Here is a 42,065-nt window from a genome sequence, read left to right as displayed (position 1 = left end):
TCGCTGCCCTCGAAGAAGAGCGCGAGCTCGGAGTGCGCCAACTGCACGGGCGCGCCCGGTGCCTCGTGTTTCCAGAGGGCCGCGAAACGACCTCGCTCCAATCTCTTGGAGAACAGACACAGCCCCGTACCGTCGAAGAAGAGGGCCTTGGCCCGGCGACGGCTCCTTCCCACGAAGAGGAAGACGTCGCCCGACAGCAAGTCGCGGCCCATGTGGCCCGTCACCAGCGTGGCCAACGTGTCGAAGCTCTTGCGCATGTCGCACGGCTGCCCATACGCGTACACCGCCAGCCGCCGGGTGGCTCCAATCATCCCCCCAACTCCCGCAGCAACCGCGCCACCTGCCTCAGCGTCAGTCCTTCCACTCGCACGCCCCCGGCAGCGTGCACCACCAGGCGCTCCACCTCCGCCTCGTGCTTCACCGCGACGGGGCGGAACACCCGCGACATCTCCTTGCCTCCCTCGGGCCCCCCTGCTCCTCGCCGCACCTGCTGGTGCCACCGCGACAACGTCCAGGAGGACATCCCCAACTCCTTGGCCGCCGCCTCCTGAGTCACCCCTTGCGCCTGCCGACCCCTCACGTACTCCACCGCCTGCGCACGGAAGGCCTCGTCGAATCTCAACTTCACTCCGACTCCCGCTCGCGCCTTCGCCTGCGCTCGCAACGTCTCCCTCATCTGCTCCAAGTCCATTCACTCCCTCCTCTACCGGGGAGCACCAACCTCCTCACTTCATGCCTCACTTGTCACGACGGGCTCCGGCGAGGAGTTACTGTACTCCTGGCTCGCAGGAAGAAGACGCCCTCCCCAAACCTCACCCTGGCCCATGGCTGAGCACCCACTGGGCTCCGGAAAAATACCGGTCAAGAACCAGATCGATATGTCCGTCACGTATTTCCGTTGAGTCCTTCGCGGGTCCTTGGAGCCCGCGGATGCCGGAAACGACGCCTGCGGGGCCGGACTCGGGTGGGTGCTCACGACAGGGAGGGGTACATGACGGCACTCTTGGCGGATGTGCGCGTGCAGGTGGCGCGGTGGCGGAACCTCCTGGTGGACGCGGCCCGGTGCGGCGCGATGGAGAGCCCCCTGGCGGCCCTAAACCATCCCCACTGGGAGCTCCGGGAGCTTCAGGCACTCTGGTGGCTGCGCTCGGAGAGCCTGCTGCCCGTGGGAGTGCTCGCCATGCGCCTGGGGGGACTCACCATGCCGCGCTTGAGCCGGCTGGTGGATCGGTTGGAGGACGGCGGCCTCGTGCGCCGCGAACGCGCCGTGCGACATGATCGCCGACGCGTGCGCGTGCGCCTCACCGACGCGGGCCGCGCGCTCGCGGACGAGCTCGACGCGCAGGTGCAGGGGCGCATGGCGCAGCTGCTGTCTCCCCTCCAGGGTGAGATGCGCAGCGCGCTGATGGATGTCCTGGAGGTGTGGATGCAGGCCCTGACCGCCCAGGCCCGCTCCGCTGAAGAGGTCGCCGGGGAGGGCGCCGAGCTGGCCAGCGCCCCTGACGACCTTCTAACGGCTTCGGCCGCCTGAACCTACAGCCGCACCTCGATGACGCCCGAGCGGCGACACGCCTCCGCGCCGTCGCCGTCCCACAACTCGCCGTCATCGCCGTACAGCATGAGCGGGAGCTCGTCGGTATTCACGGGCCCCATTGGCCACCGGCCTGCGGTGTCCGTCCTCCCGCCTACGCGCGGCAGCGAGCGGTACATCCCTCCCGCGCTCACGCCGACGCCAGAGCGGGGCTGCCCATTCTTGAAGACATGCAGTTCGCACGAAGGCGGAGGTGCCATCTCCGGGGACAACCGCACCTCCATTTCCTGCGCGTCATCGCCCACCCGTGCCACGCTGCTCGGCCGCGCCGCGAACGGAGACGACGCGACCTGGACCCGGTAGGTGCCAGGCTCCACCAGGGACACCGCGACGCCGTCCTCTTCCGGGAGGAACTCCTGCGCGGGGACATCGCGCCAGCCCCCCTCCGCGTCGCGACGCTCCAGCAGGTACACCGGGTAGGGCACCCGGGAGCGCTCCATCAACTGCGACTGCGTAAAGCCATCCATCCGCAGCACGAGCCACCGGTACGCCGGCACCCGCCAGTCCACCTCCACCACGCCCTGCATCCCCGCCGTCGGCGTGAAGGTAAACCGCCACTCTCGGGGTGCCACCGGACGTCCCTGCTCCGGTGACTCCCGCGACACGGTGAAGACCGTAGGCCCCCAGGCAGGCACGTCCTCCACCGTGAAGCGCCCGTCCTCGCCAAACGGTATCGGCTCGCCGTCCGCGGGCTTCACGGTCGCGGGCCCCAGGGGCCGGCCCATGTCGCCCAACAGCACCCGGCCCCTCAGCGTGACCGTGCCGCCCACCCCTTCAGGGAACAGCTTCGCCACATCCAGCGTCACCGGCTCCACCGAGCCCTCTCGCAAGGGCACCTCCAGGGACTTGCTCCGCTTTCCGGCTGGTGTGCGCAACACCAGCCACACCGAAAAGTCCGGAGGCACGGGTGCCAACCGCGTCTCGCCGTCTGTCACGAGCGGCAGGAAGACGTCCTCATCCATCGCATGAATGAGCTCTGGCGCCGCCAGTGCCAGCACCGGCAGCAGGCGGCTGACCCGTTCGACGTCCTCATCCGGCCCGATCCCCCGGCTCATCCGCACGGAGAACGTGCCCGGAATGTTCCGTGCTCCCTCCAAGCGCACGCGCACGCCTGTGGGAGGACGCGCCTTCACCACGCCCAGGTCCACGACGCCTGTCATGGGAGGACTCGCGGGCACGTGCTCCGCCCACCAGATCGTCCCGTCTGGCGCGAAGGCCATCACCTCATAGCGCGGCGCCGATGGCACCTCCACCGGCCCTACCACTCCGCCCTGCGCTGAAACGGTGACCGGGGCCTCCATCCACTCCCGCACGTTGGCCAGGTCCTCCAGTCGCTCGGGCCGCGCGCGCCCGGTGCCCTGGCGCAGCTCAGCCTCCCACCAGCCGCGATCCCCGTCGGAGATGAACGCCGCGCCCACGCGCGCCTCACCTTCGAATGGCCGCCCCCCCTCCAGCGTCGCCGTCAACCACAGGCCCGCGTCCGCGGCCTCGGCCATCTCCACCACGGGCGCGACGTCCGGCACACCGGCGTCCTCGACCCGCATGGACACGGGAGGTGATGACGACACCGGCGGCAACGCAGGCGCAGGACGCAGCAGCATCCATCCACCCACGCACAGGAGCACCATCACCACCAGCCCGCGAAGGACCTGCTTGCGGCGCATGCGGCCTCAGTCCGTGTCGCTGTTGGAGTACAGGGACAGCCACACCGGCGCGTGGTCCGACAGCCGCGTGACGTAGTCCACCGGGTTCGCGATGTAGTCGCGGCCCGTGCTGGAGAACTCCGTCACGTAGGTGTCCTGCATCCAGAAGTGGTCGTACGCGTTGGCGTAGCCCCCGGACGTGTTCATCGTGGTGGCCACGTCCAGCTTGCAGGTCACCGCGGGCGACAGGCCCTTCAGCTGGCTCCAGGACGCGTGCGTGCAGGCCATGTTGTGGTCGCCCACCAGGATGACGTCCTGGTCCACGCTGCTCGCGGACTGCACGGACGCGAACACGCCGTCGATGGCCTGCGCCTCCGCCGTGCGGTCCGCCGCCGTGCCCCACACCGCGTGCCAGTTGAGGAAGGTGTAGTCCGCGCCCGTCGGCACGTGGCGCACCTTCACCACCTGCGGCTCGCGCTCGAACAGGTCCCCCGTGTCCGTCCACACCGAGGAGGACAGGAGCGACACCGTGTCCGTCCGGTACAGCACCGCGTAGGACTCCTTGTAGGACGACCGGCCGAGGAGCGGCGTCACCACCGCCTTCCACGTCACCCCGGACACCTGCGTCAGGTTCTGCGCGATGGCCGTCGCCGCGGCGGACTCCATCACCTCCTGGAGGAACACCAGGTCACAGCCGTTCTTCGAGTTGCTGTTCGCGCCGAACTGGGTCCACAGCTGCTTCGCGTCATCCAGATACGTCTGCTCCGCCGCCCAACCCTCGTGGCGAAGGTTCCAGCTCACCACCCGAAGGTATGAGCCCGCCTGCGCCAACGCGGGGAGCACCAGCACGGTCAACACCAGGACGCGCGACAAGAAGGACGACCCTCTCATTTCACGGCACCTCCAGGCCTGCGGGGGGAACAGCGAGCCATCTTCAGCGAAGCCGAGGCGTCAGGGACAGCCTTCCTTCGTCGAATCGCGGTGACAGCCCCCCACAAGGCGCGCCCCGCGCTCCACCCATTAAATGCAACTTGATTGCATTTGAACCCATGTGGCATCTATTGCGGGTCTCTCGCGGAAAGGCGAGCGGGCGCGCGCACCGCCACAGGTGCGTCCAGAGGGGAACCCATGAACCGCATCGTCTGGAGTGTCGGAGGCACGGGGGTCGTGTTGTCGTGTCTCGCGGTGGCCTGGCTGCACCGGCCCCTGGAGGCCCCGGTCGAGCCGGCCCCCGCCCCGCCCATCGTCTTCCAACAGCCCGCCCCCCCGCTCTCGCAGGCGGAGGCCGCGCCCCCGCCCCGCGTGTCCGTGCGCGAGCCCGTGCCCGCCGCGCCGGAGCCCGGGTCGGAGACGCTCCTGTCGCCAGAGCTGTTCCTCGACGCGGCGCTGAAGGCGAAGGGGCCCGTGCAGCCGGAGCTCCGGGACCGCGCGCGCCGCGTGTTGCCGGAGACGCGCGTGCGGCTGGTGCGGGCCCTGCGCGCGGACCACCCCACGCCGCAGGCCCGCCGTGACGCCGTGCTCGCGGAGCTCACCGCGTCCGGAGCCAGCGCGGAGCCGTGGACGCAGGACGCCCGCGCCGCGCTGGACGCATGGCACGCGCGCATCGTCCAGGACGTGCGGCCCGTCCCGGCGGAGCCGCCCCACTGCTACGCCGCGGGCTGCGTGACGCGCGTCACCTTCCCGGACGAGGCGTCCTTCCGCGACGCCTGGGAACGCACGTCCCGCCTGTCCCCCAGCGCCCATGGCGCCCACCTCCAGCTCCCGCCCGAGCGCCTCCCCTCGGGCGAGGTGCGTGTCCCCTGGCTCGTCCTGCGCCCGGACCGCTCCTAGCCCCCGCTCTCACCCGCAGCACCCTCCAAGGAGTCACCCATCATGTCGAAGCTGTCCCATGTCCTGCTCGCCGCTGGCGCCGTCTTCATGCTCGCCGGCTGCGGTACCGAAGAAGCTCCCGCCGTCCCCGAGTCCCAGGCGTCCGAGGCCCCCATCACCCAGCAGTCGGAGCTGCTCGCCGCCTGCCAGGACACGGAGGAGCTGGCGGAGGTCGCCGAGCACTCCTGCACCCACGCCGAATACGGCCCCTTCGAGTCCGTCACCGCCGCGCCCTACGGCGGCCCGTCCTTCGTGGACGTGAGCGTGGAGCACACCGCGTACAACGTCACCCTGCCGGCCATCTCCTTCCACAAGTGGACGCTGGGCTACGCGGGCTCCGTCATCTTCACCCCCGAGGAGTCCACCGAGTACGCCTTCCTCACCTCCGGCTACCGCGCCATCCGCGTCGTCAACGCGGCCACCAACGAGGAGGTGGGCCTGGAGTGCCGCTACAACATCCCGCAGGAGGTCTGCGGCAGCCTGCGCACCGCCGTCACGGCCGACCTGGAGGGCGGCGTGGACTACCGCGTGGACTTCGCGGCCATCGTTCCCCAGCCCGCCACGTTCCTCCTCGTCATCGAGGAGACCGCCCACGACCACCACGAGGAGTAGCCCCTCTTGAGTGAAGGCCCGTGGACACCTCCAAGGTCCACGGGCCTTCCCAACACCCGAAAACTTCTGTATCTCAGTTGCATCTACATCGCGACTCCAGATGAGGCAGCCCCATGCGCATCCCGTTTCCCGCCCTCCTCCTGGCCGGCGGCCTGGCGGTCCTGACCGCCTGTGGCGGCGACGACGACGCTCCGCCCGCCCCGGACGACACGCCCCAGGAGCAAGGCGACCCCTGCGCCCCCAACGGCCACATCCACCGCGAGCCTGACGGCGACTGGTGCCACTGCAACCGGGGCTACCTGGCCAGCGAGCAGGGCCTGTCCTGCGTGGCGGACCCGGACTACGTGCCGCGCGAGGACTTCGACTTCGGGGACAACGGCGAGCACGCCTGCTGGCACGTCACCCACGGCCCCTTCGCCACCGTCACTGCCTCGACGGAGCGGCAGCCGCGCGTGGATGACTTCCACACGCACTACACCGTCAACCTGCGCCCGGAGGGCGGCCAGTCCGTGGGCACCTTCAGTTTCAAGGCCTGGGCCACGGGCGACTTCGTCCTCTACCTGAGCACGCCCGACGTCCCCGTCACCGTGAAGGAGGGCGAGCGCGTCGTGGAGCCCGTGGGCACCCAGGCCACCGGCGCCTTCTGCGACGGCCTGAAGCAGATGGTCGGCTACGAGCTGACGGACAAGGTCCAGTACACCCTCACCTTCGGCCCCACTCCGCTCACGAGCCTGGGGCTCGTCATCGAGAACCTCCAGTGACGGGCTGAATCGCCTGACCATTATTGCAACCAGATTGCGATTACGGCATGAGTGAGGCACCGGGCGCACCGGCGGTCTCTGGCCGCCTGGCACTCCGCCGCGCCCGGCATCCCGAAAGGAAACACCCATGTTGAAGATGAAGCGCATCGCGCTGGGCGCGCTGTTGTCGCTCGGCCTGACGGCCTGCGGACCGATGGAGGAGGCACCGGAGTCCTCCTTCGAGGCGCAGGACTCGCAGGAGCTGGAGGCGGGCTGCACGTCGCTGGGCACGGGCATCACCACGCACGCGTGCACCCACGCCATCAACCCCGCGGACCACGTGTCCATCACGGCGAGCGCCACGCGCGTCACCAGCGCGCCCGCCATCAGCACGAAGCACAAGGCCTACGACCTGGCGCTGCCGTCCGGCGCCGAGGGCTCGGTGACGTACGTCCCGGCCACGACCGGTTCGTATGCGTTCTACCGGACGCAGAACGTGCCCATCACCGTCATCAACGGCAGCACCAGCGCCACGGTGCCCTCGGCGCTGTCGCATGCCGTGTCCTCCTCGGGCTGCTCGCTCACGCAGGTGTCCGTCTACGACCTGACGGCGGGCACGACGTACATCGTGGCCACGGGCCCCGCGTCGGGCAACGCCATCACCGTGGTGCCGGAGTTCCTCAACGACACGCGCACGCGCTACTACCAGGACGCGGACGGCGACGGGTACGGCAACAACTCCGTGTCCGTCTACACCGCGTGCACGCCGCCCGCCGGCTACACGACCCAGCGCTTCGACTGCAATGACACGCCGGGCACTGGCGCCAGCATCAACCCGGGCGCCGCGGAGATCTGCGGCAACGGCATCGATGACAACTGCGACGGAGCGCAGTGCTGACCGCCGTCCCCTGACGCGGGCCTGAGAAGGCTCGCTCCCGCGCCGGAGCACCTCCCTCGGAAGGGTGCTCCGGCGTGGGCCTTTCCCCGCTTGCACGAAGGACTCCCCCCGATGCGTCTCTCCTCCGCCACCTTCCTGTTCATCACCTGCGCCGCCCTGGCGCTGACCGGCTGCGCTGACGACGACCCCGTCATCACGCCGGACGCGGGCACCACCACCGACGCGGGCACCACCACCGACGCCGGCACCACCACCGACGCCGGCACCACCACCGACGCCGGCACGCCCTCCCCGGTCACCGTCACCGCCTCCCAGCCCGCCGAGGGCGAGACGGACGTCTACCCGCTGGAGATGTACCTGGACGCGTCCGGCCAGACGCCGGTCATCGCCTTCCGCAAGGTGCTGACGCTCACCTTCAGCGAGCCCATGGACCCGTCCACCTCCCAGGTCACGCTGCGCGACCGCACGGACACCACCGCCCCCGCCCGCGTGCTGACCGGCACCTGGTCCGAGGACGCGCGCACGCTCACCGTCACCGTGCCTCGCACCGAGGAGAGCACCCGGCCGCTGGAGGTCTCCACCCGCTACGCCCTGGCGCTGGACGCGCTGAGGGACACGGCCGGGCTCGCGCTGTCCTCCGGCACCGTGGGCCTGGGCGGCGACACCGCGCTGGACTTCACCACCGGCGAGCGCGACCCGGAGCTGGAGCACGCGTGCACGCACACGCTCGTCAACACGCCGGAGGCCGTCACCGCGGGCCGCACGCCGTTCGACTTCCCGCCCGACACGAACACCGGCCACACGCGCTACGACGTCGCCCTGCGCACGGTGGAGGGAGGCTTCGGCGGCTACACGGGCTTCATCTCCGACCCGGAGAACGCCGAGCACGTCACGCTCTACTTCAACCAGGAGGTGCCCACGAAGGTCACCAACGACACGACGGGGACGGACGTGGCGTCGGTGCTCGCGCCCGCGCGGTTCATCTGCGCGGGCATCACGCACACGGCGACGTTCGCGGCGGAGCCGGGGGATCAGATCTACCTGTTCCAGTTCGGCCCCGTGGCTTCTGAACACATCCAGTTCGTGCTGGAGCGCGAATAGCAGTCCACATGGCCCGCGGGGAGGGGGCGCGTCCACCAGGACAAGGTGGACCGCCCTGGCGGTCCGATGCCGCGTGGATGGCCGCTCGCTACGGTGACGGTCTCTCTCGGAGTCGGAGGCCCACCCCATGCGCCACGCCGCCACGCCCAGGACGCTCGCCCCTTACGAGGAAGTGCAGACGCTGCCCCATTACCTGGTGGGCGAGGCGTTGGATGGCGTCCTCTACGTCTCGTCGCCGCCCATCGCGCGCAAGCAGGGGCTGACGCCGCTGCTGGGCCGCGCGCCGGAGGGCTGGTGGTGGACCTCCGAGCCCCGGCTGCTCCTGGGCCAGGACGTGCTCGTGCCGGACCTCGCGGGCTGGGTGGGCGGACGGCCGTCGACGCTGCCCGATGGCGCGTTCATCAACAACGTGCCGGATTGGGTCTGCGAGGTGCTGACCCCCGCCACCGCGAAGCTGGACCTGGCCATCAAGCTGCCGCGCTACGCCCGCGCGGGCATCCTCAACGCGTGGGTCATCAACCCCGTCCACCGCGTGGTGGAGGTGCTCCGCCAGGACCACGAGCGCTGGGTGCTGATGAACACCTACGTGGGCGAGGAGCGCATCCGCGCGGAGCCGTTCGGAAACGTGGACCTGGTGCTGTCGCCGTTCTGGACCCAGGCCTGAGGCGCTCAGCGCTCCAGGTCCGCGATCCCGCTTCTAATCGAGAACAGGAAGCCCACGTTCCCCGAGACGAGGGCGATGCCGCTCGCGGCCCTGAGCGCGGCGGTCAACGCGCGGCCCGCTTCCGGAACGGGCAGCTCGGGCGCTCCGCCAGCCGAGGAGACGACGAGCGGGCGGGAGCGTGCGGGGAGCGGGAAGCGGTGATGGAGGGGCATGACGCGGTCGAGCGGCGCCCCCATCCAGCCCCCGCGGATGGATTCACGCCGCCGGCTCCCACGCGCCGGTGAACGCGTCGAAGCGGCGCACGTTGACGCTCAGCGCCCGGTACACCTGGGTCTCCGCCCCCACCTCCACCGGCGTCCCGTCCGGGGGCGGCGTCAGCCGGTCGAAGTGCGCGCCGGTGAACCAGCGGTGCGGCTGCGGCTCGAGGACGAAGAGGCCCTCGTCGTCGAGGTCCACCTCGATGGGCACGAAGTCCACCCGCTGGAGCTCCACGGGCGGCGGGAAGTCCATGGCGACGCGGAAGGGCACGCGCGCCGCCGCCTGCGTCGCGACGCCCTCCAGGACCAGGGAGCGCCCCCCCATCACGTCCGCCTCCGGGCCCAGGGCGCTCGACGGCGGCTGGAGCAGCAGCGACAGCGACCGCGCCAGGCCGGCGATGCCAGGAGAGCGCCCCAGCACGCGCGCCTGCCCCGCGTCCGCGAGCAGGTCGAAGACCACCTCGCGATCCCACTCGCCCAGCACGCGGCCTCCGGAGAAGAAGTCCCCTTCGTGGGCGTGCGCGGTGGGCAGCAGCACGCCGCCCAGGCGGCGCAGCAGGGCCTGGGGCTGGAGCGGCGAGGCCTTCTCGAACAGGTAGATGGGCCCCAGCACCAGGCGCGCGGTGGTGAGCGCCACGCGCCAGCCGGTGTCGGTGGTGAAGGTGCCCACGGAGGGCTCGCCGGGTGCGAGCGCCGGGCGCAGGCCCATGCGGAAGGTGATGCTCCGGCCGCCGGTGCCGGACAGGCCGCAGCCCGCCGCGAGCGCGCCGCCCAGCAGCCACGTGAAGGCACGACGCGAACAGCGCTTCATGGCCGCTCCTCCTGGAGGTCCAGGTAGACGGTGAGGGTGCCGCGCACGGTGCGGGGCGCACCGGCGGAGAAGTGGCGCGTGGCCAGCAGGGACGCGGGGGCGTCGGGGCCGCGGAAGTTGGACACGTAGTTGAACTCGGACTCGCGCCAGCGCGCGTCCAGCAGGTTCTCCACCGACAGGCCCAGCTCCACGGCGCGCCAGCTCGCGCGGGCCGCCACGTCGAAGAGGAAGATGGGCTCGCTGTAGCGGTCCAACGGCAGGGGCTTGGGCCCGATGGCGCTGTGTCCCAGCGCCACGCTCCACCCCACCGGCTGGCGGGCCACGGTGGCCGTGCCCCGCCACGACGCGTCCACGCGGCCCAGCAGCTGCGGGATGTACGGCAGCACCGCGCCGTCCCACAGCCTCCACGGCGAGGCCCCGGGCAGCGGCTGCGTCGCGCGGGCCCACGCGAGGCTCGCCTGCACGTCCAGGCGCTGCTCCCACTGGAGGCGCGCGCTGCCGAACGCGCCCAGCCGCTGCGACGGCCCCAGCGGCTGGTTGCGCCCCGTCGTCTCGCTGAACACCAGGTCCTGCGACACGCGCGTGGCGAACACCGCGCCGCGCAGCTCCAGCAGGGAGGGGCCGTCGCTCCACCGCCAGCCCAGGCCCGTCTCCCCGGAGGTCACCCGCGCGTAGGGCGCGAACTCCGCGTCGGACAGGCCGGCCGCGTCGCTGGAGCGCGCCCCCAGGCCCGCGCTGGTCAGCCATGTGAGGCGCCGCGTCAGGCGCACCTCCGCGCTGGCGCGGGGGCTGGCGAAGAAGCCATACGCCTCCACGGACTCCTCCGGGATGCGAGCCCCCAGCCGGTCCTCCGCCGGCCGGTTCAGGTCCTCCACGCCGAACAGGAACGCGTCCACGCGCACGCCGCCGCGCAGCGTGAGCCACTCCAGCGGCGCGCCCCGCAGGGACAGGTACGCGCCCAGGTTCGTCACGCGCACCTGGTTGTCGAACACGGTGGCGTAGGGAGCGCCGCCCTTGTCGCGCAGGCGCCGCGCGCGCGTGTGCACGTTGTCGTAGCGGGCCAGGTAGCCCAGCTCCAGCGGCTGCGGCTGCCCCGCCCAGGTGAGGCCCGGCGTGTACCGGCCGCGCAGCCCCACGGTGGTGCCCTGGTAGGACTGCTCCGTGTCGTCGCCGCGCTGGGCCTCGCCGATGGGCGGCGTGTCCTGGAGGAAGCCGGTGAAGTTCTCGCGGCCGCGCATCTGCCGGGCGATGGCGAAGGCCTGCTGCACGAAGCGGCCCCCGCGCTCCAGCCGGGACGTCAGCTCCACGGAGGCGATGTGGCGTTGGCTCGCGCCGCCCTGGTTCGGGTCGTAGAGGCAGAAGAACTGCGAGTCCGCGTCCGCGTCACACGGCAGCCGCGCGTCCACGACGTCCGTCTCCCGCACCACGCCCGCGGAGGCATAGCGCGCGCCGTAGCTCGCGCCGAACAGGCGCAGCTTCGTCTCCGCGCCCAGGCGCAGCTCCGTCTGGGCCATCAGGCTCGCGTTGGCGTAAGCGCGGTTGGGGCCGAAGCCGTGCCCCTGGCGCAGCAGCACGCCGACGAAGGTGGCGGCGGTGGCTCCGGGAGGCCCCCACACCAGGGACAGCCGGCGCGACGCGAAGCTGCCGTAGCTGGCGGACGCGGTGATGCCCCGCCGCTCCAGCCCCAGCTGATACTCCACGGTGCCCGCGACGCCGAAGTCGCCCTGCGACGGGTCGTAGGGTCCCTCCGTCACGCGCAGGGACTGCACCAGCTCCGGGATGATGAAGTACGTGTCCGCGTAGCCGTGGCCGTGGGCCTGGGAGACCTCGTTGAGGGGCACCCCGTCCAGGCGCATCTCCACGTCCTTGCCCTCGCCCGCGTCGAAGCCGCGCAGGTAGACGGTCTCCGCGTGCCCCTCCCCACCGTGGTTGGCGAGCATCACCCCCGGCGCCAGCAGCATCAGGTCCGTGGCCGAGTTGCGAGGCACATCCGCCAGCTGCCCCACCGTGATGTGGAAGTCCCCCACGGCGACAGGGGGCGGCGCGGCGGACTGCCCCCGCACGGTGGTGGAGAACGCGGGCGGCTCCGGCTTCGCGGGCGCGGGCAGTGGCTCCGCCCCAGTGGGCTCCGGCGGCCCGGACGCGGAGGCGCCGTCATCCGCCGCGAGCGCCGCAGGGTCCACCACCGGCTCGAACGTCACCGGCACGTCCACCCGCACCTCCAGCGGCGCCGCGCCCCGGCGCGCGGGCTCGAAGCGCCAGCGCAGGGCCGCCGCCATCGCGGCCCGGTCGAAGGCCACGCCTCCGGACTCCCTCACCTCCACCTGGGACACCTCGCCCGCGGCGTCGATGGTCAGCCGCAGCAGCACGCGCACGGCCTCCGTCAACGCGGGCACCTCCGCCGGCATCACGGGCGGCGCGGCCTCCACGGGGACGGGCGGCGTCACGGGCACTTCGGGCGACGCGCTCAACAGCCAGAGCACCAGCGTCGGGATGAACACGGGCAACGACCTCGGCCGGCGGGGCCCACCCGACACGGGCGGCCCTTCCAACGGCCGCCCGTGGATATCGCAACCCGCGCTTGACTTGCAATTAAGTTACAAATACCAAGCTGCTGCATGAACCAACGACGCAAGTGGACCCGGGCCCTGCTGCCAGGCGCGCTGGCGCTCATGGCCGCGGGCTGCGGCGATGCGGTGGCGCGGGGCGACGTGCGGGTGACGTTGAGCGGCGGGGACGGCACGCAGCGCGGCTACGCGGACCACCTCTTCCAGGACGGCTGGTCCGTGCAGTTCACCAAGTACCTGGTGTCCCTGGGGGACTTCACCCTCACCTCCGCGTCCGGCGACGTGCGGGCCACGACGGAGCACCTGCTGGTGGACGTCCAGAAGGGGGACGTGCCGCTCACCGACCTCACGGGCCTGGAGGCGGGGCGCTACGGCGTGGCCTTCCGCGTGAGCCCTCCGGAGGCCCGCACCGTGGCCGGCGCCTCCGTGTCCGCGGGCGACCTGGCGATGATGCGCGAGCGCGGCTTCAGCTACTTCGTGGAGGGCCGCGCGCAGAACCGCGACCCCACGCTGGGCCTCTACACCTTCCGCATGGGCTTCCCCGTCAACGCGCGGATGGTGGACTGCATCAACGGCGTGGACGGCACCCAGGGCATCGTCGTGCCGGAGAGCTCCGTGGCGGAGGCGGAGGTCACCATCCACGCCGAGCACATGTTCTACGACCGGCTGGGCACCCACCGCGGCGTGCAGCTGCGCTTCGAGGCCATCGCCGCCACCGCGGACCCGGACCACGCCATCACGCCGGAGGGGCTGGCGACCCAGGACCTGCTGGACCTGCGCGGCCTGGACGGCGGCGAGCTGCGCGACGCCCAGGGCAACCCCGTCGTCTACCAGCCCGGCGCCTACGCCCTGCGCACGCTCCAGGAGTTCGTCACCCAGAGCATCGTGGATCAGGCGCACCTCAACGGCGGCGGCGTCTGCACCGTCGCCGCGCCGTAGGGCCTCCCCGTCGCGGGAAGGCCCCGGCGGGCGTCAGGCCTTGGGCGCTTCCTTGGCGGCGCGCTGCGCTTCGACCTCGCGCCGCACGTCGTCCATGTTCAGCGCGCGGACCTGCCGGATGAGGTCCTCCAGCGCCGCGCCCGGCATCGCGCCCGGCTGCTCGAACAGGAGGATGCCGTCCCGGAACACCATCAGCGTGGGGATGGAGCGGATCTCGAAAGCACCGGACAGCTCCGGCTGCGCGTCGGTGTCGATCTTCCCGAACACGATGTCCGCGTGCTTGCTGGAGGTGCTTTCGAAGATGGGCGCGAACGCGCGGCACGGACCACACCAGGTGGCCCACCAGTCCAGGATGACGATGCCGCTCTTGCCCACCGTCTCCTTGAAGTTGTCCTTCGTGATTTCGAGCGTCGCCATGATGGCCTCCTAACGAACGTCCAACAGCTCCACCTCGAAGAGGAGGGTGGCGTTGGGGGGAATCACACCGGCCGCGCCGCGCGAGCCGTAGCCCAGCTCCGGCGGGATGGTGAGCTTGCGGACGCCGCCCACCTTCATGCCCGCGACGCCCTGGTCCCAGCCCTGGATGACGTGGCCGGCGCCCAGCGGGAAGGTGAAGCCCTGACCCCGGTCCCGGCTGCTGTCGAACTTCTTGCCGTCCGTGAGCGTGCCCACGTAGTGCACCGTCACCCGCTTGCCGGCGACCGCTTCCGCCCCGGTCCCGACCTTCACGTCTTCGACTCCCAAGCTCATGCAGGCTCCTTGGCGGGGGATCCGCCGTGGAAAGATGGCCACTCTAATGCCGGGCGCCGCCTCCCGCCTCCCTGAATGCCCATCCCCCGCTGGAATAAAAAAGGTGACGGCGGGGCGCCGGATGATTCCGGACACCCCGCCGTCAGCTCCTGCCATGGAGGCCGTGACTTCCAGGCTTCAGGTCAGAACGTGCCACCCACGTTCAGCGAGCCCACGTAGCTGCCACCGCCCCCCGCGTCGCCGCCGCCCGGGTCGATGTTGGGGGCGAACTGCTTGTCGAACAGGAAGTTGTAGTAGCCGCGCAGGTCCGCGGTGAAGTGGCCGAAGTGGCCGCGCACGCCCACGCCCGCCGGCACGTTGCCCACGGTGTCGTCGCTGTAGCCGAGCGACTCACCGCCGCGGAAGTGGTAGTTGCTGATGCCGATACCGCCCAGCAGGTACGGCTGCACCGCCGTCGGCGTCATGGCGAGCGTCAGGGCCGCCTGGCCGCCGTTGCGCACCAGGTCCGGACCGGTCTCCGCGCCCGCGGAGCCCGCGTTCTTGATGTTGTTCAACGCGCCGGAGTAGCCGACCTCGACGCCCAGCACGGACGTCGGCTTGATCGACGCCGTCACGTTCGCGGAGGGACCGGGGGCCAGCTGCGGAGCCAGGGCGCCGGTGTAGCCTTCCACACCGCCACCGATGAGGAGCGTCAGGCCCTTCTTCGCGTTCTTGCTCTTCTTCTCCACCTCGAGCGGCTGGACCTCCTCGTTGGCGCTCGCCGACGGGCGGAAGTCCGAGGACGGCGGCGGCGTCGTCAGCCCGCTCCCGCCCGTGGCCTGGTCGCTGCCCAGCGTGCTCTCACGCTGGCTCATGCCGCCGCTGCTCGTGCCGGACGGCGGCGGAGGCGGAGCGGGAGGCTGCGCCGCGGGAGGCGGAGGCGCTGGCGGCTCGGCCTGCGGCGTGATGTTGCTGGAGCCACTGCCGCCGGTGCCGCTGCCGCCCACGCCGGACTGGTCCACCGGCTCGCAGCGCAGCGGCATGTTCAGGTAGACCGCGCCGCTGCCGCCCTTGGCGCTCGCGCTGGGGCTGCTCAGGCCCTGGTCGCTGGTGCCCAGGCCCTGGCTGCTCGTCGAGGAGCCGTCGTACGACGAGCCGCTGCCGCCCGTGCCCTGGAGCGACTCATCCACCGGCGCCTCCTCGATGATGAGGTCCTCCTCCTGGACCCCGCCCTGGGAGGACTGCGCCGACATGTCCTTGTGCTGCTTGTCCTTGTGGACCGCGGCCTGCCCTGGAGGGCAATCCTTCTCCGCCGCGCCCGCCCCCGTCCCATACATGAGCGCCGCGATGGCGCCCGCCAGAATTTTCGCTTTCATCCAACCCTCCATCGTCGACTGACTGACATGAAGGTTGTCTTGCGTGGGACATCCGGCAAGCCTTGCGCGGGAAGTCAAAGACAGCCGACCCGCCCGCCTGCCCTCCAGGGGGGAGGGCGTGGTTTCAGAGCCACTTCACGGGGGAGGAGGGCATGGACGCCCCCCTGTCCACCGTCAAAGGCAGACGTCAAAAGCCATCCGTCACGCGTCGCGCAGCCAGGCGGATCCGGTGACGACAGGCAATTGCAGCGCGCGCTCCCGGTCCAGGTCCAGGTTGCCGATGTGCAGCGACAGCGGCGCCTGCACCCACTTGTAGATGGACTGCTGGAACAGGCGCACGAAGCGGTCCACGTACCCGCCCAGCCGCTCCGCCTCCACCTCCGGGAACATCGCGGTGAGGGCGGTGCGCATCTCCGACGGGGTGAGCTTCTCGCCCGCGTGCAGGTAGAAGCACGCGTCCAGGATGGGGAAGGGCATCAGCTCCTCCTCCCCCACCTGATCATGCGCCAGCTCCGGCCCGGCGGGCTTGGCCAGCACCTTGCGGATGCCCTCGTAGCCGGTGGTCTCCTGGAGGTAGTCCAGCAGGTACATCACCACCGTCTTGGGCACGTTGGCGATGACCGCGAGCGCGCCCATCAGGTCGCCGCCGATGGTGGTGTAGCCCACGGACTTCTCGCTCATGTTGCCCGTCTGGAGGAACAGGCCGCCGCAGGAGTTGCTCCAGTTCCACATGCGCTGCGCGCGGATGCGGGCCTGGATGTTCTGCTCGGTGATGGGGGTGAGCTTCACGTCGCCCAGCATCTTCTGGGCGGCGGCCTTCTCGCGCTCGAAGGCCTCCTCGATGGAGACCACCTGGAAGGGCACGCCCAATTCCCGCGCGATGGTCTCCGCCGCGTCGCGCGTCTGCTCGCTGGAGTACGGACTGGGCATGTAGAACGCCTGGATGAGCGAGCCCGGGTCGTCCGGCCGCGCGCGCTTCGCGTAGCGGTGCGCGATGAGCAGCGTGAGCAGCGAGTCCCGCCCGCCCGACAGCGCGATGCCGAACAGCTTGAAGGCGCGCGTCTTCTCGAAGTAGTCGCCCACGCCCAGGGACAGCGCGTCCAGGATGTCCTCGCACAGCGCCACGCGCGCGGTGCGGCGGGTATCCGGCGCGGGCAGGAAGAAGCTGCGGTGCGCGGGCACGGGGTACGCCAGCCGCTGGCGCTGCGTCTGCACCGCCTGCGTGCAGTCCAGGGTGGGCACCTTCCTGCCGCCGGCCGTGACCCAGTCCTCGCGGTCCACGCGCCAGGTGGTGTTCTCCGTGCGCAGGCGCAGCGTGCGGTCCAGGTCCACCACGGCGGAGGTGTAGCCCTGCTGGAAGCGCGGCGTCTCCAGCACATGGCGGCCGTTCTGGTTGACGAAGCCGCCGCCGTCGAAGATGAGGCCGTCGTTGCTGCCCACCGCGTTCGCGTAGGCGATGGTGACCTGGTGGTCGGACGCGCGCGTGGCGATGAGCTCGCGGCGCGTCTCCCAGAAGCCCAGCCGGAAGGGGGAGGCGGACAGGTTCACCACCAGCTCGCCGCCGGAGTACGCGCGCCGGCGCATGGGGCCGTCCGCGCTCCAGATGTCCTCGCACACCTCCGGCGCCACCGTGCCGAAGTCGAACTGGAAGAGGTAGTCGCCCAGCGGCACGCCCCGGTGGCGCTCCGCCATGCCCGGCTGGCCGTGGCCGAAGGTGCGGCCCTCGTAGAAGACGTTGTACGTGGGCAGCTTCTCCTTCGGGACCAGGCCCAGCACCTGGCCGCCCGCCACCACCGCCGCGCAGTTGAGGCGCACGCCCTGGTGGGCCACGCCCACGCCCAGGATGCTCACCAGGGGCAGCGCCGCGGTCTCCTTCGCGAAGCGCTCCAGCTCCGGCCACTGGTGGTCGATGAAGCCCTGCCACTGGACCAGGTCCTCCGCCGGGTAGCCGGCGATGACCTGCTCGGGGAAGACGCCCAGCGTGACCTCCTCCGCCGCCATCTTCCTCGCCAGCTCCAGCACCCGGTCGGTGTTCGCCTGGAAGGCGCCCACGGTGGTGTTGACGCTGGCGATGCCAATCTTCACGAGCCGCATGGTGCGTCGCTCTCCCTGGAAGGCGTGATGCCCCGAGCAATGCGCGCAAGGGGGGGCCAGGGCAAGCGGATGATGTGGCCCCGGGCCCCCGGCGTTCAGTGCCCCGCCGGGGCCGCCTCCGTCAGTTCAGCGGCCCGCTGGGGCGCACCGGCTGAAGCTGGCTCAAGAGGTCGCTCACGTCCTCCAGCACCGCCTCCAGGCGGCGCCGCACGTCCAGCTCGCCCAGCAGCTCCTGCCGCCGCCCGGGCTCCGGCACCAGCGCGGACGCCACCACGTCCGCCAGCATGCCCCCGCCGGCGCGCGCGGCCACCGGCAGCAGGCGCTCCGCGAACGAGGGCGGCACCCGGCCGGCCAGCTCGAAGACGGCCTGGCGCAGCTGCTCCTCCTCCGGCCCCGTGTAGGGGGCATCCGTCAGCACCTGGGCGCGCACCTGGCGGTAGAGCGCGTCCGGCGGCAGCTCCTGCACCATCCGCGCCCGGCTGACGCCCTGGAGGAGGATGTTGTAGCGCCCGTCCTCCACCTGCTCGTCCCAGACGATGACACCCGCGCACATCAGGGGTTGCAGCGGCGGGCGGCCCTCGTAGTTGCCCTCCCAGCCCGGCTCCAGCTGGCCCAGGGCCAGCACCCGGTCCGTGGCGAGCGCGTCCTTCACCAGCGCCCGGTAGCGGGGTTCGAAGATGTGCAGGGGAATCACGGTGTGCGGGAACAGGACCGCCGACGGCAGGGGAAACACCTTCAGCGCGCCGGCGGCGCGTTCCACGGTCTCTTGTGCGGTCATGGTCACCCTTCCCCCGTGTGTAAGCCCCCGGGGCATGGGGCGCATTCCAATCAGGCAGGCATCCGGGCCCGGCGGCCCGGTGGCAAGGGCCCCGGGTTCCGCTAGGGTGCGCCCCCGAATGTCTTCCACCGAGCCTTCCCCCCAGACCTCCCCGGCCGCGCCGGCCGCTGACGCCCCGAAGCTGTCCTGGTACCGCCGGCTGTACCTGCGCGTGGAGTCCGCCGCCTCCACCCCGCACGCGCTCGCCACGATGATGACGGTGTCGGTGGTGGATGGCTCCATCTTCCCCATCCCGCCCTTCGCCGTGCTGGTGCCCATGGTGCTCGCCCAGCCGAAGAAGTGGGTGCGCTACTGCCTGCTGGGCACCCTGGCGAGCCTCGTGGGCGGCCTCATCGGCTACGGGCTGGGGGCCTTCGTGGGCGAGGGCATCACGCAGTTGCTGCACATCGACCTGGACGTGCGCGTGGACCGCTTCGGCGTGTCCGGCACGGTGGGCGAGCTGCTGGGGCGGAACTTCTGGGTGCTGGCGCTCCTGTGCTCCATCCTGCCCACGCCGTTCAAGATCGTCGCCATCGGCAGCGGCCTGGTGTCGGTGCCGCTGGAGCGCTTCCTGCTGGCGTCCGTCATCGGCCGGTCGGTGCGCTTCTTCCTGGTGGGGGGCGTGGTGCGCTTCTTCGGCCCCACCGCTCGCAAGTGGCTGCGCGTCTGACGCAAGCCTAGCCGCGGCGCGTGCCGCCCACCGCGCCGCGCGCCGCCGGCTCCGGGGGGGCGCCCTCCAGCACCGCCTCCACCGTGGCCAGGAGCACGTCCGGGCGCACCGGCTTCTCCAGCACCCGGTGGGCCACCGTCTCCATGAACGCGCGCGCCTCCGGCGACGACGCTCCACCGGAGATGAACACCACCCGCGACGCCAGCGCGGGCGCCTCCTCCTGGAGCCGCTGGTACACCTCGATGCCGTCCATGCCCGGCATCTGCAGGTCACACAGCACCACGTCGAAGGCCTCGCCCGCGGCCACCCTCGCCAGCGCGTCCTCGCCGCGCGTGGCGGTGACGACCTCGTGGGCGGGCTCCAGCAGCAGGCGCATGGACTGCGCCAGGCGGGGCTCGTCGTCCACGATGAGCACCCGGCCCCTGCGCCCGGGGGCCGCGCTCACAGGCCGTGGAGGCTCCGGTCGAGGCTCCGGTGGCGCCTCCACGGCGGCCGCCACGGCGTGCAGCGACGGCGACGAGGGCGGGCGCCTCGCGCTCTGCACGGGCGCGGGCGGCAGGAGCAGCGTGAAGGTGGCGCCCTGGCCCGGCACGCTGTGCACGCGCAGCTCGCCCCCGTGCGTGCGGACGATCTGCTGACAGATGGCGAGCCCCAGGCCGGTGCCCTCGTCGCTGCCCTTGGTGGTGAAGAACGGGTCGAAGATGCGCGGCAGGATCTCCGGCGGGATGCCGGCGCCGGTGTCCTCCACCTCCACGCGCGCGTGGCCGGACACGTCCGTGCCGGTGCGCACGCGCACCTCGTGCCGGCCGGGGTCCCCTTCCGGGATGGCCTGCATGGCGTTCACCAGCAGGTTGAGCAGCACCTGCCCCAGCCGCGCCTCGCTGCCCAGCACGAGCGGCACCGGCCCGAAGTCCTCCACCAGCCGGGCCCGCGGGCGCAGGGCGTGCAGCACCACGCGCACCGCGGGCGGCACCAGCGCGTTCAGGTCCACCAGGCCGCGCTCCGGCGAGCCCTCGCGGCTGAACACCTGCAGGTCCTTCACGATGAGGCGGATGCGCTCCGCGCCCTCCTGGGCCTCGCGCACGCTCGTGAGCGCGTCGCGCACGCCCCGCGGGGCCTGGGCCTCCTCCGCCGCCAGGGCCTTGCGCGCGGCCTCCAGGTTCAGCGCCAGGTAGGCCAGCGGGTTGTTGATTTCATGGCCCACGCCCGCGGCCAGGGTGCCCACGGCGGCCACGCGCTCGGCGGCCACCAGCCGCGCCTGCAACTCCTTGGTCGCGGTGACGTCGCGGTGGGTCGCCACGAAGTGCGTCACGGCCTGGCCGTGGGCGCGCACCGGGGACAGCTGCATCTCGCTCCACACCCGCGTGCCGTCCGGCCGCGTCAGCGCCACCTCCGCGCGCAGCGAGCGCCCCTCGCGCAGCGCCTCCAGCAGCCGCTGCCGGTCCCCGCCGTCGCCGGACGCCAGCAGCTCCCCGGGCGCCGCCCCGACGAGCTCCTCGCGCCGCCGGCCCACCAGCGCGCACAGGGCCTCGTTGGCGAAGACGGTGTGCAGCCCGCCCGACTCGCGCACCTCGCAGATGAGCACGCCCTCGTGCACCGCGCGCACCGTGGTGGCCAGCAGCTCCAGCAGCTCCACCGCCTGGCGGCGCTCCGCGCGCGCCGCCGCGAGCAGCAGGCCCGTCAGCGCGGTGATGCCGATGAAGAGCTGCAGCACCACCAGCCCCCGGTGCGGCAGGTCCGCCGTGAAGAACGGGCCCAGCTCCCGCGCCGTGCCGGCGATGGCCGCCAGCGCGATGAAGAGCGAGGTCAGCGCCGCGCCCCGCAGCCCGAAGCCCAGCGCCGCCCAGGCCATCAGCGGGAAGAGCAGGAACGTCATCGCGTGCGCCGCGCCGGAGCCCGGCCTCGGGAAGGCGAAGACGCCCACGCACACCGCCGCCGTCAGCGCCGCGACCAGCAGCGCCTCCCAGGAGCGCTCCGCGCGCCGGGGCCTGCGCAGCAGCAGCACCGGCGTCACCAGCAGCATCCCCAGCAGGTCCGCCATCCACCACAGCCAGCCGGAGGGGCCCCAGGCCCCGGCGGGGACCACCCCGCCCAGCACGAGCCCCAGCGTGCCCACCCCCGCGCCCAGCAGCGCCCCCACCCCCGCGCCCGCGCCCAGCCACACCACGTCTCGCACGCGGTGCAGCTCCCGCGCGCCCTGCATCCGCCGGAAGAGCAGCGCCGGCAGCGCCGCCTCCAGCGTGGAGCCCAGCACGACGGACAGCCCCACGCCCGGCGTGACGTCCATGGCGTACGCCACCGCGCCCGCGCCCAGCGCCACCGCGGGCCAGCGCGACACGCCCAGGAGCAGCAGCCCGCCCAGGGCCACGCCCGACGGCAGCCAGACGGGACAGATGTGGCTCTTCTCCGCGGCCAGCGACAGCGCCACCCGCGCGGCCAGCAGGTACACCCCCGCCAGCGCGAGGACCTCCACGAGGCCCCGGACCGGGAACGCCGCCACACGGGCCTGAGGACGACCTTGGATGATGACTCCCCCCGTCCTGCCGGGCCGTGACACCAGGGCCGGAGGAACATGCGTCATGCTAGCGGGGACGGCAGGGCCTTGCACCCCATCCGCCGGCAGGCGCGGCAGGCAGGCAGGCGCTGTCCGGCAGGGGATGCAATGGACGCCCTCCGGGACCGTAGAGCGGGGCAAGGAGGAACGAATCCATGTCGCGTCCCGGTCTTGCTGCGCTGCTGTCGTTCTTCATCCCCGGCGTGGGGCAGATCTACAACGGTGACATCCTGCGCGGCGTCTTCTGGCTCATCATCACGCCCGGCTTCTGGCTGGGCACCGGCGGCCTCCTCGGCTGGGTGTGCCACATCATCGCCGCGGCCACCGCCTACAACCGCGCGGAGGACAAGGAGCGCCTGAGATACGGCATGGGCTAGTCCCGCGGCCCCGGGCCTGGAAGCACGGACATGAAAAAGGGGCCGCCGAGGCCCCTCGCCCACCGCCGCCCCGGTGCCCGCATGGGCCGGGGCGGTGTCATTTCAAGCCGCCTCAGGTGTTGAATTCCTCGGGCAGCGGCTGCGGGCCCGGGACGATGCCGGCGATGTCGGGATCCTCTTCGCCCGGCAGCCGGGTCGGGCGGTTATCCTTCTCGTTCTTGCGCTCGGCCTTCCTGGCGTCCTTCTCCCGCTGCTTCTGCGCGCGCGCCAGTTCCTTCTGCCGCTTGGTGGACCTTCCCTGCATGGAACCTCCGGGGGAAACGTTTCTGCGAAAAAGAGGCCCGACCCCGGAAGGGCCGGACCTCCTGGATGCATGAAGAGCAGCCGAGCCCGTCGGGCTCAGCCGACCGGGCGGACGTTCTCCGCCTGCAGGCCCTTGGGGCCCTTCTTCACGTCGAATTCGACCTTCTGGCCCTCGGCCAGGGTGCGGAACCCATCGGTCTGGATCGCCGTGTGGTGGCAGAAGACGTCCGGGCCTCCGCTGTCCTGCGTGATGAACCCGAAGCCCTTCGCATCATTGAACCACTTCACCGTACCACTTGCCATGATCTGCTTCCTTGTCCCACAGACAGCCCGGCGAGAGCGCCCGGCTGCCCGCCCCGTGACTTTGGGGCGAAGACCGCGCCTTAGCCCTGAACAGGCATGAAGTCGAGGCGGGAACCACTCCCGCCCTTCCTCACGCCGTCGAAGGTAACAACCTCGATCTTGCGGTGAAACGCCTTCTCGGGGCGGAGCATTTCACGCTGGCTGACGCTCCAGGCAGCCAGGAGGTAACAGATTTCGGGGGCGGCGGTGTTCTGGAATAGTTTCCGGCCCTGAACACTTCCGCCTGGACGTGTCCTATCGTGGGCTCCGCCTGTCCCGTTCCACCTCCGCCGTCCCCCTCCCGTGAGGCGTCCATCCCAGTGACAAACCCGACCCGTGTGACCTTTGGCCAGCGCGATGCCTCCTTCGCGGAGGACTTGAAGCGACGCGTCTCCGAGTACTTCGAGACCCGGAACCTCTCGCAGCGGGCCAACAAGGCCATGTACGTGAAGGCGCTGGCCATCATGGGCTTCACGGCCGGGGTCTACGGGCTGCTGCTGAGCGGGCGCTTCGGCGCCTGGGGCATGCTGGGTCTGGCGGTGCTGATGGGCGTGGCCATCGCGGGCATCGGCTTCTGCATCGGCCATGACGGCGTGCACGGCTCCTACAGCGACGACGCCCGGGTGAACACGGTGGTGGGCTTCGCGTTCGACCTGATTGGCGCGAACAGCTACATGTGGCGCATCACCCACAACGTCCTGCACCACACGTACACCAACATCCAGGGCATGGACGAGGACCTGACGGTGAGCCCGCAGCTGCGGCTGTCGCCGTACAGCGAGTGGAAGGGGTACCACCGCTTCCAGCACCTGTACGCCTTCGCGGCGTACTCGCTGACCACGGTCTTCTGGGTGTTCGCCAAGGACTACAAGTACTTCCTCCAGAAGGACCTGGGCCCCTACAAGGGCAAGAAGCACGCGCGCTCGGAGTGGGCCCGCCTGCTGGTGATGAAGGCCGTGTACTACGGCTGGACGCTGGTGATTCCGTGGCTGGTGCTGGACGTCACCTGGTGGCAGTTCGTGCTGGGGCAGCTGGCCATGCACCTGACGGCCGGCTTCATCCTGGGCATCGTCTTCCAGCTGGCCCACGTGGTGGAGGACGCGGAGTTCCCCGTGCCGGACACGGACGGCAAGGTGGAGGACGCGTGGATGGTGCACCAGCTGCGCACCACCGCGAACTTCGCCCGCAAGAACCGCCTGCTGAGCTGGTACGTGGGCGGCCTCAACTTCCAGGTGGAGCACCACCTGTTCCCCAAGGTGTGCAGCATCCACTACCCGGCCCTGAGCGAGATCGTGAAGGCCACCGCCCACGAGCACGGCCTGCCCTACCTGGAGGCGGAGACCTTCCGGAGCGCCGTGGCGTCGCACTACCGGATGCTCAAGCTGCTGGGCCGCCCGCCCGCCGTGGCCCCCGTCGCGGAAGCCGCCAAGCCGAAGCTCGCCGTCGCGGCCTGAGCCACCGCGCGCCCGAAGCCCCAGGGGCCGGCCTCTCCAGGGAGGGGAGGCGGCCCCTGCTGCTTTTTCAGGCGCCCGCGCTCCGGAGCGCGGCCAGGAGCTCGCCCGCCGAGGACACCACCGCGCGCGCCCCGTGCGCGTGCAGCTCCTCCGCCGTGCGGAAGCCCCAGGTGACGCCCACGCCGTACATGCCCGCGGCCCTCGCCGTGTCCATGTCCACGGAGGTGTCCCCCACGAAGCCGCACGCGTCCGGCGCCACGCCCAGCTCCGCCGCCAGGGCCAGCGCCGCGGTGGGGTCCGGCTTGCGCGGGATGCCCGGCCGCTCGCCGTACACCGCCGTGAACGTCACCCGGGGCAGGAGCCGCGCCGCCAGCCGCTTCACGAAGTCGTCGGACTTGTTGCTGAGCACGCCCAGGCGCACGCCGTCCGCCGCCAGCTCCACGAGCGCGTCCTCCACGCCCGGGTAGGCGCGCGTCCGGTCGAACAGGTGGTCTTCGTAATAGGCGTGGTAGGTGGCCAGCACCTGCCCCTGGAGCTCGGGGGGCGCGCCGCCCGTGGCCCGCTCCGCCAGCTTCGCCACGCCCTCCCCCACGAAGCGCAGGTACGCGGCCTCCGGGTGCGGCGGCAGGCCGTGCCGCGCGAGCGCGTGGTTCATCGCCGTGGCGATGTCCCCCAGCGAGTCCACCAGCGTCCCATCCAGGTCGAAGAGCACGGCGCGCAGGCGCATGACGGCGGAAGCCCCTTCCTTGAAAAAACGCGAACGCCCCGACCCATGCGGGGTCAGGGCGTCTCTTGTAGCGCGCGGACCCCGGAACCAGCCGGGGTCCGCCGCGAAGCGGTTGTTACGGAGTGGCGGCGGCGGTCTTCTCACCGGCCGCGGCGCCACCGGCCTGGATGACGGCGAAGTTGATGTTGTTGTAGCCGGCCGTGGCGCAGCTGAACATCACCCGCTTGATGACCTTGAACTGGACGTCCTTGTTGGCCTGGATGTTCACGTCGCCCTTGAAGGCTTCACCACCGCCGGCCATGGAGTGCAGGTCCTCGAACTGCTTCTTCATGTCCCGCAGCTTCTCCTCCAGCGCGGGGATGTTGAGGTACTCGTCCTTGGTGAGGTCCTCCACCCGGCCCACGATGGTGCCCGACACGCTGACCTGGTCGTTGGACACCATCACCACCGGGTGCATCTCCACTTCCTTCACGTTGACCGCTTCGGGAAGGACGATGTCCTTGGTCATCATCAGCACCTCGCCCGTCGCGGAGAAGTTCGCGATGAGGAAGAGCACGATGATGACGAACATGTCGACGAGCGGGGTGATGAGCAGGTCCGCGTTGCCGTTCTTCTTGCCGTGACCGCCGTGGCCGAAGACCTTGGAGTGCTCCAGCCGCTTGCCGTACCGCTTACCGGGAACCTTGATGCCCATGGCGTTCGCTGACTCCTGTTAGCCCATCGCCGCGGAGACCGACACCTGGGGCAGCCCGGAGCCGATGCACTCGTCGATGATGCGGACCAGGTCCTCGTAACGGACCGCGTCCTCGGTCTGAAGGGTGATGGCGGACTGGTCCGGCAGCTGCGCCTTCAACTCCTTGAAGCGCGCCACCAGCTTGGTCAGGTCCGGCCGGCCCTTGTCATCCCGGGTGAGGGGAATGGGGTCGAAGGCGCTCTGGTCGGCGGTGAGGCGCATCTCCGTGGCGGACACCAGGAGGGTGAGCTGGACCGTCTTGGTCTTCTCCTCCTCCTGCTGCTCGTCCGTGGAGGCCCCGCCGGCCTGCGACACCTGGAGACGGCCAATCTGGGTCCAGACCGCCGTCATGATGAGGAAGCTGATGGTCACTGCCATCAGGTCGATGAAGGGCACCATGTTGATGGCGGTGTCGAGCGGCTTCTTGCCACCCTTTCCGCCGGTGCCCAGGTCCATTCCGCCGGCCATGGCGACTACCTCCCTGCCCTACCGCGCTCTTCGCGCACGAACGACGTTTCAAGAAGACTGCGAAGGCTGGCGCGCCGCTTGGTGCTCCTTCTGCCTCGGAGCCTCCAGACAACGCGCCAGCACCGCCGGTTCCACGACCCCCAACGACCGCGTCGAGGAGGGCTACTCCTCGGCGTGGGCGGAGGCCGGGATGTTCAGGTTCTTGAACTTGTCGCGGTTGGCCACGATGAGGTTCAGCACGGAGACGCTGGTCTCGTTGATGTCGTTGATGAGGTTCTGGGTGCGGCCCATCAGCACGGAGAAGGCGATGAGCGCCGGGATGGCCGTGAGCAGACCGAAGCCCGTGCAGTTCATGGCTTCCGAGATGCCGTTCGCCAGGATGGTCGCCTTGTCGGCCGGGTTCACGTTCGCCACCGCCTCGAAGCAGGTGATGAGGCCGTTCACCGTCCCCAGGAGGCCCGCGAGCATCGCCGCGTTGCCGAGCATCGCCAGGTAGCCCGTGCGCGCCTCCAGGCGCGGCGTCTCACGCAGGCTGGCCTCGTCGAGCGCCGCCTGGACCTCCTCCTGGCCCTTCGGCACGTTCATCAGGCCGGCCTTGATGACGTTGGTCAGCGGCGTGTTCTTCTGGCCGGCCACGTAGTTGATGGCCTTGTCCAGGTCGCCCGCGTAGATGTGCTTCTTCAGCCCGCGCAGGAAGCCTTCCTTGTTGATGGAGGCCTTGCCGAACAGGACGATGCTGCGCTCGATGATGATGGACAGCGCCACCACCAGACAGACCGCGATGGGGTACATACCGGCCTGACCGGACTCCCAGCGGCGCCCCAGCTCCTGCAGGAAGGTCTCATTGCTTCCGCCGGCGTTGGCGAGGACGGACAGATTGGCTACGAACCCCAGGTTCATCACGGAAAGCCTCCAGATGAGCGGCGCGGCACACGCTTGCGAGCCGTTCCGCACTGCGACCGGCCGGGTGGACATCCACCCAGGTCAGCGGCAGGAATTTTGGATCACGGTGGCGCCGAGTCTAGGAACCGCTCCCAGGCGTGTCAAGGCAGGCACCCTCAGCGTTAGTTACTGAAATCTCACAGGAATTTTGCGTTGGCGCGCGGCTTGCCAAGTCGCTCCACAGGGCACAGGACAGGCCCTTTTTCGCGGCCTGCGCAACGGGCGTGCCAGCGATTTGGGCCCCTTGGAGTCACGTGTTAGGCGGGAAAACCATGGCCAGGAAGCGAATTGGCGAGCTGCTGGTGGAGCGCGGGGCGATCACCCCCGAGCAGTTGGAGGCGGGGCTCGCGGCGCAGCGACAGACGCGGCTGCGGCTGGGGGTGACGCTCATCGGGCAGGGCGCCATCACGGAGGCCACGCTGGCCCAGGCGCTCAGCGAGGCGCTGGGGATGCCGCAGGTGGACCTGGCGGCGATCACCCCGGACTGGGCGGCGGTGCACCTGCTGCGCGCGCGCTTCTGCGAGCAGCACGACCTGTTCCCCTACGCGCTGGAGAACGTGGGCGGCAAGCGGCAGCTGGTGGTGGCCATGGCGGACCCGCTGAACATCACCGCCATCGAGGAGATCGAGTTCACCAGCGGCCTGAAGGTCAGCGGCCGGGTGACGGCGCTGTCCGCGGTGCGCGGCGCCATCCTGCGCTACTACCACAAGGTCCCCGTGGCCACGGGCCCCCGCCCCGCCCCGGCGCGGCCGCCCGCGAGAGCGGCGCCGGCGCCCGCGCGGCCGGTGGAGGAGGAGGACGACGAGGAGGTCATCGTCGGCGAGGAGCTGCCCGCGGCGGAGAAGACCCAGCGCACCTCGCTGGCGGACCTCATCCGCGAGCGCGAGGAGCAGGCGAAGCGCAAGCGCGGCGGCGCGGGGGACAAGGGCAAGGCGCGGGCGCCCTCCGGCGGGGGCGGCGTGCTGGACGACCTGGACTACCTCTTCGGCCAGGCGCGCGAGGAGCCGGACCGGCTGGAGGAGCTGGAGCGCCGCTTCTGGGCGCTGATGCGCATCATGGCGCGCAAGGGCCTGCTCACGAACGACGAGTTCCGGCGCGAGCTGGACGACGAGGGCGGCGAGGGCTGAGGGCGCCGCCCCGCGCCGCGCGCGTCAGTCCGTGGCCAGGGGCAGCCGCACCGTGAAGGTGGTGCCCTGCCCCATCGTGCTCTCCACGGTGAGGCGCCCGCCGTGGTTCTCCACGATGCCCTGGCAGATGGACAGGCCCAGGCCGGTGCCGCGCCCTTCCGGCTTGGTGGTGAAGAAGGGCTCGAAGATGCGCGACAGGTTGCGCGCCTCGATGCCGGTGCCGGTGTCGCGCACGCGCACCACCGCCTCCGTCCCCTCCTGCGCGGTGGTCAGGTACACCTGCCCGCCGGGCGGCATGGCGTGGCACGCGTTGGTGATGAGGTTGACGAACACCTGCACCAGGTTGGCGCGCACGGCGGCCAGGGGCGGCACGTCGCTGGCGTAGTCGCGCTGCACGCTGACGCGGGCCTGGGACACGACGTGCTCGCAGAAGCCCACCGCCATGTCCACGACGGCGTTGAGCGACACGCGCTCCGGCCGGTCCTGCGCGGGCCGCGCGTAGCTCACCAGGTCGCGGGTGAAGCGCAGGATGCGGTGGCTGCTCTCCAGTATCTTCTTCAGCTTCTCCTGGTCCGCGGGGTTCGCGCCCGGCGTCATCCGCGAGCGCTGCAGGAGCGCGTCCGCGTAGGTGGCCACCGCCGTCATGGGGTTGTTGATTTCGTGCACCACGCTGGCGGCGAGCTGCCCGATGGAGGCCAGCTTCTCCGCGTGGATGATGCGCTTCTCCAGCTCCTTCACCACCGTGACGTCCTGGCCAATGGCGATGACGCCCTCCACCTCGCCGGGCTGGGTGAGCATGGAGGACGTGGCGAAGGACACGCGCACCTCGCCGCCGTCGCGGGTGAGGAGGCGGGTCTCGAAGCTGTTCACGGACTCGCCGCGCATGGCCGCGGCCAGCACGGGCGCCATGCGCAGGTGCTCGCTGTCCGGCACCAGCGAGGACAGGTCCCGCCCCAGCACCTGCTCCTTGGAGAGGCCGGTGAGCGCGCTGAGGGCCTGGTTGAAGACCACCACCTGCTTGTCCCGGTTCACCACCAGGATGAGGGCGTTGGCCTTCTCCAGCAGCTCCTCCAGGTACTTGCGCACGAACGTGAGCTCGTCGATGAGCTTCGCGTTCTTCACCGCCACGGCGACCTGGTTGGCCAGCTGGAGCAGCACGCGCTCGTCGTGCGCGGGGTCCGCGTCCAGGCCCTCCGGGTACTCCATGTTGATGGCGCCGAAGAGCTGGCCGCTCGCCACCAGGGGCGCGCTCACGGCGCGGGTGCTGCCGTGGAAGAGCAGCGGCACCTCTTCGGAGATGGTCACCCGGCCCGGCGGCAGCGCCGTCAGCGTGAGGTTGGTCTTCTCCACGGAGCGCTGGAAGAGGACCAGCGGCTCGTGCGCGCCCTCCTTGAGGCGCCCCTCGGCGTAGAGGGACGTGAGGCCGCCGGTGCGCGCGTCCACGATGCGGATGCAGAAGGCGCGGCCGGGGAAGAGCTCTTTCACGCCGCGCGCCACCGCGGCCACCAGCTCCTCCTCGCCGCCGGCCTCCGCCACGCTGCGGCCCAGGTCCAGGAGCACGCCCTCGGTGCGCGCCTGCTCCAGCAGGGCCCGCTCGGCCACCACCAGCCGGCCGCTGATGACCTCCGTGTCCACGCGGGCGCGCACCGCCACGGTGTCCGCGCGGCGCGACAGGGTGAGCACCAGCGAGGTGCCGCTCTGGAGCACGAGGTCGACCTCGTGGGACTGCCCGTCCTCCGGCGCGACGGCGTTGGCCAGGGCCTCCGCCACCACGTCCACGCCGACGTCGTGCTCGGCGCAGAAGCGGCGCATGGCGGGGTTCACGACCGCGATGCGCAGGGACGCGTCGCAGACGGCGGCGGGCTCGTCGAGCGCGTCGAAGAAGGCCTGGAAGGCGTCGGGGGCCAGATTTCCGGACGGGCGCACGGCGCGGACCTCACTCTTCATGGGAGCTGGCCTTGTCCAGGTCGAGGATCTGCTGCGCCCCCACGTACGACTTCGTCTCGTAGCGGGTGATCTTCCCGATCTTCCGGACGATCTCCGCCATGCGCTCCGCCTCGCGGTAGATGATGTCCACCGGCCTCCAGGCGAAGTCCTCCTCCTTGAGCTTGCGCTTGAGCAGCTCCGCGTAGCCCATCACGGAGGTGAGGGGCTGGTTGAGCTCGTGGGCGGCGGTGCCGGCGAGCGCGACGATGACGGCGTTCTTCTCGCTCTCCTCCAGCCGGGTCTCCACGTCGGACAGCTTGCGCTCCAGCTGCACGCGGTCGCGCAGGTCCGTGAAGATGCCCACGGTGAAGGACTCGCGGCCGCCCTCGTAGACGATGGAGGCCGTCATGTTCACGGGCACGCGCTCGCCGGAGCGGTGCATCAGCTCCTGGCGGGTGAGCGACAGCCGGCCCTTGCCGCCCATGTCCGGCCCGCGCAGCTGGGCCATGATGCGCTGGGCGACGCCGGGCGGGTAGAGCAGGTGCGCGGTGAGCTTCTCCTGGGCCTCCTGCGCGGTGTAGCCGCACATGGCCTCCGCGCCCTTGTTGAAGAGGATGATGCGGCCCTTCAGGTCGGCGGCGATGATGGCGTCCACCGACGAGTCGATGAGCCGCTCCAGGAAGTCCTTCGTGTTGCGCAGCTCGTCCTCCAGCTTGCGCGCGTGCGTCACGTCGCGGAAGGACAGGATGGTGGCCGCGTCCTCGTCGCGCAGCGGCGCCGCGGACATGGACAGCGTGAGGCACCGCCCGGCGGGCGTGCGCACCACCACGTCCACGCCCATGCGCGCCTCCCCGCGCGACGCGGACGTCACCAGCTCCATCAGGACGCCGTCGTCCACCGGCTGGGTGATTTGGTTGAGGTGCTTGCCCCGGGCCTCGCTGGCGGTCGTGTCCAGCATCTGCGCGCCGGCGGGGTTGAGCGACAGCACGGCGGCCTCGTCGTCGAGGATGGCCACGCCCTCGCTCACGTGGGCGAAGAAGAGCTGGTAGGGCTTGAACGAGGCGGCCTTCTCCTCCGCCGCGAGCCGCGCCGTCTGCACGGACTGGAGCACCGACGCGCTCCGCAGCGCCACCGCCGTGGCGTGGGCCACCGTGGTGAGGAAGTCGATCTCCCGCGCGCTGAAGGCCCGCCTGCGCCCGGCCGCGCGCAGGAGCAGCACGCCGCGCACCTGGCCGCGGATGGGCAGGGGCAGCGCGGCGATGGCGTGGATGCCTCGCGCGGCCACGGCCCGGCGCTCCGTGTCGCCCAGCAGCGGGTGCGTGGCGGCCTCCTGCATCACCACGGGCTTGCCGGTGCGGACCACCTCGCGGATCTCAGGGTAGCGCGCCAGGTCGATGCGCAGGTCCTTCATGCCCGGGTCATCGCTGGCGGCGACGATGACGCCCTCGTCCACGCCGCCGCCCACCATCACCAGCGTGGCGCGCGCGATGTCCAGTTGCTCCGCGAGGCGCCGCGTCACCCCGTGCAGGAGCGCCTCCACGTCGGAGCTCTCCGCGTAGTCGGCGGTGAGCTCCAGGAGCAGCGCCAGGTCCGTCTGGCTGCGGGCCTGCTCCTCGCGCTCGCGGTGGCGCTCCGCGGCGCGCTGGAGGCGCCAGGTGAGCTCGTACGGCAGCCCCTGGTGGGTGACGATGTCCGCGGGGCGCAGCGTGTCCACGGCGGCGAAGCCGCGTGGATCCGGGGACACCACGGCGATGAGCGTGAGGTGCGGCCCGTTGAGGGAGGTGAGCAGCTCCACCACCGCGGGGCCGCAGCCAGGGGCGGTGAGGTCCACCAGCGCCAGCGCGGCGTCGTCCGGGTCCTCCACCACGCGCAGGCCCGCGCGCTCGGCGGCGGCGTTCAGGGGTTCTCTTGCGACCGACCCCGGGGGGACCAGGACGATGCCGAAGGCGGGTTCCGACGGGGCCGACACGGGGCGCAGGACTCCGGAGCGAGGGGGCCCGGAGTCTACACAACCCCGGGGGTCAGGGGCAGCCTGACTCGAAGGCGCCCTGGTCCGGCGCCGCGCCGCAGAAGGGCAGGCCCAGGGGCAGGCCCGCCTCGCGCGCGGGGGACTGCGCGGACAGCTGGTAGTCATCCGCGCCAGGGTCGACGAAGGCGGGCGCGCGCTCCTGGGAGCGCTTGTCCAGGCCGGACCCCGAGCGCCAGTCGGCCAGGCCCATCCTGGCGTCATCCAGGCGGAACACCGCCGCGCCGCCGCTCCGGTAATACAGGTTGCCGTCCACCACCGCGCCGCTCCGGCCCGGGCCACCGCGCGCGGCGATGCCGCAGCCTGCGAAGATGTTGTTGCGCACGTCCAGGCCCTGGCTGGCGCCCGTGGAGCCCGTGCCGAAGATGAGGCACGCGCCGCTCAGGTTCCACACGGTGTTGTGCTGCACCTTCACGTCCACGGATGTGTCGATGCGGATGCCCGTGCCCTCCTCGCCATCCGCTGCCCCCAGGCCGTCGTGGATGAGGTTGCGGCGCAGGATGACGCGCGTGGGGGGCGCGCCCTCGCGGTTGCCGCCAATCTGGATGGCGCGCGCGTTGGCGTAGAAGACGTTGTCCTCCAGCGTGACGTCGGTCGGGGACATGTGGATGAGGATGCCCTCGCCCGCGGAGGTGGACACGGCGCGGTGGTTGTAGACGGTGTTGCCGCGCAGCGTGACGTGGGTGCACGTCTTGATGTCCGCGCCGTTCTCCCGGTTGTCGTGGAGCTGGTTGTTCTCCACGAGCAGGTTGTCGAACGGCGTGCCCGGGTTGGTGGCGCCGCCTTCCGGCCCCAGGCACTGCACGCCGTCGCCGGAGTTGTGGTGGATGTCATTGCCGCGCACCACCACGTTGAACGCGGAGGTCTGCACCGCGACGCCGTGGCTGTCCACCGCGCCCCTGTCGAAGTGGGAGATGTCGTTGCCCTCGATGAGGACGTCGTGCGCCTGCTCCGTCACGTAGACGCCCGCGCCCTCCGTGCCGTTCTTCACGGTGCTGTCCCGGAGCACGCCGTGGTGCGCGCCCGCGCCGCGCCACATCACCGCGAAGGTGGACTCGCCGCCCACGTCCACCGTGAGCCCCTCGATGTTCCAGTACGCGCCGCTCACGTCCACCAGCGCCGTCCTGCCAATGGCGCCGCCCTGGAGGATGGCCGTGGCGCCCGGCGCGGCTCGCAGCGTCAGCGGCTGCTCCGCCGTGCCCTGCCGCTCCTTCAGCTCCACGTGTTCCCGCCACGTGCCGGACTGGAGGAACACCGCCTCCCCGGGCCTCACCAGCGACACCGCGCGCGCCACCGTGCGCAGGGGCAGCCCCTCCGTGCCCGCCGCGGAGTCGTTGCCGCTGGGGGACACCCAGAGCACGCGCGAATATCTCGGCTCGGCGGGCGGCGGTGGCTCGGGCTCCCGTGGCTCGGTGGGTGGTGGCTCCGCCGGGTCCGTGGGGGTGCCGAGACCTCCGTCCGTGGCGACGCCGCCGTCCTCGCCGGTGCTCGTGCCCGCGTCGGCGGGCGGCTGGGGACGCGGGGAGATGACGATGGGCGGCCTGGACGTGTCCGGCGGCGTGGCTGTCGCGGGCGCGGGCCCGACCTCGCCGGTACAGCCGACGGTGCCAGCAAGCATCCCGGTGGCACAGACGATGGTCGTCAGGGTCAGGTGGAAGCGCATGGGGACTCCTCGTAGGGGTTCACGGCGCGGAGGTGCGCTCGCGAGGTCGGCCGGCAACGAAGGCGTGCGGGCCGTGCATTCCCCGTCAGCCCTGAGCGGCGCCGACGCCGGGTCGCCGGGCAGGCGGGCAGGAGTGTGAATCCGCGCGGTTGGGGCCTGGCGACAGGGACCCGCGAATGTGCCGGAGGGTGGGCACCGCGCGCAGGACGGGCTTCAAGGCTCCCACCGGGAGGCCCCGTCCCCAGGGCTCGACAAGTTCCACCACCAGGCCCGCTCCGGCACTTGTCCGGAGGGACGACGCGGGTGCCCTGGAAACACGAGGGCCGTGTCCCCCGGAACGAGGAACACGGCATGAGGACGACGACGGATGGCGGCTTCAGGGAGCGGCGGAGTCCCGGGTCTCCCGGCCGAGGAGTGCGTCCAGTTGCCCGCGCGCCTCCAGGTCATACAGGTCATCGCAGCCACCGATATGGCGGCCTCCGATGAAGATCTGCGGCACCGTCTGGCTGCCGCAGCGCCGCATCATCTCCTCGTGCCGCACCTCGTCCGCGGCGACATCCACCTTCTGGAACTCGCAGCCCTTCTCGTTGAGCAGCGCGATGGCCTGCCGCGAATAGGGACAGGTCCGCTTCATGTAGACGACGACCTCGAGCATCACGACCTCCTGGGTCGAAGGGTGGGGACTCGCGCCGCGGTCCGACACCCGCCGCGAGGCGCTCGCTCCCCTGCCCGCTTCCCTCAGCGAGCCACGGGCAGGCGCGCGGTGGCCTCCCGCGCGCGGCCGCGCAGGTCCCACGCGTACAGGGCGCCCCACTGGAGCGCGGCGGTGAGCACGAACAGCAGCGGCCACAGCGGCGTGTAGTGCACGCGCAGGAGGTACAGGCCCACGTAGTACACGTAGAACTGGAGCACGAACGCGAGCAGCGAGTGCCGGCCGATGACGCTCGCCGCGCGCAGGTAGCGCGACAGATAGCCGGCCTGCTCGGCGCGCATCAGGAGCCCCAGCAGCGCGAGCACCGTGCCGCCATACAGCGCCACGTAGGCGGGCCCTGGCGGGTACTTCTGCGCCAGCGACGTGAGCGCCATCAGCGTGTCGAAGCCCGCGCCGTGCCACGAGTGGTGCACCGCGATGTGCAGCACCACCAGCGCCGCGCCGCCCATGGCGATGCCCAGGCCCGCGGCTTCGAAGCGCCGCCCCACGCCCTTGACGTCCGCGCGGCCCCACGTGCCCAGCCACTCGCCGAACATGCTGCCCACCAGGTACACGCCCAGCCACGGCGCCACGGGGAAGCTGGAGAGCAGCACGGACAGCTCGCGCTGACCGAAGAGGAGCTCCTTGAGCGTGCGCGCCACCACCGACTCCGGCCACCAGGCCAGGCTCACCGCCCAGCTCAGCGCGAACAGCCCCAGGCCCAGCGCCGCGCGGGCCCGACCGCCGAGCCGCGTCACCACCCAGGGCCCCACGAGCAGCGCCAGCCCGATGGTGTCCGTCACCGGCAGGATGCGCAGCAGGTAGTGGGGTTCGTCCGCCCAGAAGCGGCAGGTGGGCACGATGAGCAGGTGGCCCGCGGTGAGCAGGAACAGGCCCCGGCGCTGGAGCCGCGCGCGCAGCGGGCCGAAGTCCCGGCTGCGCGCGTGCAGGAGCCCCAGCATCAGCCCGCTGATGACCATGAAGCCGGGCGTGGCCATCATCGTCAGCAGGTTCATCCGCTCGCGCAGGTGCGCGGCCTCGCCGCCCAGTGGATAGAGATACGCATCCGCGAAGTGCGACAGGAACACGAGCAGCATCACCGTGCCCCGCATGGCATCCACCGCTTCCAGCCGCCCAGGGGCGGAGCGCGCCCCCGACACCTGCTCGCGCTGCATGGGAGATCCTTTCGGAAGAAGGCGCGCGGCGTGGTTGACATCCCTCCCCCCTCGAGCGGGTGCCTGCCCTGCGCGCCGGAGACCTGGAATATCACCCCGAACCGCAAAGACAAACACTCCACCTGGCTCCCCTTCCCATGGGAGTCCTTGTCGCGCCAGACACCTGTATGGGTTCAGGATGGACCCGCGTGGAAGGCACTCGGGGTCTGGTGCACGCCCGGTGGGGAGGTGGGCAGGCATCAACGCGGGAGCGGCCGGGGTGGGCGTGCTAGGTAGGAGGCATGTCTCCCCGACGCCCCGAAATCCTCGCCCCCGCTGGTGACCTGGAGTCGTTGCGTGCCGCCCTGGCCAGTGGCGCGGACGCCGTGTACTTCGGGCTCGATGAAGGCTTCAACGCGCGGGCGCGCGCGGAGAACTTCTCGCTCGCCCGGTTGTCGGAGACGGTGGGGCTCATCCACCGGGCCGGCGCGCGCGCCTACGTGACGCTGAACACGCTGGTGTTCGAGCCGGAGCTGCCGGTGGTGGAGCACCTCTTGCGCGGCGTGGCGAAGGCCGGCGTGGACGCGCTCATCGTGCAGGACCCGGCGGTGGCGCTGCTGGCGCGGGCGGTGTGCCCCCAGTTGGAGCTGCACGCCTCCACGCAGATGACGCTGTCCAGCGCGGAAGGGGCGCGGTTCGCCACGGGGCTGGGCTTCACGCGCATGGTGGTGCCGCGCGAGCTGTCGGTGGCGGAGATCCGCCGGCTGGCGTCGCAGACGGACATCGAGCTGGAGGTCTTCATCCACGGCGCGCTCTGCATGTCGTGGAGCGGCCAGTGCCTCACGAGCGAGGCCTGGGGCGGCCGGTCCGCGAACCGGGGCCAGTGCGCGCAGTCCTGCCGGCTGCCGTACGACCTGGTGGTGGACGGCGAGACGCGCGACCTGGGCGAGGTGAAGTACCTGCTCAGCCCCAAGGACCTGGCGGGCGTGCGCGCGGTGCCGGAGCTGGCGGACATCGGCGTGCACAGCCTGAAGATCGAGGGCCGGCTCAAGGGCCCGGCCTACGTCTCCAGCACGGTGCAGGGCTACCGCCGCTGGCTGGACGGCGTGATGGCCGGCAGGCCCGACGGCGCGCGGCTGGCGAAGGACCTGGCGGAGATGTCGCTGTCGTACAGCCGGGGGTTCTCGCACGGGTTCCTGGCGGGGTCCGACCACCAGACGCTGGTGGAGGGGCGCTTCCCGAAGCACCGCGGGCTGTACCTGGGCCGGGTGCGGGCGGTGTCGGGCAAGGACGTGCTGGTGGCGCCGGACGACCGGCCGTGGACGGGCGCGCTGGGCCTGGGCGACGAGCGCCCGGAGGCTCCGGCGGGCACGGTGTCCGCGCCGCTCACGGGCGAGCCCGACCCCGCGGACGTGGATCCGCGTCCGGGCATGGGCGTGGTGTTCGACGCGGGCGCGCCGGAGGACAAGCACGAGCCTGGCGGCCCCATCTTCCGCGTGGAGCGCGAAGGCGACGCGTGGGTGCTGGGCTTCGGGCACCCCGGGCCGGACCTGGGCCGCGTGGCGCCCGGGCAGCGCGTGTGGCTGAACAGTGACCCGGCGCTCGCGAGGCGCACGGAGGGGCTGCTCGCGCAGGGTGAGCCCGAGGGCCGCATCCCGCTGTCACTGGTGGTGTCCGGCGCGGAGGGCACGCCGCTGCGCGTGCGGATGAGCACCGGGCGGTTCACGCGCGAGGCGGTGGGCACGACGGTGCTCGCGCCGTCGCGAGGCGCGGGCGTGGACGCGGCGCTGCTCAAGGACAAGCTGGCCGCGCTGGGCGGGACGTCGTTCCATCTGGCGGAGCTGGACGCGTCCGGGCTGGCGCCGGGGCTGCACCTGCCCGTGTCGGAGCTGAAGGCGCTGCGGCGGCAGCTGGTGGCGGAGCTGACGGCGGACGTGGAGCGCGGCCCCGCGCGGACGGTGCGCGAGGAGGCGGTGGAGTCCGACGTGCGCGACGCGCTGCTGGCGAAGGTGGCGTCACGGCCGGCGGACGACGCGCCCCGGCTGCTGCCCTTGTGCCGCGACGACGCGCAGTTGGAGGCGGTCATCGCCGCGGGCCTGCGCGAGGTGGAGCTGGACTGGATGGAGCTGGTGGGGCTCCAGAAGGCGGTGGAGCGGGCGCGCGCGGCGGGGCTGCGCGTCACCATCGCCACGGTGCGGGTGCAGAAGCCGGGCGAGGAGGGCTACGACACGCGCCTGGACCGGCTGCGGCCGGACGCGGTGCTGGTGCGCCACTGGGGCGCGATGATGCACTTCCTGGAGCAGCCGGCGGGGGCGTCGCGGCCGGTGCTGCACGGGGACTTCTCGCTGAACGTCACGAACTCGCTGACGGCGGCGCACCTGTTGGGGTTGGGGCTGGACACGCTGACGGTGTCGCACGACCTGGACTCGGAGCAGCTGTTCGCGCTGCTGGAGCAGGCGCCGGCGCACCGGTTCGCGGTGGCGCTGCACCACCACATCGCCACGTTCCACACGGAGCACTGCGTGTATTCGCACACGCTGTCCAACGGGCGCGACTACAAGACCTGCGGGCGGCCGTGTGAGCAGCACGCCATCGCGCTGAAGGACCGGCTGGGCCTGGAGCACCCGGTCATCGTGGACGTGGGCTGCCGCAACACGGTGTTCAACGCGCAGGCGCAGAGCGCGGCGTCGCTGGTGCCCCGCCTGCTGGAGCGCGGCGTGCGGCGCTTCCGCGTGGAGTTCGTGCGCGAGACGCGCGAGGAGGCAGCCCGGGTGCTGGGCGCGTATCAGGAGCTGCTCGCGGGCCGGCTGGCGCCCGCGGAGGCGGTGAAGCGCGCGGCGGTGCACGAGCGGTTCGGCGTCACGCGCGGCACGATGCAGGTGCTCAAGCACCCGGCGGTGAACGCGCGCTGAGGCGCGGCGTGAGCAGGGCTCCTGCTTCGAGCCCTGCCCCTCTGTTCGTTCAGGCGATGTGGAGCACGTCCCACTTGGAGGAGGGGCTTCGCAGCCACTTCAAGCGCAGGAGGACGAACAGCAGCGTCATCGCGGCGAACCACTTCCAACCCAGGACGTCGTGCGCATCGCGAGGTCCGCGCCGCAACCATCGCAGCAGCAGGAACACCACCACCGGCGAGAGCCAGAGCGCGTAGAAGAAGCCCACCGAGGGCGGTGGGGGTCCGCACACATCCGCGAGCGTGAACTGCATGGGGCACCCTCCCGTCCCCGCAGTCTACCGCGGTCAGGCCGTGGCCGCGGATGGGGGCTCGGATTGGGGGGTCACGAGGTTCACCGGCTCACCGTCCTCGCCCAGCACCACCGGCGCGATGCCCAGCTTGCGCTCCACCAGCGTGTGCCCCAGGTAGACGAGCGGCGTCAGCCCGATGGCCACCAGCAGCTTCACCGCGTACGAGGTGAAGATGATCCGGAAGATGACGTTCTGCGGCAGCACGCCCGTCCAGGCGACGAACTGCACCACCACCGTGTCGATGAGCTGCGACACCACCGTGGAGCCCGTGGCGCGCAGCCACAGCATCCGGTTGTTCGTCACGCGCTTCAGCAGGTTGAAGACCGAGATGTCCAGGAACTGCGCCACCAGGTACGCCACCATCGACGCCATCAGGATGCGCTGCGAGCCGCCGAACACGTTGTTGAACGACGCCGCCACCGTCCCGTTGTAGTCCTTCGCCTCCGTCATCGGCGCCCACGGAATCTGCCCCGCCAGCGCGATGATCACGAACGTGAAGATGGCCATGAAGAAGCCCACCCACGTCACGAGCCGCGCGACCCTCTTGCCATAGAACTCGTTGAGGATGTCCGTCAGCAGGAACGTCACCGGGAACGGCAGCATGCCCGCGGACATCACCGCCACCACCGGGCCCAGGTGCACCTCGAACAGCTTCACCCCGATGATGTCGCCGACCACCAGCGAGGTGATGAACACCCCCGCGAGCACCACGAAGAGCTGAATCCGCCGGTCCAGGGTCATCCGATGCGTCCTTCACGAACGAGGCGCCTCTACAGCTAGCACACCCGCCCTCCCCCGTCGCTTGGCAGGCCGGGACCTACTCGGGCAGGTAATACAGCGTGCCCGCCCCCACGGGCGTCAGCTCCCCAGCGCCGCCTCCATCGAGGAGCACCAGCCGTGGCCGGTACACGCCCAGCACGGTCTGCTCGGTGGCCGTCGGGTTGTCGTAGCGGTGGCCGAAGACGCCCGGGCCGTTGAACGCCATCCCCCGCCCCACCGGCTGGCCCTCCAGCAGCATCCCCGCGCCCAGCACCAGCTCCATGCCCTCCGTGTGCCCGTCCGCGCGCGGCGGGATGCCCCCGCCCGGCTCCACCCGCAGCCGGTACACGCCGTAGGTCGCGCCCTCGTGGATGACGTCCACGTGGCCGAAGGGCTTCGCCTCCGCGCGGTACACCATCTCCTCGGCGGTCCGGTGCACCTGGAGCGACGGGATGGCCCAGCCCGTCAGCGCCTCCGGCTTGGTGACCCGCACCGTGGCGGCGTACAGGGGCGCGTGCGGCGCGGCGTCCGTGGGCGGCGCCAGCAGGTAGCGGCACACGGCCTCCGCCGCGGACTCCAGCAGCTCGAAGCGGCACGCATCCAAGAGGAAGCGCAGCTCACCGGCCAGCCGCCCGTAGTGCACGGTGTTCGCCAGCCTTCCGCCCACCGCCGCCTGTCTCGCGTCCAGGAAGAGCGCCACGTCCAGGCGCAGGGGCTGCGGCTTCACGCGCTCGCGGTTGTAGACGCCCACGATGACGTCCACCGTGAGCCCGCGCAGCTCCATCACGTCCAGCGGACGGCCCTGCGCGTCGGTGACCACGGGGTGGATCCACGCCGGCTCCTGGCTCACAGCTGCGCGCTCCTTCCGCCATCCACGGCGATGACCTGTCCGGTGAGGTACGGCGCCTCTCGCGCGAGGAACACCACGGTGCGCGCCACGTCCTCCACGCGGCCCTCGCGCCCCATGGGCACGCGCTGGAGCACGTCCCGCCGCGCGGCCTCGTCGAAGTGCTCCGGGAACGCCACCACCCCCGGCGAGATGGCGTTGACGCGCACGTGCGGCGCCAGCTCCACCGCCAGCGCGCGCGTCAGCATCACGAGCGCCGCCTTGCTCACCGAGTAGTGCGCGTAGTGGCTCACCGCCCGCTCCCCGCCGATGTCGGTGAGGTGCACCACCAGCGGGTCCCTCCCCGCGCGCAGCGACGGCAGCAGCGCCTGCGTGAGGAAGAAGGGCGCGTCCACGTTCACCGCGAGCATGCGGCGGTACTGCTCGCGCGTCACGTCCGCGAAGGCCACCCGCTCGTAGAGCCCCGCGTTGTGGACGACCACGTCCAGCGCGGGGTGCGCCTCGCGGACCCGAGCGCCCAGCGCGTCCACCGCGCGCGGGTCGGAGAGGTCGCCGCGGTAGAGCGCGACGGCGCGGCCCAGCGCTCGCAGCTCGTGCGCCAGCGCCTCCAGCGACGCCATGGAATGGTTCGCGTGAAGCGCCAGGTCGTAGCCGGCGCGGCCGAGCGCTCGCGCCACCGCGCTTCCAACGCGCACGCCCGCGCCCGTGATGAATGCGGTCCCCATATGCGGGCCCTGCCTAACAGGCCCGCCCGCGAAAGGCACCCGGCGCCTTCATCCACGAAACACCGCGGGGCGACACCTGGAGACCCCACTCCAGGCACCGCCCCGCGTTGTTCCCCTGCTTCCCCGCTGCGTCGTTCGTCCCAGCGCCTCGTGCTCGCTACGGGTAGTAGACCACCGTCTGCCAGCGGCGCCCGCCGTACGGCACCCAGACCCACTCCGTCACCGCCTGGTAGCCGCCCGCCACATAGCGCTGGTCGTAGTGGCCCGGCGTGCAGCGCACCGCGCGGCCGTGGCGCCCCCGCGCCACGCACTGCTCGGGGATCCAGACCTGCTCGTAGCGCGCGGGCACCCAGCGCTCCACCGTCTGCAGCTCGTAGCGGCCGCGCGCGTCCACCGGGCGCGGCATGGGGCCGTGGTTGCAGTTCGGGCCGCGGCAGCCCATGAAGCGGCGCGTCTTCTCGTCGTCATCGACGTAGCGGAACGCCTGGCCCTGCGGCACGGAGTCCCAGCCCCCCTGGTACCGCTGCCCGCCCCACTGCGCATCCGCCCGGGTCGGGCCGCGCCAGTCCGCCGCGAACGACGTGGAGGAGCCGAGCAGCAGTGCACCGAAGGCCAGGGTCGCGAGT

Annotated in this window: 41 protein-coding genes (1 of these 41 only partly in view); 13 read left to right on the top strand and 28 right to left on the bottom strand. The window is 71.4% G+C overall.

The annotated features are described in order from the left end of the window. The coding region (gene tnpB / locus U8525_RS23220; RefSeq protein WP_374268476.1) for an IS66 family insertion sequence element accessory protein TnpB at positions 1 to 311 on the bottom strand (311 nt) is incomplete at its 3' end. Then, positions 308 to 691 (bottom strand): transposase, encoded by a 384-nt coding sequence (locus U8525_RS23215; protein ID WP_374268475.1) that lies wholly within the window; start codon positions 689 to 691, stop codon positions 308 to 310. The genes U8525_RS23215 and tnpB, both read right to left, overlap by 4 nt. Positions 692 to 991: 300 nt before the next feature. Here U8525_RS23215 and U8525_RS23210 point away from each other — a divergent pair, with 300 nt between their 5' ends. After that, positions 992 to 1,531 (top strand): MarR family transcriptional regulator, encoded by a 540-nt coding sequence (locus tag U8525_RS23210; RefSeq protein ID WP_374268474.1) that lies wholly within the window; start codon positions 992 to 994, stop codon positions 1,529 to 1,531. 2 nt (positions 1,532 to 1,533) lie between these two features. Here U8525_RS23210 and U8525_RS23205 read toward each other — a convergent pair whose 3' ends face one another. Further along, positions 1,534 to 3,255, bottom strand: coding sequence for a carboxypeptidase regulatory-like domain-containing protein (locus U8525_RS23205; protein WP_374268473.1), 1,722 nt, complete (start codon positions 3,253 to 3,255; stop codon positions 1,534 to 1,536). Positions 3,256 to 3,261: 6 nt separating this feature from the next. Continuing rightward, positions 3,262 to 4,107, bottom strand: a complete 846-nt coding sequence (locus tag U8525_RS23200; RefSeq protein ID WP_374268472.1) for a deoxyribonuclease I — start codon at positions 4,105 to 4,107, stop codon at positions 3,262 to 3,264. Positions 4,108 to 4,362: 255 nt separating this feature from the next. Here U8525_RS23200 and U8525_RS23195 point away from each other — a divergent pair, with 255 nt between their 5' ends. The 6 genes from U8525_RS23195 to U8525_RS23170 all read left to right on the top strand — a co-directional run bounded on the left by U8525_RS23195 (position 4,363) and on the right by U8525_RS23170 (position 9,118). Continuing rightward, positions 4,363 to 5,064, top strand: coding sequence for a hypothetical protein (locus tag U8525_RS23195; protein ID WP_374268471.1), 702 nt, complete (start codon positions 4,363 to 4,365; stop codon positions 5,062 to 5,064). A 42-nt stretch (positions 5,065 to 5,106) separates the two neighbouring features. Then, positions 5,107 to 5,715: a hypothetical protein gene (locus tag U8525_RS23190; RefSeq protein WP_374268470.1), complete on the top strand. Its 609-nt coding sequence runs from the start codon at positions 5,107 to 5,109 to the stop codon at positions 5,713 to 5,715. A 113-nt stretch (positions 5,716 to 5,828) separates the two neighbouring features. Beyond that, a complete protein-coding gene (locus U8525_RS23185) occupies positions 5,829 to 6,476 on the top strand; it encodes a hypothetical protein (RefSeq protein ID WP_374268469.1) in 648 nt (215 codons plus the stop codon). A 127-nt stretch (positions 6,477 to 6,603) separates the two neighbouring features. Beyond that, a complete protein-coding gene (locus U8525_RS23180) occupies positions 6,604 to 7,353 on the top strand; it encodes a putative metal-binding motif-containing protein (protein ID WP_374268468.1) in 750 nt (249 codons plus the stop codon). A 111-nt stretch (positions 7,354 to 7,464) separates the two neighbouring features. Then, positions 7,465 to 8,454, top strand: coding sequence for an Ig-like domain-containing protein (locus U8525_RS23175; RefSeq protein ID WP_374268467.1), 990 nt, complete (start codon positions 7,465 to 7,467; stop codon positions 8,452 to 8,454). Positions 8,455 to 8,581: 127 nt separating this feature from the next. Then, positions 8,582 to 9,118 (top strand): Uma2 family endonuclease, encoded by a 537-nt coding sequence (locus U8525_RS23170; RefSeq protein WP_374268466.1) that lies wholly within the window; start codon positions 8,582 to 8,584, stop codon positions 9,116 to 9,118. Positions 9,119 to 9,373: 255 nt separating this feature from the next. Here the strand turns inward: U8525_RS23170 and U8525_RS23165 are convergent, their stop codons facing one another. Next, positions 9,374 to 10,186, bottom strand: a complete 813-nt coding sequence (locus tag U8525_RS23165) for a hypothetical protein (RefSeq protein ID WP_374268465.1) — start codon at positions 10,184 to 10,186, stop codon at positions 9,374 to 9,376. After that, positions 10,183 to 12,687: a TonB family protein gene (locus U8525_RS23160; protein WP_374268464.1), complete on the bottom strand. Its 2,505-nt coding sequence runs from the start codon at positions 12,685 to 12,687 to the stop codon at positions 10,183 to 10,185. Before U8525_RS23160 ends, U8525_RS23165 begins: the two co-directional genes overlap by 4 nt. Positions 12,688 to 12,804: 117 nt before the next feature. Here U8525_RS23160 and U8525_RS23155 point away from each other — a divergent pair, with 117 nt between their 5' ends. Further along, the gene (locus U8525_RS23155) at positions 12,805 to 13,692 is read left to right on the top strand and encodes a hypothetical protein (protein WP_374268463.1); all 888 of its coding nucleotides are present in this window, start codon (positions 12,805 to 12,807) and stop codon (positions 13,690 to 13,692) included. Positions 13,693 to 13,725: 33 nt separating this feature from the next. Here the strand turns inward: U8525_RS23155 and trxA are convergent, their stop codons facing one another. The 5 genes from trxA to U8525_RS23130 all read right to left on the bottom strand — a co-directional run bounded on the left by trxA (position 13,726) and on the right by U8525_RS23130 (position 18,669). Next, complete coding sequence (gene trxA / locus U8525_RS23150) at positions 13,726 to 14,109, bottom strand: thioredoxin (protein ID WP_374268462.1); 384 nt, start codon at positions 14,107 to 14,109, stop codon at positions 13,726 to 13,728. A gap of 9 nt (positions 14,110 to 14,118) precedes the next feature. After that, positions 14,119 to 14,442: an FKBP-type peptidyl-prolyl cis-trans isomerase gene (locus tag U8525_RS23145; protein ID WP_120547595.1), complete on the bottom strand. Its 324-nt coding sequence runs from the start codon at positions 14,440 to 14,442 to the stop codon at positions 14,119 to 14,121. Positions 14,443 to 14,624: 182 nt separating this feature from the next. After that, positions 14,625 to 15,797, bottom strand: a complete 1,173-nt coding sequence (locus U8525_RS23140; protein WP_374268461.1) for a hypothetical protein — start codon at positions 15,795 to 15,797, stop codon at positions 14,625 to 14,627. Between the two features lie 201 nt (positions 15,798 to 15,998). Continuing rightward, the gene (gene nadE, locus U8525_RS23135; protein WP_374268460.1) at positions 15,999 to 17,891 is read right to left on the bottom strand and encodes an NAD(+) synthase; all 1,893 of its coding nucleotides are present in this window, start codon (positions 17,889 to 17,891) and stop codon (positions 15,999 to 16,001) included. A gap of 121 nt (positions 17,892 to 18,012) precedes the next feature. Then, positions 18,013 to 18,669 (bottom strand): LON peptidase substrate-binding domain-containing protein, encoded by a 657-nt coding sequence (locus tag U8525_RS23130; RefSeq protein ID WP_374268459.1) that lies wholly within the window; start codon positions 18,667 to 18,669, stop codon positions 18,013 to 18,015. Between the two features lie 118 nt (positions 18,670 to 18,787). Between U8525_RS23130 and U8525_RS23125 the strand changes: the two genes are divergently transcribed. Next, positions 18,788 to 19,378, top strand: a complete 591-nt coding sequence (locus U8525_RS23125) for a YqaA family protein (protein WP_374268458.1) — start codon at positions 18,788 to 18,790, stop codon at positions 19,376 to 19,378. Between the two features lie 7 nt (positions 19,379 to 19,385). Here U8525_RS23125 and U8525_RS23120 read toward each other — a convergent pair whose 3' ends face one another. After that, positions 19,386 to 21,878, bottom strand: a complete 2,493-nt coding sequence (locus U8525_RS23120; protein ID WP_374268457.1) for an ATP-binding protein — start codon at positions 21,876 to 21,878, stop codon at positions 19,386 to 19,388. 209 nt (positions 21,879 to 22,087) lie between these two features. Here U8525_RS23120 and U8525_RS23115 point away from each other — a divergent pair, with 209 nt between their 5' ends. Beyond that, entirely contained in the window at positions 22,088 to 22,309 is a 222-nt protein-coding gene (locus U8525_RS23115) for a hypothetical protein (RefSeq protein WP_374268456.1), read from the top strand. A 112-nt stretch (positions 22,310 to 22,421) separates the two neighbouring features. Here U8525_RS23115 and U8525_RS23110 read toward each other — a convergent pair whose 3' ends face one another. Next, the gene (locus U8525_RS23110) at positions 22,422 to 22,613 is read right to left on the bottom strand and encodes a hypothetical protein (RefSeq protein ID WP_374268455.1); all 192 of its coding nucleotides are present in this window, start codon (positions 22,611 to 22,613) and stop codon (positions 22,422 to 22,424) included. Positions 22,614 to 22,708: 95 nt separating this feature from the next. Then, positions 22,709 to 22,915 carry a cold-shock protein gene (locus U8525_RS23105; RefSeq protein WP_374268454.1) on the bottom strand — a complete coding sequence of 69 codons (207 nt, stop codon included), beginning with the start codon at positions 22,913 to 22,915 and terminating at the stop codon, positions 22,709 to 22,711. A 416-nt stretch (positions 22,916 to 23,331) separates the two neighbouring features. Here U8525_RS23105 and U8525_RS23100 point away from each other — a divergent pair, with 416 nt between their 5' ends. Further along, entirely contained in the window at positions 23,332 to 24,408 is a 1,077-nt protein-coding gene (locus U8525_RS23100) for a fatty acid desaturase (RefSeq protein WP_374268453.1), read from the top strand. 67 nt (positions 24,409 to 24,475) lie between these two features. Here the strand turns inward: U8525_RS23100 and U8525_RS23095 are convergent, their stop codons facing one another. The 4 genes from U8525_RS23095 to U8525_RS23080 form a co-directional block, all read right to left on the bottom strand. Continuing rightward, on the bottom strand, positions 24,476 to 25,135 hold the full coding sequence (locus tag U8525_RS23095) for an HAD family hydrolase (RefSeq protein WP_374268452.1): 660 nt from the start codon (positions 25,133 to 25,135) through the stop codon (positions 24,476 to 24,478). A gap of 115 nt (positions 25,136 to 25,250) precedes the next feature. Continuing rightward, the gene (locus tag U8525_RS23090; RefSeq protein WP_120602762.1) at positions 25,251 to 25,829 is read right to left on the bottom strand and encodes a biopolymer transporter ExbD; all 579 of its coding nucleotides are present in this window, start codon (positions 25,827 to 25,829) and stop codon (positions 25,251 to 25,253) included. An 18-nt stretch (positions 25,830 to 25,847) separates the two neighbouring features. After that, positions 25,848 to 26,336: a biopolymer transporter ExbD gene (locus tag U8525_RS23085; protein WP_206787329.1), complete on the bottom strand. Its 489-nt coding sequence runs from the start codon at positions 26,334 to 26,336 to the stop codon at positions 25,848 to 25,850. A 162-nt stretch (positions 26,337 to 26,498) separates the two neighbouring features. Continuing rightward, the gene (locus U8525_RS23080) at positions 26,499 to 27,236 is read right to left on the bottom strand and encodes a MotA/TolQ/ExbB proton channel family protein (RefSeq protein ID WP_374268451.1); all 738 of its coding nucleotides are present in this window, start codon (positions 27,234 to 27,236) and stop codon (positions 26,499 to 26,501) included. Positions 27,237 to 27,550: 314 nt separating this feature from the next. On the opposite strand from U8525_RS23080, the gene U8525_RS23075 reads away from it, so the two are divergent. Then, positions 27,551 to 28,405, top strand: coding sequence for a hypothetical protein (locus U8525_RS23075; RefSeq protein WP_374268450.1), 855 nt, complete (start codon positions 27,551 to 27,553; stop codon positions 28,403 to 28,405). 24 nt (positions 28,406 to 28,429) lie between these two features. Here the strand turns inward: U8525_RS23075 and U8525_RS23070 are convergent, their stop codons facing one another. The 5 genes from U8525_RS23070 to U8525_RS23050 form a co-directional block, all read right to left on the bottom strand. Then, positions 28,430 to 30,352: an ATP-binding protein gene (locus U8525_RS23070; RefSeq protein WP_374268449.1), complete on the bottom strand. Its 1,923-nt coding sequence runs from the start codon at positions 30,350 to 30,352 to the stop codon at positions 28,430 to 28,432. Beyond that, on the bottom strand, positions 30,342 to 32,300 hold the full coding sequence (locus U8525_RS23065) for a PAS domain S-box protein (RefSeq protein WP_374268448.1): 1,959 nt from the start codon (positions 32,298 to 32,300) through the stop codon (positions 30,342 to 30,344). Before U8525_RS23065 ends, U8525_RS23070 begins: the two co-directional genes overlap by 11 nt. Before the next feature lie 52 nt (positions 32,301 to 32,352). Further along, positions 32,353 to 34,020, bottom strand: a complete 1,668-nt coding sequence (locus U8525_RS23060; RefSeq protein ID WP_374268447.1) for a nitrous oxide reductase family maturation protein NosD — start codon at positions 34,018 to 34,020, stop codon at positions 32,353 to 32,355. 376 nt (positions 34,021 to 34,396) lie between these two features. Then, a complete protein-coding gene (gene grxC, locus U8525_RS23055) occupies positions 34,397 to 34,675 on the bottom strand; it encodes a glutaredoxin 3 (protein ID WP_374268446.1) in 279 nt (92 codons plus the stop codon). An 83-nt stretch (positions 34,676 to 34,758) separates the two neighbouring features. Then, positions 34,759 to 35,886, bottom strand: a complete 1,128-nt coding sequence (locus U8525_RS23050) for a heparan-alpha-glucosaminide N-acetyltransferase domain-containing protein (RefSeq protein WP_374268445.1) — start codon at positions 35,884 to 35,886, stop codon at positions 34,759 to 34,761. A gap of 281 nt (positions 35,887 to 36,167) precedes the next feature. Here U8525_RS23050 and U8525_RS23045 point away from each other — a divergent pair, with 281 nt between their 5' ends. After that, complete coding sequence (locus U8525_RS23045; protein WP_374268444.1) at positions 36,168 to 38,777, top strand: DUF3656 domain-containing protein; 2,610 nt, start codon at positions 36,168 to 36,170, stop codon at positions 38,775 to 38,777. Between the two features lie 49 nt (positions 38,778 to 38,826). On the opposite strand, the gene U8525_RS23040 is transcribed toward U8525_RS23045, so the two are convergent. The 5 genes from U8525_RS23040 to U8525_RS23020 all read right to left on the bottom strand — a co-directional run. After that, positions 38,827 to 39,069, bottom strand: coding sequence for a hypothetical protein (locus U8525_RS23040; protein ID WP_374268443.1), 243 nt, complete (start codon positions 39,067 to 39,069; stop codon positions 38,827 to 38,829). A 33-nt stretch (positions 39,070 to 39,102) separates the two neighbouring features. Then, positions 39,103 to 39,849 (bottom strand): queuosine precursor transporter, encoded by a 747-nt coding sequence (locus U8525_RS23035; RefSeq protein ID WP_374268442.1) that lies wholly within the window; start codon positions 39,847 to 39,849, stop codon positions 39,103 to 39,105. A gap of 76 nt (positions 39,850 to 39,925) precedes the next feature. Beyond that, complete coding sequence (locus tag U8525_RS23030; protein ID WP_374268441.1) at positions 39,926 to 40,717, bottom strand: dihydroneopterin aldolase; 792 nt, start codon at positions 40,715 to 40,717, stop codon at positions 39,926 to 39,928. After that, the gene (locus U8525_RS23025; RefSeq protein WP_374268440.1) at positions 40,714 to 41,439 is read right to left on the bottom strand and encodes an SDR family oxidoreductase; all 726 of its coding nucleotides are present in this window, start codon (positions 41,437 to 41,439) and stop codon (positions 40,714 to 40,716) included. Before U8525_RS23025 ends, U8525_RS23030 begins: the two co-directional genes overlap by 4 nt. 157 nt (positions 41,440 to 41,596) lie before the next feature. Further along, positions 41,597 to 42,065: the 3' portion of a hypothetical protein gene (locus tag U8525_RS23020; protein WP_374268439.1), read on the bottom strand. The gene runs 17 nt beyond the window's last position; the window shows 469 of its 486 coding nt (coding positions 18–486); the start codon falls outside the window, past its right edge; it ends in the stop codon at positions 41,597 to 41,599.

The organism is Corallococcus sp. RDP092CA, assembly GCF_041903675.1.
Lineage (GTDB): Bacteria > Myxococcota > Myxococcia > Myxococcales > Myxococcaceae > Corallococcus.
The sequence above is the reverse complement of the archived record's forward strand: the minus strand, read 5'-3'. Positions and strand labels throughout refer to the sequence as shown.

Coding starts and splice junctions, on each gene's coding strand:
- U8525_RS23060 (WP_374268447.1), bottom strand. CDS start 34,020: ATGCGCTTCCACCTGACCCTGACGACCATCGTCTGTGCCACCGGGATG.
- U8525_RS23130 (WP_374268459.1), bottom strand. CDS start 18,669: ATGACCGCACAAGAGACCGTGGAACGCGCCGCCGGCGCGCTGAAGGTG.
- U8525_RS23125 (WP_374268458.1), top strand. CDS start 18,788: ATGTCTTCCACCGAGCCTTCCCCCCAGACCTCCCCGGCCGCGCCGGCC.
- U8525_RS23205 (WP_374268473.1), bottom strand. CDS start 3,255: ATGCGCCGCAAGCAGGTCCTTCGCGGGCTGGTGGTGATGGTGCTCCTG.
- U8525_RS23155 (WP_374268463.1), top strand. CDS start 12,805: ATGAACCAACGACGCAAGTGGACCCGGGCCCTGCTGCCAGGCGCGCTG.
- trxA (WP_374268462.1), bottom strand. CDS start 14,109: ATGGCGACGCTCGAAATCACGAAGGACAACTTCAAGGAGACGGTGGGC.
- U8525_RS23165 (WP_374268465.1), bottom strand. CDS start 10,186: ATGAAGCGCTGTTCGCGTCGTGCCTTCACGTGGCTGCTGGGCGGCGCG.
- U8525_RS23075 (WP_374268450.1), top strand. CDS start 27,551: ATGGCCAGGAAGCGAATTGGCGAGCTGCTGGTGGAGCGCGGGGCGATC.
- U8525_RS23115 (WP_374268456.1), top strand. CDS start 22,088: ATGTCGCGTCCCGGTCTTGCTGCGCTGCTGTCGTTCTTCATCCCCGGC.
- U8525_RS23085 (WP_206787329.1), bottom strand. CDS start 26,336: ATGGCCGGCGGAATGGACCTGGGCACCGGCGGAAAGGGTGGCAAGAAG.
- U8525_RS23105 (WP_374268454.1), bottom strand. CDS start 22,915: ATGGCAAGTGGTACGGTGAAGTGGTTCAATGATGCGAAGGGCTTCGGG.
- U8525_RS23035 (WP_374268442.1), bottom strand. CDS start 39,849: ATGACCCTGGACCGGCGGATTCAGCTCTTCGTGGTGCTCGCGGGGGTG.
- U8525_RS23210 (WP_374268474.1), top strand. CDS start 992: ATGACGGCACTCTTGGCGGATGTGCGCGTGCAGGTGGCGCGGTGGCGG.
- U8525_RS23095 (WP_374268452.1), bottom strand. CDS start 25,135: ATGCGCCTGCGCGCCGTGCTCTTCGACCTGGATGGGACGCTGGTGGAC.
- U8525_RS23190 (WP_374268470.1), top strand. CDS start 5,107: ATGTCGAAGCTGTCCCATGTCCTGCTCGCCGCTGGCGCCGTCTTCATG.
- U8525_RS23110 (WP_374268455.1), bottom strand. CDS start 22,613: ATGCAGGGAAGGTCCACCAAGCGGCAGAAGGAACTGGCGCGCGCGCAG.
- U8525_RS23090 (WP_120602762.1), bottom strand. CDS start 25,829: ATGGGCATCAAGGTTCCCGGTAAGCGGTACGGCAAGCGGCTGGAGCAC.
- nadE (WP_374268460.1), bottom strand. CDS start 17,891: ATGCGGCTCGTGAAGATTGGCATCGCCAGCGTCAACACCACCGTGGGC.
- U8525_RS23180 (WP_374268468.1), top strand. CDS start 6,604: ATGTTGAAGATGAAGCGCATCGCGCTGGGCGCGCTGTTGTCGCTCGGC.
- U8525_RS23025 (WP_374268440.1), bottom strand. CDS start 41,439: ATGGGGACCGCATTCATCACGGGCGCGGGCGTGCGCGTTGGAAGCGCG.
- U8525_RS23050 (WP_374268445.1), bottom strand. CDS start 35,886: ATGCAGCGCGAGCAGGTGTCGGGGGCGCGCTCCGCCCCTGGGCGGCTG.
- U8525_RS23080 (WP_374268451.1), bottom strand. CDS start 27,236: ATGAACCTGGGGTTCGTAGCCAATCTGTCCGTCCTCGCCAACGCCGGC.
- U8525_RS23170 (WP_374268466.1), top strand. CDS start 8,582: ATGCGCCACGCCGCCACGCCCAGGACGCTCGCCCCTTACGAGGAAGTG.
- U8525_RS23040 (WP_374268443.1), bottom strand. CDS start 39,069: ATGCAGTTCACGCTCGCGGATGTGTGCGGACCCCCACCGCCCTCGGTG.
- U8525_RS23175 (WP_374268467.1), top strand. CDS start 7,465: ATGCGTCTCTCCTCCGCCACCTTCCTGTTCATCACCTGCGCCGCCCTG.
- U8525_RS23195 (WP_374268471.1), top strand. CDS start 4,363: ATGAACCGCATCGTCTGGAGTGTCGGAGGCACGGGGGTCGTGTTGTCG.
- grxC (WP_374268446.1), bottom strand. CDS start 34,675: ATGCTCGAGGTCGTCGTCTACATGAAGCGGACCTGTCCCTATTCGCGG.
- U8525_RS23185 (WP_374268469.1), top strand. CDS start 5,829: ATGCGCATCCCGTTTCCCGCCCTCCTCCTGGCCGGCGGCCTGGCGGTC.
- U8525_RS23215 (WP_374268475.1), bottom strand. CDS start 691: ATGGACTTGGAGCAGATGAGGGAGACGTTGCGAGCGCAGGCGAAGGCG.
- U8525_RS23045 (WP_374268444.1), top strand. CDS start 36,168: ATGTCTCCCCGACGCCCCGAAATCCTCGCCCCCGCTGGTGACCTGGAG.
- U8525_RS23145 (WP_120547595.1), bottom strand. CDS start 14,442: ATGAGCTTGGGAGTCGAAGACGTGAAGGTCGGGACCGGGGCGGAAGCG.
- U8525_RS23140 (WP_374268461.1), bottom strand. CDS start 15,797: ATGAAAGCGAAAATTCTGGCGGGCGCCATCGCGGCGCTCATGTATGGG.
- U8525_RS23070 (WP_374268449.1), bottom strand. CDS start 30,352: ATGAAGAGTGAGGTCCGCGCCGTGCGCCCGTCCGGAAATCTGGCCCCC.